Genomic DNA, 57,671 nt, shown 5'->3' with positions numbered 1-57,671 from the left:
AACCATTATCACCTCGTATTGCACATCGATGAGCAACAAAATGAAAGCTTAACTGATGAAGAAGTTTGTGAGCGTTGGTGTCAGCTCTATTCAAAACCTGTATTAGTTGAGCGTTGGCAATCCGAGCAAACAACCTCAGAAGCAGAAAATAAAGCAGCATTAACTATTATTAATGGGTGGAGAGGGCGATTAGCTGATATCTCATGGTTTATGCGCTGCTTAAATGAATTTATTGCGCGTAAAGCCAATAAAGAAGATAACTGCTCAGGGCGATTTTATTCGCTGCCATCCATGGCACTCACCCTTTAGGCCAGCTAAAGCTGTTCTAATTTTTTCCCTACAAATTAGTGGGAAGGACGCTTTACTTTCTTATAAATCATGAGGCAAGCGCTATTAGATGAAGATGCACTATTAACCTGCATGGCTTATGTCGACCTAAATCCAATCCGCGCCAAAATGGCTGCTAGCGTTGAAAGCTCAGAATACACATCAGCTTATGAACGCCTATTACCTTGCAAAAAAGTTGGTGTTGCTCAACAACAAGAAAAATCGTCAGATTTATATCATCAGAAACCACTGTTTGGCTTTATTGGTGATGAAAATCAAAATGATATGCAGGGTATTCCATTTTCACTATTAGATTACATCGAGCTTGTCGATTGGAGTGGCCGTATTATTCGAGAGGATAAACGAGGGGCTATTTCAAGCCAACGGCCTAGGTTATTATCAAAACTAGGATTAGAAAATGATATTTGGTTATCACTGGCGAGTAGTTTTGGAAAAGATTATCACGGAGCGGTGGGCTCGTTAGAAGCATTAGCTGCTTATGCAGGTAACACAGGCAAACGTTGGATAGCCAGTAAAAATCAATTACGGCTACATTAAGTCGCGTATTTTTTGTTTAAAACAAAATAAACACATTATTAGCAGTGGCTAAAATCAGACATACCTGAAAAGCCACTATTTGCGTAAAACCTCTCTTAATTTATGATTTTCTATTATCAAAAATTTTTAGGTTACCGTTTTGATAATAGAAATAGGATTATTTTTAATGTTTTAAATCGATGGATGTCCGCCTTTTTGCGCACCTGAAAAAACCATTATTTGCGTAAAACCTCTCTTAATTTATGATTTTCTACTATCAAAATTTTTAGGTTACCGTTTTAATAATGAAAATAGGATTGTTTTTGATGGTTTAAATCGATGGATGTCTGCATTTTTAGGCAGTTATAACGATATTAATGATTGGTGGAAAGAGTTTGAATGCCAATAAAATTGACGTTCTGAAACAAGTCAAACAGGAAATTTAATAAATACTGCCAATTGGGAGTATTTATTAAAATCGTTTAGTGCTTTAGGTGACATAAAAATTACTGGCTGTCCTGCTTGTTTACCTTTATGTTTATTACCTAATCTGTTTTATTGCATTACGCGTACATTAACTGTAATGAATTAAAGCGCTACATCTATCCACACTAATCTATGATCTGAAGAGAGATCTTTACCATCACCGTAGTTACCAACTCGTTCATCATTAACTAATAAACGGCCATCTTCATAAGAGGCTGGCCAGAAAACACCAGAACCAATAACGGATAATTCTGTCGACGGAATAATATGATCAACGCGTAAACTGAAGGTACTTGTGATACGTTCAGGGTATGTATTTTCATTGCAATCTCCAGTGTCCACACATTCAGTCGCACCTACACTAGTAGGTACATAAGTACCTGTTGTTGCCTCCGTATTAACTCGTTGATGGCTTAATAAGTTTTGAATGGATTCAAGGTAACCGTCTCCATTTTCAGGATCAGCGTTAAGATCGCCCATGATAATAAATGAAGCATCGTCAGCAAGTCCGCCGATTATGCCTTGATCATCATAAATATAATCTGCATTGCTTATATAATCATCCCAAAACTTAATTTCAGCGCTATTTAACAATTTATTATTTTCAGTCACCGTATCAAATACTGGTGGTGTTGGATGCGATAATAATAAATGAATCGTTTTATCGCCGGATGCGGTAGGGATGATAATAGGCGCATCTACATGGTTTTTAGATGATAAAGGTTTAGCTGCCCAAGCGGCTTCTGTATACCATTCATCGCCACAGGCTAATCCTTCAGGAATTGGGTTGTTCTCATCATCACAGTTAGTAATTGTTGGATTAGATTCTCCAGACATATCCTTCCATTTAAAGGTTTGGAATGTTCGAATATTATCGGTGTCGATAGGGTATTGAGATAATAGACCAAAAGCATATTGCCCGTGATAAAACCCAAATCCCCAAGCATCACCAGGTAATGCAACAGTGCCACTTCTATCAAGGTCAAATTCACTTAGTAAACCGGTATTCGTTGAGAAGCTTTCAGCATAATCAAAGCTGATAGGTGCTAATAAATCTTCTTCTGAAGAAGTTGCACCTAATCCATTTTGAGAAACGGCTAAATAGTTATTTTTAAAGCCTTCAATAGCTTCTTCATTTTCACCTAATCCATCATTGTTAAATTCCCCCATCATTAATACTGCTGGGCGTTCAGTTTGGATAATAGCGGCGACATTTTTAATTTGAATCACTTTTTCAGTAGTTGCAAGTTCTTCATCGGTCAGTTCACCTGCAAACCATTTTGTCATTAATGCATCTTGTTCGGCTTTGGTTATTTGCATTTCTTCAACAAGATCTTCATAACTATTACGATCAAATGATAAATTGTAAGTAGCGACTCTTACATCAGTTGATGTTGTGGTATTGCTGTCATCATTACAACCTGCTAATAAAGCAACAGAAATAGCAGCAGCTGCCGCGGTTTTTAAAAGTTCCATTTTTACCTTCCAATATCTATATTTTGTAGTTTATTTATGAATGGTGGGTGTAAACCATATTATGTAATTTTATTATTACAGTAATACTTTACTTGACCATTTAGACAGCTTTTTAAAAAAAAGGCAAAATAAGTTTACAAAAATGCTTAATAAATTAACTAGTTAGTTAATAATGAAAGGGTGCTCCTATAAACATTGATGACTCTTAATGGATCATTTACCTGTTGCTCATGTTGCTTTAGCTACTAATAGGTAGATATGTTAACGCATCACGCTAATCTCGATTTTTGGATACATTTTATTATTATCGTAATAAAGCTGTTAGTGAGTTACTCCGTTTTGGTTCTAAATTCGGTTAACCAATATAAAAAAGCAACGACACCAAAAGAGCCACCTAGTAACGAGACACCAGACCAACCACCAAACTCAAACACATATCCCGCAGAGGCTGAACCTACTACGCCACCGAAGAAAAAGCTGGTCATATAGGCTGTGGTAATGCGGCTTCTTGCGGCAGGGTTTAATGTATAAATGACACTTTGATTTAAGATATGTGAACCTTGCTGTCCTACATCCAGTAGCACTACCCCAATCATGATTACTATAAGATGGGTGCTGAATAAGCCCATGACCGTAAAAGCAATTATGATTAATGACAACAATAATCCGGTTCCCATGCGGGTATGTCCTTTGTCATGAAGTTTGCCTGCAAAACTTGCACTCAAAGCACCTGCTGCGCCAAGTAAACCAAACAACCCAATTAATGAATCACTGTAATTATAAGGAGGACGAGCAAGCAAAAAGGCTAAAGAAGTCCAAAATACACTAAAGGATGCAAACCCTAGCGTTCCATAAACAATTCGTCGTCTTAATAAAGGTTCATCACGTAATAAATGAAATATTGAACCAATTAACGCCGGGTAAGATAAACGCATTTCACCGCGACTTTGGGGTAATATTTTCCATAGAACGGCCGTTTGAACTAGCATGCTAAATGTTGCAAACCAAAACACAGATTGCCAACCATAATTATCAGCAATGACTCCTGATACTGTTCTTGCTAATAAAATACCTAATAACAAGCCAGACATAACTCGGCCAATCACTGCTCCACGTTGCCCTTCTTCTGCCAACACTGCAGCAAAGGGGACTAATACTTGTGCTGCAACAGCCGTTAAACCAATCGCTAAACAGGAAAACAGAAACATACCAATGCTAGTCGACATCGCTGCACCAGCTAATCCAATCGCAGTACCGGCTGTGACAATGGTAATTAAACGACGTCGTTCAAGTAGATCGCCAAGTGGGACTATTAATACTAAGCCCAATACATATCCAAGCTGCGTCATGGTGATAATCAGCCCTGTGGTGCCGATAGACGTGCCAAACACATTTGCTAATGTGTGCAGTAAAGGTTGTGCGTAATAAAGGTTAGCCACAGCCAACCCGCAAGCAATGGCCATGACATAGACTAATAAATTATTCGGTTTTAATGATGGTAAAGTCGTAGAAGGTTGATTGTTATGATCACTTAAAGGATTAGTCAAAGCGGGTTAACCTCGGATTTTTTGATGAAATTGAAAGTAAAGTAAGGAAATTAGCAAGCTTGGGAGTGCTATTCATTTATCATAACGTGTCAATGGATAGAATGTAACGGTATTAACCATTAAAAAATAACAAGGGTAAATGTGACTAAAGAGGTGTCTGAATATGCAATATTTTGTGACGGATATTTGTAGTTGGATAAGGAATATCAATATGTTGGGCTAATATTAAGTACATCTAGCGGTCTTCGCATCGATGTGGCTTTTTAGGTTTTTAGTTCAAGCAATAAATATATTATTTAAAAGAGTATTATTAATATTGCTCTTTATGTCGTTTTCAAGGAAACTACCCATACCCTTTTAAGGGAACTACTTTAATAATACAAGGAACTAATTCTATATGACGGGTTTAAACAACCAAGATAGCAATCCAAACAGTGATAAAAATCAACTTAAAGCTTTGCTCGAACAACCTATTGAAGACTTACCTACTATCTCACTATACCGTATTAGATACCTAGCGACTGAGCTCTCTATGGAATCTGTTGTTGCCCATGCTCAACAGATAATTGATAAACGCAACAATAGTTTGTAATTAGTTATTTATTGACTGAATTGAAAGCTAACTAGTCATTAGGAGCTTTCATCAACTTTGAACGATCTTCATCATCAACCACGCTTATTATGATGCCGTTTTACATGCTCACAGATCGTTTATTATGGCTCAATCTCGAACGCCCCAAGTATCAAGTTTATCATTATATTTGACGTTCTTATTTGTGCGGTGAAGTTAAATACACAGAAAAGTCCTTTGAACATCGACGTCATTTGTCTTTGAACCAATGCATTAACATTCCTCAACCTTTAACATCAATATTTGTGTTGACATTATTATGTCTAATCATTACCTGCTTGTTCTCCATGCAGATAAAACTCGAACAATAATCCAGTTGATGAATATCTTATTTCTCCATAAATTTTCTTGCCTATTACTTTCAAAAAGTTACTTATGATTCAAATTAATCAATCAGTTAATGAAAAATATAATAACTTATTGAATGTCTATTAAATGTAAATTATTGTGACTCTTTATTAAAATAAACTGGCTGAGTAATGAGTTATCGTATCGTCAGTTTCCAATGGTCTGGTGCAAATGAAAGTATTAATTTTTGTTTTTTTGATGGCAGTTCTTGGCTTTAATGCTCATGCCTCAACCTTATTAGAAGGTCTTTCAGAGGCGCTGTCTGAGACGCCTTATTCTGCGGTGGTGACACCGATAAAATATTCAAAAATAGTGAAAGCAGAAAATCATGAATCTATTGTTACTATTCAAGCACAAGTAAACACGCCAATAAGAGGTGAACTTCCTGAGTTAATTACTTTTATCGCTGTGATGGATATTGAAGAATCTCTTGGTAAGGTTGGTCAGCCCATTTTAATTGCTTTTTGTCAGTCTGGAAATGATTTATATTTTGCGGGTGTCGGTGCTGCTTTTGATGTTACAGAACAAATAATTCATCATGCTAAAATAGTGACAAAAGGGTTAAGTAAAACACAATCACGGTTCGAATTTTGTCATTAAGACTGACAAGTTTTAATGGTTTACTTTTTTAACAAAAAGAATGTTTAATTGACTAGATTTTTTATTAACGATAAGAGATTCAGGTTAGAAAATCTTTATTGTGGCTCATCCTTTCAAAGCCAAAATTTTTAATCGCTTACTTATTTTATAAACGGATTTGTAGCAAACTATGAAAATAAAAGATTTCAATCAATTATTAACAGAGGTGCGTGCTTGTGCCATTTGCGAACCTAACTTGAAAGAGGGTGTTCGCCCTGTGTTACAAGTTAATCAACATGCAAAAATTCTTATTGCAGGGCAAGCACCTGGTTCAAAAGTCCACGCGACAGGGATTCCGTTTGATGATCCGAGTGGCGACCGATTAAGAGAATGGATGGGGATTGATAAAGACACTTTTTATAACTCACAAAAAATCGCAATATTACCCATGGCTTTTTGTTATCCAGGAAAGGGGAAGTCAGGTGATTTACCGCCTCAACCGATATGTGCAGAGACTTGGCGTAAAAAGTTACTTGAAGCGATGCCAGAGATTCAGCTTACACTTATCATTGGGCAATATGCTTTGGCATGGCATTTACCGAGCCGAGAAAAAAATCTTACCGAAACAGTCAGAAATTGGGCCGCTTATGGAGAGGACGTTATGCCTCTTCCGCACCCAAGCCCGCGTAATAATATCTGGTTAAAAAAGAATCCTTGGTTTGAAGCAGAGGTAATAACAGTATTAAAAAGTAGGGTTCATAAAATACTGCTACCATCATTATGAATCTGTGTGAGGTTCTAAAAAAGTAAACCAAGCATCGATTTAAACTAACACTATTAACTCCGGCAGTTAATGGCTAGCAGGTTCATAGGAAAAGGTTGGCTTTGCTAGACACTTACTTGATTGCCCCATAATTAGTGACTAAATTTAGAGTGAGATGACACCATCAGATTCGTATGGATATTCTTATTTTTCATTTTTGTTATTAGCGATATCATCTCTGGTTTAAATACTATTTGATTAATAACCGACCTTAAAATAATGAATATATAGTGCCACTCGTTTAATGTTTTTTAAGTCGATTGAGGTTCTGAGTCTGCGCTGCCGAGTATAATTTCAACCTCTTTGCTAACAATCTCTGCTACGGTCATACAATCATCAATAGTGAAGGTAAGGGGAATACGGATATCAATTAATTTTCCTAAAATATGCTCTGTAGATTCTAGGCGGGTTTGGTCTTTAAGGTAATGCCAACTATCATACTTACTGGTATAACCGCTCGGCTCACTGTCACCAAACCACTTAATAGTAACTCCTTTCGCTTCACATTGGTCAATAAGCGATTGAAAACCACTTGGCAATAGAGTGGGGACAAAAAATTGTATAGAGCTAGCAACAAACTGCTCTTTGGCATCTCGTACTATTAACTCAATATGGGGACTTAATTGGAAAATTTGATGCATAGAATGATATCTCTCATTCCAGCTAATACATTTTTGATTGAGTGATTTCAATTGTGGTAACAATATTGCCGCTCTCAAGTTATCCATACGACCGCTATAATTTGGGGTTGTATACTTAATAGCGTCAAACTCTTTTTTATCAGGCGCGGCATAGTGTTTTTCATAAAGCATGTAAGATCCTGAATATATAATAGCTTTAGTTATAACCTCGCTATGAGGAGTAATTAGCAATCCGCCTTCACCTGAATTAATATGCTTATAAGTTTGTGTACTGAAACAGGCGACATCCCCAAAGCTACCACTCATTTTTCCATTCCATTTGGCACCCATAGTATGAGCACAATCTTCAATGAGTAATAAATTAAAGTCTTTACAGATCTGCATAACAAGATCCATATCAGAAATATGCCCACGCATGTGTGAAAGTAATAGGTATTTGGCACCGCTAATACGTGCTTTATTTTCTAAGTCACCTAAATCAATACAAAGTTTTTGATCGATATCGACCAACACAGGTATACCACCGGCATTATCTATCGCCCCTGGAACAGGCGCTAGTGTAAAAGCATTACAAAGTACTTTATCGCCATCTTTTATACCTAGTGCTTTTAATGCGATATGCAAAGCATAACCACAGGAAGCACAAGCTAAACAATTATCAACTTCCATGTATTGGCTGAATTCAAGCTCAAGTTGATCAGTTAGGCTCTTTTCTCCAGGGTTTACATTATATCGATGTAATCTTCCTGACTTCATTACCTCTATTGCCGCTTGGATACCTTCATCAGGAATTGCTTCCTGTTGAGTGAAGGATTTTAGAAAAGACATGATATAAAGCTCCTTGAAATAACTATTTATTCATCTGAAAAGATGACAGTTCGAATACCTACCATAGCGTATTCAGTCATCATTACTTTAGTTCCAATACATACTTATAATGGAGCCAGTTAAATTATCTAGTTTTGAAATTAGCATTGTTTAAAAATTTAATGTTCAGTTTATTTGAATGAGCAAATGAATAATCAGTAGGATTAGCTTTTGATTTAATGTGTATTATGAACTGCGCATAGTTGGATAAGTGTGATTATTCATTATTTGGAAAATGTAAGTACGGTTTCCTATTTACTTGATACTTTATTATCTACTTTTGATCCCTTAAATCTTTCAGTTCGTATTTAAAAATAGAAATTGTCACAAGGTCAGTTAAGTGTTTTATTATTGATTTTGCTAATATTTTCCTACTTTAAACTCAATATGATTAAGTATTAAAAAGGGAATAGTTTGCTGATATGTCTAAAATGTTTGCTCACCAGAATTATTCATGATCAATTTTACTTTGTTTTTTTTACTCACTGAATTTTAATAGGACACCAATTTGATTTCATCTTTCTTCCGTTACACTCTCATTAGTACTGTTGTTTTATTAACTGCTTGTAGTCAATCAACTATTGATCCTAATTATCAAGTGTCTGAATCACTACCCAATTATTCTCAGCACAATTTTCAACAATACATTGAAGAAACAAAACTGTGGTTATTGGATAATCGAGTCTTTAAAAGCAATGATATTGAAAAAGAATTACAAGCGAACCTTCCTTTTGAATTAATACCTGAAAACCCAAATGGAGACGCAGTACTGTTAGTGCATGGTTTGGGTGATTCACCTTATTCGTTTACAGACGTAGCACAACATCTAGTTGCACAAGGTTACCTCGTCAGAACAGTGCTGCTGCCCGGGCATGGTAGTAAACCAGGGGATTTAATGTTGCCCACAGAGGAAGATTGGCAAGCGGTAGTGAATCACCATATTGCACTATTAAAATCGAATTCAAATAAGCTTTGGTTAGGTGGCTACTCGACAGGCGCAAACTTGGTGACATCTGAGGCATTAAATGATGACGATATAGCAGGGTTGTTGCTCTTTTCTCCTGCGTTTAAACCGGATTCATCCGTTGTAAAGTGGGCTAGCCTCGCTAGTTATTTGGTGACATGGGCGGATCAAGATCCTGAAACGAATTATACGCGTTATAATTCTTTGCCAATGCATGGTGCTGCTGTTTATTACGATACTGTAAAAACGGTCCAAGCTGATTTGGAAGACGTCACTTACAATAAGCCTGTTTTCATGATGATGAGTGAAGGCGATAGTGTTATTGATACTGCATTTCCCACTAACGTATTTCAAAAACAATTTACCAATGAAAACAACCAACTGATATGGTTAGGTGAGAATGATTTGTTAATCCCTAATGCCACTCGGTTCAGTATGGATCGCCCCGATCTAAACATTGTTAATAGCTCTCACATGGGATTATTGTTTTCTCCTGATAATGTTGAATATGGCGTAGAAGGCAATATCATTATATGTAATAACGGACAGACTAAAGAACAAGAAGCGTCTTGTGAACAGGATGATGATGTGTGGTTTTCTTCTTACGGTTGGGCAGAGAAAGGTAAAACACTTGCTCGCTTAACTTATAATCCTTATTTTGAACAAAGCATGGAAAAATTAGATAGAGTGATGCACAGTGAAGGTTAGTTTCAATAAAACTGACTGAAAAAAGGTGTTTTTTGATAGTTGCGGACGACAATTATACAGTTTAGTTACGTGATGACACATGTAAGGAGATGGTTGTTATGGCTCATCAATCGTTTTAATAAGGTTGAAACTATTGATGAATCAATTAATTGAATACACTATTCGAATGCATTACGTAAACACACTATATAAATACTTCATATAAACACCTCAGACAAACAATAAACTTTTTGGATAATCGGTATTACTGGCAAAGTATATTAAGTTTGTGTATGTCACTAGCTCATTTTTATCATCTCATTCGTGCTATTTGGAGAATGCATTGACAGTCTATAGTCCACATAAATAGTCAGTTACTCAATATAATCTCCATAGAAAAATAACAACTCACTTTTTTTAAATTCTCACTTTTTACTATCATTCATCAAAAGTTAGACAGCATCCAGTGAGTTGTTTTTATCTATTAATCAAATCAGCTATTTCATAGTAGCAGTGTAATGCGTTGCTTCATCAACTAGATATAAAATAGATTGATAAGGGATACCACTATGATGTGAAAGACCAATTTCACAGGTACGGCTATTACTAAACCCTCGTGTACAATGGTCAGGCACTTGATCTTTTAGTGTATGTACGGCGGCAGCGTTTAATTCAGGCGTGGTAAAGCCTTTATCGCCTGCCCATCCACAACATTGGATATGCTCTGGTACAATCACATCACTTGCACAGGATTTAGCTAATGTCAGCATGCTATTTTCTAATCCCATTCGTTGAGCACTACAAGTAATATGCAACATCACCGTTTCTTTGATAGGCGAAAATTGTAGGTGTGACTGTAAGTATTTAAGGACAAATCCTGTAGGCTCTAACACTTCCATAGAATGTGTAAATTTATCAATGCTTTGTTTTGCACAAGGGCTGGTATCCATTAAGATAGGCCATTTACCTTGCTCGCTGGCTTCCCATAGTGCGGCTTCTAATTGCTGAGATTTTTGCAATGCAAGTTCACTCATTCCTTTACTGTCGTATGGCATTCCGCAACATTGATCTGTTAAAGCATCTGGAATGATAATATCAAAGCCTGCTTTTTTAATTAATGATTCTGTCACTTCAGTTAATGGACGACTATCACTATTATTAGCTTGTTGTCCCATGGTGCGAGCTGCACACGATGGGAAATAAACAACTTTTTTGCTGTCTTTATTTGCTTCATTTTGCCCAAAAGTGCTGCTCACTTTATGCGTATTAGCCGTAGGCATTTCAGGCATCCACATTGGTGTTTTTCCTGCGCTTAAACTACGTACTTTATTCGTGACTTTCGCGACGGTTTTATTGCCTAAGGTTTTTTGAGCGACACTGCTGACTTTAAGCCCCATTGATGCCATTTTGGTAGTGGCAGTAAAATGGTCTGCTGTCCAACGGGCAATAGGTGTGAATTTTTTATATTTACTGGTGCGTAATTTTTTAACTAAATCACCCGTGTTGATACCTACTGGGCAACGTTCTGAACATAATCCTGTTGCCGCGCAAGTGTCTATGCCTTGATATTCAAAAACATCTCGTAATGCTTTTGCATCTTCAGTCTCGTTATTATGTTCTCTACGCTGTAGTTCTCGATACAACACTATACGTTGACGAGGTGACAAGCTGAGCGTTCTTGAAGGACATACCGGCTCACAAAAACCACACTCAATACAGCGGTCAATCAAGTCATCTGCTTTAGGCATTGGTTTTAGGTTTTTAAGGTGTGCGATAGGGTCATCATTAATAATTACCCCTGGATTTAATATGCCACGCGGGTCAAACAATGCTTTAATTTTTTGCATTAAAGCATAGCCGTCTTTACCCCATTCTAGTTCAACATAGGGCGTCATATTACGGCCTGTTCCATGCTCTGCTTTTAATGAACCTTGATATTTAACCGCGACTAACTGCGCTACGGCATCCATGAAATTGCCATAACGTTTTATTTCTGCTGGCGTGTCGAAACTTTGCGTGAATACAAAATGTAAATTACCTTCAAGCGCATGACCAAAAATAATGGCTTCGTGGTAATTGAATTGTTCAAATAGCGCTTGTAAATCAAGTACTCCCGCGGCTAAATGCTCAACAGGAAAAGCGACATCTTCAATAATCACAGTTGTGCCGACTTCTCTTACTGCGCCAACGGCTGGGAACATACCTTTGCGAATGCCCCATAATGTAGCCACCATAGTCGCATCGGTGGTAAAAGAGACGGACTCTATGACGTTAAATTGAGCGACCGTTTGCATTATGGCCTGACATTGTTGATCTAATTGCGCCGTATCACTTGCACGAGACTCTATTAAGAGGGTGCCAGCCTGTAAATCCAACGTTTCAAGGAAACTAGGCATGCCTGGTTTATCTGCAACTGAGCGCATTGCTCGGCCATCCATCATTTCTACTGCTGACACTGGCTCTTTTGTTAACGCAGTAACCGCTTTACTCGCTTCTTCAATATTATTAAACACGATTAATGCAGACGCTTTGTGAGGGTGTTCAATGACAGTGTTATAAGTTATCTCAGCAATAAAGCCGAGTGTGCCTTCTGAACCAATCATTAAATGTTTGATCACTTCAATCGGGTCTGAGTAATCAACTAATGAATTAAGTGAATATCCAGTGGTATTTTTAAGACGATATTTATGATTAATACGTTCTGTTAATTCAGTGTTATTGGCAACGTCTGCACATAGTGCTTCAATGCCTGAAATTAATTCTGGTTGCTTCAACGAGAAAGCGGCTATGCTGTATTTATCTGCGGTATTAAGTAATGTACCATCTGAAAAAACCAACTTCATACTATCAATCGTACGGTAAGAGTTTTGTGCGGTCCCACAACACATACCACTCGCATTATTAGCCGCAATACCGCCAATTTTACAGGCATTAATAGAAGCAGGATCTGGTCCGATTTTACGCCCAAATGAAGCAAGGTATTTATTTGCATCTGCGCCAATAACGCCAGGTTGCAGTGTTATTTTATGCCCATCATCGTGGATTTCATGCCCTCGCCAATCATCAGTTAAGGTAATTAATACTGAGTCTGATACTGCTTGTCCTGAAAGGCTGGTGCCCGCCGCCCGGAAGGTACAAGGGATGTTCAGTTGGCCACAGGCTTTAATAGTAAAAATGACTTCATCAAGATTTTTTAAACGTAATACCATCTTAGGAATTAAACGGTAAAAGCTTGCATCCGTACCGTAAGCAAGTCGTAATGCTTGGTCGGTAAAAATTCTATTTTCATCGATATGTTGCAACAACATTTCTTTTAATTGTTGGTAAGGTTGTTCACTGTTTTTCATTATAGATCCTCAATGTTAATTGCAACGAATTGACTCATAAGGTGTATGCCATAAATATGAATGTCGATGGCGTTAAACAGATTAAAAATTAAGACAATATTCGTTGTATGTTATTTTATATTTTGTGGTTTGCTTAGGTTCAATGATTAAAATTGAATGGTCTATTGCAAATTATTAATCATTAATGGCCATTCGTTAAAATGTACTGACTTAGTTTTATTACCTAAAGCAGTACAATTATATGCTTTCGCTCACTTTGTTATTTCGTAAGCTATTGTTTAAATTACTTTTTTCTTGTTATTATTTTCCTTGAGCAAGCATCAAGCTATCGCTAATATTAAAACCATAAATAAGAATTAAACCAATAATGCCGGTAACAGCGACATAGTAGAAAGTAGGGATGATGGTTTTACGTAGAACGATTCCTTCTCTACCTAATAAACCCACAGTCGCGGATGCTGCAACGACATTATGAATAGCAATCATATTACCTGCCGCTGCGCCAACCGCCTGAAGTGAGACCATTGCTGTACTTGAAACCGCTAACGTTTGTGCCACTTCAAATTGAAATTGGCTAAACATCATGTTTGAAATGGTGTTTGATCCGGCAATAAACGCGCCTAATGCACCGATAGAGGCACTGAGTGCTGGAAATAGATCACCGACAAGGTCTGCAGCAAAATTAGCAGTAGTGACAGGCATACTGGCTAAATCAGCACTGTTAATACCGGAGTTAATAAAGATTCGCACCATAGGAATGGCAAATATTAATACAAAACCTGCTCCTATCAATGTCTTGCTTGATTCTTTAAAGGCACTGCTTAACGGTTTGAAACTGCGTGATTGTAATAAAACAGCCAGTAGCGCAACAAAGACCAAAATACCACCGGGTAAATAAAGCGGCTCAATAGCAGAGCTGATCCCTGTTTCTCCTAAAATGTTGCTAAATGATAAACTTATGCTTTTTAAGAAGTCTTTAAATTCAGCACTCACACGGCTAATCACTAAAATAATAGCAAGCAACAAATAAGGTACCCAAGCTAATGCAAGGCTCATCTCTTTTTTCTGAGCTACTTTGGAAAGGCTGTCCTTTAGCTCCATTTTAAGTGAACCTAACCATTCACTCGGCCACTTCGCTTCATCTTCAAAATCCCATGTCTTTTTAGGTACAAGGAATCCTTTTTTAGCGGCAGCAACAACAATAGTAAGACTGATTAAACCACCCATTAACGATGGAAATTCAGGACCAAGAAAAACACCTGTTAATGCATAAGGCACTGTAAATGCTAAGCCCGCAAAAATGGCAAAAGGTAATATGTTTAATGCTTCAGTCCAGCTTTTGTTCTTGCCAAAAAAGCGGGTTAGCATCATTGCCATTAATACTGGTATGAAGGTGCCAACAATTGCATGAATGATAGCGACATTATTGGTTATTTCTTGTAAGTAAATATCCCATGTTGATCCACCAGAGACTAATGCCTCTGAAATGTTATGAGTATCGAGACCTTTATTCACGCCAACGATGATCGGCGTGCCAACAGCACCAAATGAAACTGGTGTTGATTGAATCATCATGCCAATAACCACCGCTGCTAATGCAGGAAAACCAATGGCGACAAGTAGAGGAGCTGCGATTGCCGCCGGAGTACCGAATCCTGATGCGCCTTCAATGAATGAGCCAAAACACCAAGCGATGATGATCGCTTGAATACGGCGGTCAGGCGAGATATTGATGAAACCTGTACGAATAACATTAATGGCTCCGGTATGCTTTAACGTATTGAGTAAGAAAATAGCACCGAATACAATCCATAAAACTGACACTGTGATAAGCAAGCCTTGTAAGGACGAGGCAATAATACGTGTTGAAGACATATCCCAAACAAAGAAAGCGATGACTGCTGTTAACACAAAGGCGACTGGCATTGCTTTTTTGGCCGGCCAATTTAGCCCAACTAATAAGATTGCCGCCATCACTATTGGTAAAAATGCAATTATTGCAAGTAACGTACTGTTCATCTATTTTTCCTTTTCTATACGATTGTTATGTCCCATAACCATGGTTAAAAACAGAGTGACATTGACTCGCCTTTCTTTGTTTTTGTTGTTGCTCATTTGTTAATGGATTGTGACGATACTCCTTTGCTTTTTATGTATATATAGAGATAATGATAAACATTGTTTCCCAAATCGACATAATAATGACAAAAGCAGACGATTTAATTCTATTTGTTCAAGTGGTAGAACACGGTTCATTTAGCAAAGTAGCTGAAATTAATTCCCTTACAAATTCAGTGGTTAGCAAACATATCGCTAGATTAGAAGAAGATCTCGGTGTACAGCTTTTATATAGAACGACACGAAAATTAACACTGAGCGAAGCTGGAAAAGTGCTTTATCAAGGCGCTAAAAATGTGAAGCAGGCCGCAGTAGAAGCGATTGACGCAGTATATGGATATGCTGAAAGCATGGTGGGTAATATCAAAATGTCAGTGCCAACCATTTCTGGTGACCTTTTATTAGCCAATACCGTCGCTGAGTTTTGCAATATGCACCCTGGACTCACGGTCGACATGTCCATGCGAAATTCCTTTGTGGATTTGGTGGAAGGTGGCTACGATTTAGTGATTAGAACAGGCGATATGGACGACTCAAACCTAATTGCTCGCCACTTAATTGATTCTCATTGGGTTATTTGTACTGCACCTGCTTATATCGAACGTTTTGGAAGACCAATGACACCAGAGTCGTTAGTGAACCATAATTGCCTACAATACGCGTATCAAACGACAGGGGCTTCTGAGTGGGAATTTAGAGGGAAGCACGGCAATTATATTATTAAAGTGGCTGGTAACTTCACCACCAATAATGCGGGATCATTACGAAAAATTGCATTAGGTGGTAATGGTATCGCTTATGTACCACGTTGTTTAGTGTACCAAGATATTCTGAAAGGTGACTTAATTGATATTTTCCCTGAGCAGGTCGGTAAGAAACTAGGTATTTATGCCGTGTATCCATTTACACGTCAGGCCCCACTTAAGATTCGTTTGTTGATTGATCATATTCGAGAAAGTTATTTAGCAATAGGGGAGTCTTTTTAATAACATAAGTGAGTTGGGTGATATCACTAATCTAGCGGCTTATTAAATGACTAAGCTGCTAATTCATCAAGCCGCTAAGTCATTAAGTTACTCAGCGATTAAAGCTATAAGTCTAGAGGCCAAAATCACCGTGTTATTACAGTCTCCATGCTACTATTACAACACTTCATTATTTCCACACAGCACGATTACAGATTAAGTAAACCTCTACCTCACTAGATTTCCAAGTAATGAAATCCTTAAGAAGCTGACCTTTAAGTGACTCAATTTCTAGCTAATTAGAACGTTATATTATTAACTCTTCAAATTACTGTCTCATTAAGTTAACGCATCGATTGATACTCATCGGCTATGTCATCGTGACAGACTTTATTAGTGATCTTATTTTAATAACATTAAGTGACCCACTTCTATTAATACTGTTTATCAATGAGCTTATATAGCTTGACAAGTCATTCTTTTGATTAGATTTTTAGGTGATTATAAATACCAAATGTGAATTAAATGTTGCTATTTTGTTGGTGAAATAATGCTCAACAACTAGTGAAAATGTTATAAAAGTGCATTTCGTCACTTTTTTTTAACATACCCTTTATAATCTTTAATCAATAAAGGTAGATAAGCTTTTTAAAACTGTTTTGTGATCTCTGTCGTTCACGTGTATGCTTGCGCACTTCTAATTTGGCGATAGTGTTCATAGGGGCTATATCGATTATTGTTTCTTTACAATGCCAAAGAATATAACTTTTATAGAGTTGGGCTTGTTTATTGATCTAACTCTTTGTTTTTGTGATAAATAGGATTTAAAAATGGATAGCAAACTGATTCTTGTACTTAACTGTGGTAGTTCTTCTTTGAAGTTTGCCATCATTGATGCTGTTAATGGCGATGAAAAACTTTCAGGTCTTTCTGAATGTTTGCAGTTAGATAATGCAAGTATTAAATGGAACTTAGAAGGCGTTAAAGGGAAAGCTGATTTAGGCGCAGGCGCTGCACATGAAGAAGCATTAACGTATATCGTAGATGAAATTCTTTCTTTAAATCCAGTATTAAAAGCAAATCTATTTGCAATCGGACATCGTGTTGTTCACGGTGGTGAGCAGTTTACTAAATCAGCGGTTATCTCTGACGAAGTAATGAAAGGCATTGAAGACTGTATTTCATTAGCGCCATTACACAACCCAGCACATCTTATCGGTATTCGTGCCGCTCAAAAAGCATTGCCTGCATTATCAAATGTAGCGGTATTCGATACGGCATTCCACCAAACTATGCCAGAAGAAGCATTCTTATATGCTCTACCATATAAACTTTACCGTGATAATGGTATTCGTCGTTACGGTATGCACGGAACAAGCCATTACTACATCAGCCTACAAGTAGCTGATGTATTGCAAAAACCAGTGACAGAGTTAAACATTATTAACTGTCACTTAGGTAACGGTGGTTCTGTTTGTGCAATTAAAAATGGCGTCTCTGTAGATACTTCAATGGGTATGACACCATTAGAAGGGCTTGTCATGGGAACTCGTTGTGGTGATGTTGACCCAGCAATTATCTTCCATTTACACGATGAGCTAGGTTATAGCATGGCAGAAATCAATGATATGCTAACAAAAGAGTCTGGTTTATTAGGATTAACAGAAAAAACATCAGATTGTCGTTTTGTTGAAGATAACTACGATACAGATGAAGCTGCGAAACGCGCAATGGATTTATACTGCTACCGTCTAGCTAAATACATCGGAAGCTACACCGCTGCCTTAGATGGGCGTTTAGATGCAGTTATCTTCACTGGTGGTATCGGTGAAAACTCAGCGCCAATTCGTCAACTAACATTAGAGCGTTTAGGTTTATTAGGCTTTAAAGTTAACGAACAAGAAAACTTAGCAAACCGTTTCGGTAAGTCTTCTAACCAAGGCATTATCACTGAAAATGACAGCACTATCGCAATGGTCGTTCAAACCAACGAAGAGTGGGTTATCGCTCAAGATACATTAGCGCTAGTGAACGTTTAGTTCTCACACCGCTTTAAAAATGAAAAGGCCAATCAGAAATGATTGGCCTTTTTTGTGCGTGTTGTTTTTGTATTGGTTTTTATTTATATGCTTAATTAACCTCTGTTCTGGATAAGCAAAGCGATACAATTCCACTTTCATTAACCAGCATTGAGGTTAAGTCGTTTTCTCCATAAATTAATATAAGTGTTTCTGAGATAATTTAAAACCATACGCTTCTGCCATACGTTTCTTATCTGAATCCAAGTGTCATTGTTACTTCAAATATAACTTACAATAAATATGACATATTTCTATCATATATTTGTAATACTTATTCTTTACCTTACCTCCTTTATTTTTATGGAAAGTAATGACGATCAAGCGTCATTACAACTATAACGTTCAAGTATAGGTAAGGATGCCAATGAAGGTTTTAAAAAAAACAGCTTTAATTATTGCGATTACAAGCTCTCTTTCAGCTTGTAATTCTGATACTGAAAAATCTATTGATAGCGAATCAACAAAGACGGTCAGTGATAGCTCCACAATGACTCAAGGGGCAAATAAACTTTCAGAAAATAATACTGATAATGTTTGGCGTTTTGCCGTGATCCCTGACACGCAAGGCCGCGATGATGATGATTACAAACAAACGATCACGCATAGTTATGATGGCATCACTTTATCTATTGATATTGGTTATGATGTTAACAATGACAATATTTTTGATGGTGAAGGATGGAAAATAGATGTATCAGATCCTTATAACGCTATATTTGTTAATGAAGATGGTGAACCGCTTGTTGATGGTGAACCGCCAGTTGAAATAGCAAGTCGTGAACGTTTTGATACACCTTATGATTTTAAACATCTCCCTGCTTTATTAGTCGATCCCATTGTTTCTAAAATAAAAGCTGAAGGCGTTTCCATCGTTCTTGCTGTGGGAGATATGACTGATGTCCGGACTGAAAATGAATATATAGAATGGATGGTTAAAGTTGCAAATCCTTTAACTGAAGCGGGTATGACTGTATTACCTGTTCGTGGTAATCATGAGATCGTAGACGGTTATGATTGGCTAAGTTGGTTTACGACAGAAGTTGATACAACGGATAGTCGGTCTGTGAATAATATGGATAATGGTATAGATGCCTATACTGATGCCGATTCTAAAGAATACGATCAAGGTTATAACTTGTATCAAAAATATCCAGGTACATTATTAACGAGTGGTTTAGAAAGTGGCGAAATCGTTGGTTACGAAGAGATTGAAGACCTGATGTACTATACGGTTCAAAACAATACTTTGTTCATTGCTGTTGATTTCTATGCAAGTGATTTGGTGTCTGTTAGCTATGAAGGTACATGGCTGCTTATATATGATTGGTTGAAAAATGTATTAGAAACTAAAGGTTCAACAGTAGATCATATTGTTATGTTTGGTCATGAAGCTTTATCAACCAAAAAACGTCCTTCAGTTTATAACTATGATGAGTATTTTGATTACATCAGTTCGTTAAGTACTGGCGAAGAAAACGAAGATCAAACAGAACCTGGTATTTTAGGGCTGGATACTGGTCAACTAGGTTACTTACAACTACAAGATGAATCGTCACCTGGCTTAATGGATAACGTACTTAATTTATTGAGTGAGTATAAAGTTAATTATATTGCAGGTCACGACCATCAATACTCACGTAGCTTAATCCATCCTGATAATTCAAATCCATCTGTTGGTTTTACGCAAATAGTTGCTGGGAATGCTTCTTGGAAGGCTTACAACAATCGCTATGGTATCAATGATAAATACGAAACGGGTTTATCACAGGATAATTTTGCACAAGTAGGGGATTATGAAGGATCTAATAGTCAATATACAAAAGATTTAACTAAGTATGAAAAATCTAATAAAATTTCATTTGTTATTGTCGAAGTTAATGGCCGTCAAATTACTTTTAAAAACTATTATGCTCCAGTTAACTTCTCAGAAGCTGATATGAATATGGGAACGTACTGGGATGAAAATCAAAATGCATGGGTACAATATGATATTGATTCAACAGGTACAACTTTTGAAAGCATAATCCCTATCGAATGGTCCCTAGGAGATAGTGCAAGTTATACAAACGATGCTTTACAGCGTGTAGTGTCACCTTACGAGTCTTATTGGACAACTACAAAAACACCAGATGAAGAAGGGTATATAGGTACTGAAGCCGCTATTTTAGATGGTTTTAATTTAACTTATAACAGTGTTGAAGTATTAACAACCGATACGCAAGACAAGAAACAAGTTGGGATTGATGCTAACTATCAAGATGATTTAGGGACGGGTAAAGGTGAATATACAAGTTTTGCCGATGCTTATAATATCCCTCGACAAGAACAAGCTATGGATGAGTTACTCTCGCTGAGTTGGTTTACTGACGATGATATAAGGTCAGTTTCTGATATTTTGTATATTAATGGTAATTTAAATCAAGACGGTTCATATAAAAATACTAATGGATTTGTACAAACAACGTCGCCTTCTGAGCTTTATTTTGATAAAGATGCTGTTGAAACTGATAACCCAACGAATGTTGTTCGGGATGGTATTGTAACTGATGAAGACGAAGCTGATGCGATGACAATTGCAATAACAGCGCCTAAAAGTGTTGAGTTATCTACACTAACTATTGGTAGATATAATCAAGCGTTAGGTATTTGGGAAACATTTTTAGACGAGGAGTGTTTCACTGCTACGTCATACTCTGATGATTTCAGTGTTATGTTTAAATCAGGAGCAGGCAGTGTACCCAGTGACGTAAAAAGTGATTGTGGGACTTATTTATGGGGTTATAACTATAATAATCATTCTGTCTGGGGTTTTACGCATAAGGATGGTCTATTCGCATTAATTACAAAAGTTGATAATGAAGAATAAGGGAGTGGGTCATATACATGATTAAAAATTTAAGGTTTAGTTAACATTCTTTAAAAGAATGTTGACTGAACCTTAAATTTTATATTTTGAATTTTAAATATATTCCAAATCTCCTTTGTTAATACGAAAGTTCTTATTTTTAAATACTTTACAGCATATAAAAGTATTTTCATTTCAGGTTTAATTGTAAAAAAAATATAAAATTGTGATATTATCATCCAAAAATGACAATGGAAGATAGAGATTATGCAAGCTGAACCCCCAGAAATAGATGAAACGTCAAACCAAGCCGAGCCTCCTGAACAAGACAATAAGAAACAGCGTCAAGCCATACGATTTGATAACTCTGATTTAATTAAAAGTGGCTTTTGGGTCGGACAAATATTTTTAGTGATTGCGACGGTCGCGGGTGTCTATTTAGCTGCACAAGAAGGTTTGTCTCAAGCGCTTTTATTTGAAAATTTAAACAGCAAAGAAAAGAACTTCTATCTACAACATGCGTTAGCCGATGAACTTGGGGATAATGTTATTACACTTGATGGTTATGCTAAATTACTCAAAGATAAATCGCCTTACGATATTAAAGCATATCATCCTATGATTGATTCTTTTGTATGGGATAACATGAAGTTCTCGCCTAATGCATTAGAAACACCAAGTCAAATCCTCTCGGCAATACGTCGTTATAACTCTGAAACAGCATTAATTATTAAAAAAATTGAGAATCGTCAATTTGGTGCTAAATATGGAGCCGATTTGCTTGTAGCGCTTAATCAAAAAACGAAAGATGGTGCGCTAGAAGAGCTTATTAACAATTATACCAAGCTTCATCATGAGCTTACTGAAGCAGGCATTGATGTTAACCCGCTATAGAACTTATCAAGGAAAGATAACAATGAAAAATTGTCCAAACTGCGCGAGTAGTTCAATGGGGAAGCATGAATTTCACCAACAAGAAGTTGATAAATGCGATGAGTGTCATGGGATATGGCTTGAGCTGGGCGAATTAGACGGCGCATTATCAATTGCAGATAATGATAATGACCAAGTCTATTTAGAAGAAAGGTTAGGGGATAAACTTGGCGAATCAAAGCGCCATTGTCATGTTTGTGATCAAGGGTTAACGCGTTATCATTTAATGTCGGGTTTTGAGGTTGAGGTTGATACTTGCTCTAGTTGTTTTGGTGTCTGGCTTGATCATGATGAACTTGAAAAAGTCACCCAATCTCCGGTTATTGCTAAAGCATTATTGGAATTAGATAAACCTATTCATAAACGTACATGGTTATTTCAACTTTTATCTCAAATGCCAGTAGAATATAACCTCAAACCTAAAACGACTCCGTGGGCTACGTATTCTCTATTGTTATTAAATTTATTGATTTTTATTAGTTATTCGATCGGGTTGGTTGATGAGTCTTTTGCTTATAATAATTTTGCATTACATTCTGATCAAGTAAGTCATGGGCATCAGTTATGGACTCTCTTAACACATATGTATATGCACGGTGGCGTGATGCATTTGATTGGTAATATGTACTTCTTGTATATTATCGGTGACAACCTTGAAGATATATTAGGTCGTGGTAAGTTTATTTTATATTACACGCTTTGCGGTCTTGCTGCTGCCGCTGCGCAGATTCTTGCTGAACCTGATTCATTTGTTCCAATGGTAGGGGCAAGTGGTGCTATTGCTGGTTTATTTGGAATGTACTTACTGTGGTTTAGGCATGCTAGCCTGACATTCATGATTGTTATCTATCAGAAGAAAGTGAGCCCGTTAGTTTTCTTTGCTATTTGGTTAGCTATTAATGTTGTTGGCCTTTATTTTGCTGATGAAAGTGGCGGTGGTGTTGCTTACTGGGCTCATATTGGTGGGTTTATTGCAGGTCTTGTCATTGGTTTATTATTTAAAAAACAAGTATTTGCTAGCAATCCATTATTAGCAATCCTCAATAGTCCTGAAGTTAAAGTTAAACGTTAAATTTATTTATTGCTGATTATTACTCACTTGGATTAAATATTGATAAACGTTAAATTTATTTATAATAGTGATTAAAAGTATCACAATGATATGAACGAATGATTAAACTACCTTTTGGCAATGCTTTTTGCTTTAAAAGGTAGTTTTATTATTTGTCTTCTATTCTGATTAATGAAAACGTTATTTAATTTAAAATCAATTAGTTATGTTGTTTGATAGTCCGTGTTGTATCGCTTTACTTATCCGGAACTAAAGTTATTTATTTTTGCTCATTAATTTTCTAATACTTCTCTACGTCCCTCTACATTCTTCAGCACTTATGAATATTTTTATCTAATACGCTTTATTGTTTGAATCTAAGCCTTATTTAAAGCGACATAGAGGTTTATATTATTTATCGTATTATTTATGAAGTTAGTGGTATTTATTTGTGTAGCAGGCATATAACTTGATGGGGAACCACTAATTTGTAATGTTGAACTTAATTAAGGCGATTGTTGGAAGTGTATTGATAGTAGTATTAGCGCAGGATAAATCCGACGCTAATACTACTATGTTATTTTACCAGCCGATATATCGTTGAGCTGAGTCATATCGATCAGCTGTATGCTCAATTAGCTCATCTACAGCATCTGAAAATTCACTTTCTGATGTAAATGTATAATCGCTGCCTTCACTTTCTACATAATCCTCTATCAAGGTTTGGTATTCAGTAAATTCATCATTTAAATTGTATTCGGTTGAGCTACTCTCATTAAAATAACCTTTAGCAAATTCTTCGATATAAGTTTCATATTGTGTTTGATATTCTGTTTGGTCGAGAATATATCCAATTAAAGGCCACTCATCAGCATCTAAAGATGACATAGTCAATGATAAGGCTTTTTCATTATCAACTAATGCTTCGTTATTATCCCAAGGGATCCATTCAAATGCCCCGGTTTCTGGGTTGTTATATAAAAAGAAGTTATGTGGCATAACGCCATAGGTATCCCAGTTTTGCATCACGCTATTTGCAGCAAGCCATTTTAAAAATGTATCAACATCAAATATAGCTTCTAGGTCTGCTTGCCAATCTGCGTCATCACTGCTGGTACGTGTGGAGTCATTTATAACGTCATATAACTCTGTGATATCAGTATATGTTTCGTCATCATCTGTTTTTAAACCATACTCATCTTCATCGTAGGTACCACTGGAAAAAGTCGCTGCGTCGTCTTCTGGTTTATATAAGTTACCATCATCGTTATCGTAATATTGTGTTTCTATTACGGTATCATCCACTTCTTCAACTAAGGTATACAACCCATAATAAATATCATTCTCTTCATCGCCACTACCATCTACATTTATATAAAGAGCGTAAAAACTTGAATGCGCACTGACTAAACCAAAATCTCGAAATAATTCATTCGCAACCACTTCATGCATTTCTGACTCGTCGTCATAGTTATTTTTTAAGTTGAGTTGCTTAAACCCATAAAAACGTTGATTATCTATTTCAGGGTATTCATCTTCAAACTCATCAAAATCTAACTTAAACGGTAATTTGCTGCTATTGGCGTTATAAAGACTTGAATTACCTTTAAACCTGATACCGACTTTGTACCATTCTGTCCATGTACCATCTTCTTCCGAATAGTAAAAAAACTCTGATGGAACAAAGATTGGATTATCAAGCGAACTAAAATCCGTTGAACCATTCAGTTCAGTAGTTAGATCATCAAGATCGTCATTCATGACAGTCCAGTTTTCAGACTCGATAACAATACGAATTTTCTGTACTGTTGAGGTATCGAAAATAACATCTAGATTGTCAATAATTTCATCTGTCGTTAGTTTTTCATGTGTTGATTCTGACCAATCATCGGTATTCTCAAGTTCACTGTAAACAATATCTGACTCGTCTGTTGAGCTTGAGCTAGTGGTGGTTGTATCTGAATCATCTGATTCAGTACAGCCAAAAACAGATAATAGAGAAAGTACAATTAATATGATCTTTATGCCGTGGCTAATATTTTGATTCGCTCTTTGAGTAGTGTGCCGATTAAACATGATATGGGTTCCTTTTATAGCCGTTTATTGATGACAGGCGAAAATATAGCGTTAAGACTTTTAATCTAACGTTAAAATGAGTAAAAAATGTGCAAACTAGAGATTGGATGAAATTTTATTTTATTAATAAGTACGATTTTTATATGAACATTATCAATTGATTAAATGATCTACCGTTTTAATCGCATTACTTACTAATGTAGAGTGGCTGGTCGCTTTCATAGAAACTGATGAAAAACTATTTAATACTGTTAACTGTATTTTTACCACTGTATGTTATTCAACACCTCAAATTGATATTGAAACAGTATCGTCATATATACAGAGGAGAGCGGCTGATGATGAGGTTAATTATTACAATTTAAATGCTAATTTAAAGATACTTTTGTTTACTTAAACGGGTGAGATTCTAGCGCTTGTACAACTTTGGTTTTTAATGAGGCTAAATCGATTTTTGTATTCTCGTTAAAAATAAGGGTTGTTAATAAACCCATTTATATTACTCAATTAAGTTATTGAATAAAATGACTTTTAAATAAATTAGACATATTGAAACAGTATGTTTATTGAAGTGATTTAATGAATTGTAGTTATTTAAGCTTTAAGTTAAAACAGGGAATATTTTCATAAAATAGCTAATATTCATCGATATTTCTTATATCACTATCAGTGCTTATCACTAGCAACTCGTTACTAAGTCGCTATTTTTTTATTGCTTATCTCTTACCCTTTAGGCCTTATCCCAATAGGGCGGTGAACCGTAATATCCTTCAATGAAATCAATAAAACATCTGACTTTATTGGGTAATAATTTTCTGTTGGCATACACTGCATATAAACCGATTGGATCAAGTTCAAAGTCAGGTAATACCTGAACTAGTGCTCCACTTTGTAATGCATTACTGGCAATAAAAGTGGGTTGTAATACGATACCTGCACCAGCAATTGCTGCTTCAACTAAGATATCTCCATTATTGCTGCGCAATGTACTACTTGTGTTTTGTGTTCTTAACCATCGAAAGACTTCATCCTTACCATCTATTTCCATGTAACTATAGTGTAAGTAACGATGTGTTTTAAGATCTTCAGGTTTAATAGGTGTGCCGTATTTCTTAAGGTAATCTGGGGAAGCACATAAAATAATGCGAATTGGTGCAATATGTTTAGCAATTAATGATGAGCTTTTAAGTTGACCAATACGAATCGCTATATCAAACCCTTCATCCACAATATCAACTTTTCGGTCATTGAGTTGTAGATCTACATTAACTAACGGATAACGCAACTGGAACTCTGCTACTAACTGAGCCATGTGCTTTAATGCAAATGAAACGGGTGCGCTAATGCGTAAAGTTCCTTTGGGGTTTTGTTGCAAACCTCCAAGTTGTGAGTCCATTTCATCAATACTCAATAATATTTGTTGGGCATGCTGATAATAATGCGTTCCCGCTTCAGTCAAACTGACTTTACGTGTTGTACGGTGTAACAATCGCACATCAAGTTGCTCTTCTAATTTCGATACATATTTACTCACCAGTTGAGGTGACAATTGCAGGGAAGAGGCTGCATTACTAAAGCTACCTTCAATGACGACAGCGACAAAGGCACGCATTGCATCAATTCTATCCATTATTACCTCTATTCTGTATTAACTGTTATGGCTATTCACTAACACCTTCATTAAAAGGTTTTTATTAAAAACGATTATTGAAAGTAAACTATCAACATACTGTTGTTAATTATTCTATATTTTTAATATTACTCTTTTATATTGTTGATAGTAAAGTATCTGCATCCCAATAAGTAGGGGCAATACTATTAATGACTATTTTATAAAGGAACAACCTATGAACTCACCATTATTAAACAAACTACTGTCATCAAAAGCAGGTGTCGCTTCATTCATTCTTCGTGCGCCGATTGGTTTAATTTTAGCTGCCCATGGCGCTCAAAAATTATTTTCTTGGTTTGGTGGTTACGGTTTAGAAGGTACTGGACAGTGGATGGCTAGCATCGGTATGACTCCGGGATATTTAATGGCTTTACTCGCGGGTAGTGCAGAATTCTTTGGTGGTTTAGCATTATTGTTAGGCTTATTAACACGTCCAGCGGCAGTAGTCGCAGCGTTTACTATGGTAGTGGCGATACTCTCAGTACATATAAGCAATGGCTTATTTATGGCTAATAATGGTTACGAATATGCATTAACGCTATTAGTCGCATTGATTGTATTAGCAGTACAAGGTGGCGGTAGTTTTAGTTTAGATAATGTTTTAAGCAAAAAATTGAATAATTAACTTAGTTCATCTTATCGTTCTGTTTTGATCGTTATTACTATGAGCTAGTGATAATGATCTTTTTAAAACTATTTAGTCGTTTTTTCATTTCGTATTAAGGATTCGATATTAGTAACATGCTGCACATCGAGATATGAGCCGTTATTTAAAATCATTAGCGGCTACATTGCCTTAATCCAGTGCTATTCTGGCGATAAGTGCTCATTGAGAAGAAAAAGAAGTACACATGACAGCTAATGCAAAGCCAAAGATGATTTATGATTATGATGGTTTTCCTGGGTTAGTTTATCAGTGCTGCTGAACCTGTGCTTGCTGAACAAATTCAACAAGCCTTAAAAGAAGCGGAGTTCCCAGTAATAATGGATTATTACCGAGGTTATGATCATGGCTTGTATGTACCTTTAACATTAATGTATCCAGATGCCGATATTTCAAGCATCCAACTTTCATTAGTTCATCACCTCGATGCCAAGCAGCATTTAACGATTGGTTACGTCCTACAATCACTTGATTATGAAAACTTATTAGTGATGGCCTTAGGTTTTTCTTTCCACAATATGAAAGTATTTAAAGGCGATCAACTTAAAAATCGACAATTTGATGATTAATTAAAGACGAATTTAACTGATAAAGGCTTATTAGAAAGTGAACGTTATCAACGACTAACTGAATGGTAGAAAGCACTACATGCACGCTATTTTCATCCACGAGAAGAATACTTGTTGCCGTTAAATCATTGTTATGGCTTAGCTGAGAGGGCTTGTGATGAGCATGTCACTATTATGGGTAAACAATCAAGTTCATTTGTATGGCGAAGCGATGTTTAAAAGCTAGTGAGGAATAATTAAAAGGCCAGTAGAAATAAAAAAGAGTCATTCAATTCAATGAGTGACTCTTTTTCGTGTAAGTAGAATAGTTCTTATTAAGTTAAATTTAATAAACTAGGCCTATTTACCTGTTTTTCTTGTATCTTTTTCTTCTTGCAGCTTTGACTTCAATCTTTTTGGCTAATTTATTTTTCATGATTTCAGCCACTTCAAGTTTTTCAACTGCAACCATTTCTGGTATTTCAATACTTAACGGGCCTAATGCACCTGAACGTAATTCATTGAGCAGAATAGTTGATACTTTATAAATATCAAAATGGCCACCAGCACGTAATGCGCCACGACGTTTCGCAATCAATTCCATTAATTCATGGTCTGATTGTGGTGTTTCTTCAAAATCATAACGTGCTTGTAAACGTGGTAAATAATGTTTGATTAAATATTCAGCAGCATAATAAGCGATATCTTCATATTCAATAGCCGTATCTTTAATCGCACCTGTTACTGCTAAACGATAACCGGAGTTAGCATTTTCAATTTTAGGCCATAAAAATCCAGGCGTATCAGATAGCATGATGCCACTTGGAAGACGAATACGTTGTTGATTTTTGGTTACTGCTGGTTCATTGCCTGTTTTAGCAATAATACGATCCGCTAAAATATTAATGATGGTTGATTTACCAACATTTGGAATACCCATGATCATCGCACGAATTTGTTTATCTTGACCTAAACGGTGTGGTAATAACTGCTCACAAAGTTTAGTGATTTGATGTACTTGCTCTGGTTTACTGGTGGTGATGGCAATCGCTTTGATATCTTGGTCTTGCTCTAAATACTCAATCCATCTCGCAGTGATCTCAGGATCAGCAAGATCAGCTTTGTTTAATACTTTAATACAAGGTGTTTTTTGACGAATAGCTGCAATCAGTGGGTTTTCACTGCTGTAAGGGATACGAGCATCAACAACTTCAATAATAATATCAACTTGCGGAAGGACTTCTTGAATTTGTTTGTGTGCTTTGTGCATGTGCCCAGGAAACCACTGGATATTCGCTTTACTCATTTGATTTTACTGCCTTTGGTATTTTTATATCATGACTGATATGTACTATTAACATACTCCAAAATATTGATTAAACATTAACTAGTTCATCATAGAGTAGTTTTTACATTCTATTTTAGTAATGGGTTATTTTAACTGATGATGAGATAGATAGACATTTAATTAAGTACTAATAGGGAAGTAAAAGAGAAGATATTTAGCATTGTTTATATGATTGCACTGATATGAAGCGATTAATGATATTGATGATCGTGAGTCATATTGGTTTTTATATTGATATTCGTTGTTTAATAAAACAGACTTTTATAGCGTCTTAGATTCAGATGGTAAATGCATAACATGATAAATGAGTCATTTTGTTTCTATCAGGTTATACATTATCTTCACCTACTTTTAATAAAGACTAATGAGTGAATTTATAAGTAATGCCTAAACTGACACTCCATCCTAGATCTCGTTGAATAAGTGGGCTATCGCTATCATGATGTTCAACATTCACTTTAGCTAAACCCAACCAATCAGGCGTTAATGAGTAAATCCCAATAAGGCCTATTTTATAAACAAATGAGCTGTTGGCTTTAAAACTGTTAAGCCCTGAATTGGCAGCTTCAGTACTTGAAATGCCATAAAGGTGTTGTGATAAACGCTTGTCTCGATAATCAACTTCAGCAAAGGGCGTTAGCGTGAAATCTTGGAACAAAGACTCAAATGTGTAACCCAAATGAAGTTGTAACTCATAACCATTATGCTCGTTGGTAATATCTTGTAGATAAGTCAGTCTTGCTCCAACAGTACCTAGCGTAATACCTAGTTCCCCGTTTCCATCTCTGTCATTGATGCCATCGGGAATATCATCAGATACTTCTGAGAATCGCCACTGTCCTGATATACCGACATAAGGCAGCACTGAAACATTAATAAGACCACCATCTACGAACCCATATTCACCATTATAAAATATATCGGGTACAAGATCGAAACTACCTTTGCTTTCATCAGAAAATACAGACTGACCATATTGACCATCCACACCAACAAAACCAAAATCATAATATTGATTTTCAGCATTGAGATGAAAAGAGGTCATTGAACATCCAGCGATTAATAGTTTTATCCATGAATTTTTTGTCATTGTATTCTCCTAGTGATGGTAAAGGAGAACGGAGAGACGTATAACAAATTTCAGACATGTTGTATTTTCTGGTGTGTATTGTAGTTTTATCGAGATAAGGGATGTTTAAAAGAGAAAGAGCAATATATTAATTTAAAGTCAGATAGGTGAGTATATTACTCAGTAGCGCTAAAATAGCGTTAAAGCGGATATCTTAACTGTTCAGGTTAATAGCTGTTTTATTCTCTGTGCGGAATGCTATTTAAAGTCCTTAATAAGGTGAATTTCTTGTAGATAAGAAGAAAAATAACCGAGCGATGACTCGGTTATAACCATGCTGTCATTTGTAGTAAAACAAAAGTAGCACCTGCAGCAAACATCATAAACAATCCTGCTACTTCACGACTAGTTTGAATAATTTTCTGTTTCATAAGAACCTCTATTTAATGTGACTTGTATCTACATTGTATTGCTTATTTAATGATAAAACAACAAAAAGTGTGATTCAAGTCTCTTTTTTAGCGGTTCGTTTTTTATGGAAATAGTCAGAATGAGGCTGAATGTTAATGGAAAGCATAAAGTTATGTTTAAAAATCTATGTTTAAAAATCTATGTTTAAAAATCTATGTTTAAAAATCTATGTTTAAAAATCTATGTTTAAAAAACGATAGTTAAAAAATCTGATAGTTTCCTTCAAATAAATACTCTCTTTATTTTTATTTGTGTCTTACTCAATGAATACCTAGATTCGCATAATATGAATTTTTAATTTCTTCTCTTTATGTTCTTTTCTCTCTGTTTTTGCCTCGTAATGTGATTTTTTGATAACTGTGCAATATAACTTAAACCCAAAGTGAGACATGACACCAAGCTTTGAGGGTTGCTTTATTGTTATGTTATTGTAAGACAAGAAGGGCGTAATGCTTTAATTAGATGATTTATTTAGGTTAAATCGAGTCAGTGATGTTTGTAAACATTGAAGGTTTATAAAATTAACGCTTAATCATTTAGTTATTTCAATTGCTTTTTATTGATGTGTAAAGCCACTTGTTAGCTTCATTAATATATTACCTTTAAGTGTTTAATGCTTAGCAGAATATTTTTACATGGAAGTATATTTGAAGTGTTTTTTGTTTAGTTTTAATAAGCAATTTCAAAAAGCTTAATCCATAGATCTAGCTTTTTAGTACTTTATTGTTTGAGTACTTTAATTAGGTTTATCGATAGCGAAGATTGGGTCTCCATCAATCATTTGTATGGAGAAATCACTGCAAAAAAGGGCATTTTTTCAATTGAAATAAATGTTAATAGTGAATGTTTGTCATTTTATGAGCATTCAAAACAAGGCAATAAAACTTATCATATATTAGGAGTTAACTATGCGTTCGAGTTTTAAAAAAGGATTAGTGTCGGCAATTTGTATTGCTTGGGCATCTTCAGCGTTTTCTGCTGTTGAGTTTAAGCTTGGCCACTTCGGATCTGAAAATCATCCTTCTCACATTGCTGCTATGCAGTTTGCTAAACAGGTTGAAGCACGTACCAAAGGAGAGGTGACGGTTGAGCTATATCCTAATAATGCGTTAGGGAGTCCACCTGAAGTCCTTGAACAAGTGATTATGGGGGTCGTTGATATGAGCCTTTCTGGGCAAGATCAACTTGCCAAACATGTTCCTTTATTTGATACGGTGAGTATTCCTTTCTCATTGAGTAACGCAGAACATGCCGATCGTGTTTTAGATGGTCCGTTTAAAGAGTGGGCTGCCCCTGAGCTTGATAAAGTAGGGCTGGTTTACCTTTCAAGTTGGGATTGGGGATTTCGTCAGTTAACAAACTCTGTTCGTCCAATTTTAACACCTGCAGATATTAAGGGCTTAAAAATTCGTACGCCACCAGCGATGACATATCAAGCAGCGATGCAAGCGATAGGTGCCAATGTACAGACTATCTCATTTAGTGAGTTAGTCATGGCAATGCGTCAAGGCGTGGTTGACGGTCAAGAAAACCCAATTGGTGTAATTTATAACTTGAAACTGTATGAGTCTCAAAAATACATTTCAATCATTAACTATTTATACAGTTCGATGGTACATGTGGTTTCTAAAGATGCTTGGGCACGTTTAACGCCTGAGCAACAAACGATTGTTCGTGAAGAATCTGATTCAGCACGTTTGTTGATGCGTAAGCTAACACGAGCAGAAGAGTTGAAACAAATTGCTGATATGCGTTCAAAAGGTATCGTGATTGATGAGCCTGAACTTGCTCCATTCCAAGCAATGATGGGGCCAGCTTACGAGCAAATAAAGAAAAAAGTAGGTGCTGCTAATTTTGATAAATGGATGGAAATGACTAAGTCAGTTAAATAAGTCATTTAACATTCAGATATTAATATTCTTTATGGCCTTTGATTTCGCCTTATTTATGGAGGCGAAATTTTTCGTTACTATATTCATTCAATTAATGATGTGATCAGACGTTACCCAGTAAAATAATTACTAACAAAACGTGAGTGGTAGTTTATTGAGAGGTTTCCTGACGGGTCCTCTACTAGCTACTTAAATTAAAGAATAATTATGTTTTTGACTTATTATTCTTGCCTCATAACACAGTAAGAAATAATTTTAATCAGTAACAATGATCACCTTTTTAGTTGGTTTAGTACTACTAATAGGTGACTCCTGTATGTTGACCTTAGCTATATTTGGCGCTCTTATTTTCCTACTATTGATTAATGTTCCAGTGGTTGTTGCAATTGGACTTACATCGGTAGCTTTTTTTATTGGTCTCGGCGATGCTCGCTTATTAGCCATGCTCCCTCATCGTATGTATTACGGTACAACGGGGTTTACGTTGTTGGCTATTCCATTTTTTATTTTGGCCGGAAACCTAATGAATACGGGGGGGATAACTGATCGTATTTTCCGGTTTGCACAATCGATGGTTGGGCATATAGCTGGTGGTATTGGCCAAGTTAATATTGTTGCCAGTGTTATTTTTTCTGGCATGTCTGGCTCTGCCGTAGCGGATGCTGCTGGGTTAGGGCAGATAGAGCACAAAGCAATGGTTGACCAAGGTTATGACCCCGCAGATTCTGCCACATTAGTGGCGGCCTCTTCAGTTATTGGACCTGTTATTCCTCCTAGTATTCCGTTTGTACTTTACGGTTCTATTACTAGTGTTTCTGTCGCCCGTTTATTTTTAGCTGGGTTTATTCCTGGTGTGATGATGGCGCTTGGAATGATGATTGCGTTGGGTATTTTAGCGAAACGTAAAAACTATCCTCGTGCTGAACATAAAGAATCCTTTAAAGCTCGATTATCTGCCTTCAATGGTGCATTTTGGCCTTTGATGGCGCCGGTTATTATTGTTGGCGGTATTATGAGTGGCTTTTTCACGCCAACTGAAGCATCAGTTGTCGTATGTGTGTACGCCGCTATGTTGGGTTTTTTCTATAAAGATTTAAAACTAAAAGCACTTCCTGGGATTGTTTACAAATCAATTACCCAATCGGTTAGTCTCTTATTTATCATTTCTTCGGCAAACTTTTTTGGATGGTTAATCATTCACCAAAAATTACCAGATAGTATTATCGAGACGCTGGTGGGTTATGGTGCGACTCAATCTATTGTGATGTGGATTGTTATTGGCATCGTATTAACCATGGGGTTATTTTTGGAGGGCAATGCGATCTTCTTAATCACACTACCTTTGTTCATGCCTATCGCCACTATGTTTGATATCGACTTAGTGAATTTTGGGGTGGTAATGGTGCTCTTGATTATGATCGGTAACTTAACGCCACCCGTTGGCATGTGTTTATTTGCCGTTGATAGTTATGCAAAAGTGGGGATGCCTGCATTAGCTAAAAGAGTATGGCCTTATTTATTAATGATTTTTTTAATCACCGTATTAATTGCCTTTGTTCCTAGTATTTCGCTGTTTTTACCTAACCTTATCATGGGAGAAATGTAATGATTCCGCTATTAAAAACCATTGATATTTGGGTTCAAAGGATCCTTCAATATATTGCAATGGCTATGTTTGCCGTACTGGCACTTTTACTGATTGCTAATATATCATTACGTTTGATTAATGATTTCATTCAATTCTTACTTGAGAATGGTTTAGACGGTACCGCTAATTTAATTCAAAGTGTGGTGACTATTAACTCGTTTTATTGGTTTGATGAGATCATTGAGCTTAGTTTCGCAGCCCTTGTTTTTTATGGCGCAGCGGCATTATGGTGTGCAAAGTTACACTTTTCAGTCGGGGATTGGATAAGCCCTCGTATTAAAAATGCACGTTTGAAACACTTTTATAGACTATTAATCTTAATCATCTCTGCAACCTTTATGGCAGTGTTATTTTGGTATTCGTTAAAACTAACTTTAAGAACGAATCAGGTGACCACTGCATTTCAAATTAAACAGTGGATACTGTATTCATGTATTCCAGTTTCATCGATGATTATGCTGATTTATTCTATCGTTGATGTCATTATTGAAGCGAAACATTTTGTATTAGGAACACCTGATGAAGCTTAGTGGGATAAGGCTTTTATTGGTGTTTTAGATGGTAAGTTTTAACTTATGAGCTTTACTTAATATGCGAATCTAGGTTGAATCTGCCTTTCAATAACGTTTACTTTGAATAAGTAGCGTTTGTAATAAAAGAGTGGTTATCTTTTTCTAATGATTATTCAATTAGATAAAAGTGTAGCCACTCTTTTTTGTTCATGTTGTTTTTTCGTCATGTTTCACTAAATGAGAGTGCAACTGTCAACATGATCGGTAAGGTAATGATGCATAAAAAATTACTAAATAATACCATTGAAGCGACTTTCTCTGGCGCTAAGTCGAAACGTTCTGCGAACATATAATTCATTACTGCAGGTGGAAACATCGCAAACAGCAACATCATTTGTAGGTGTAGTGTCGATAAAGGTATCAATAGATAAATGAATAGAAAAGCAATCCCACCTGTCAGTATTGATAATCCAGTACACCATAAACCAGTTTTTAAACCACTCATTTTAATATTACACATCTGAGCGCCTAATGAGACAAGCATAATCGGAATCGCAGCCTGCCCAAGTAAAGACGTTGCATTATATAAAGGTTCCCAAACACCAATACCGACCAAGTTTAAGGTTAATGCTAACGCAGCGGATAGAAATATCGGCATACGTGCGACTTGTAATAAAGGGTTTCCCTTACTGATAAGTGCTAAACCAACACTAAAATGAAGGCAAGAGGACATGACAAATAACAATACAGCGGGTGCAATTGCTGTTTCACCAAAGGCATACGTAAATAAAGGAATAGCCAGGTTGCCACTGTTTCGAAACATCTGTGGTGGCGTCCATACTTTATAATTAAGTTTGAAGAAATAACAAATAGGCAGCATTAACAAAGCAGGAATAAGCACGGCAAACAATGAGGCTGTTAATAGGGGGATTTGCTCAATATCCAGCGGCATTACAACTAACGATGAAAAGACCAAAGCAGGGACAAAAGCATCAATGTTTAGGCGGTTAATAGGGCGAAAATCAGGCTTTATAAAATGCCCAATGCATAATCCAACCAAGGCTAACCCTAAGATAGGGAACAGAATACTAACAACTTGATTAAGCATGATCTTCCTTAATGGTGACTGACTAATTAAAGACTAATGAATCGCTTAATTATCCAATGCTCAGGATTGATTTAATAGCCTAAAAATACATTAGGTTAGAGATTATTTTAAAGATGCGATGTTTGTTACCTATTGTCGATATTTCTACCTAATTAGATAATTAAGGTGTTAGTTTAATTTATGCTTTTAACGTTTGTACTAACAGTCATTAACGAAGTTTTACTAAGCCTTATTAACGCTTAGTAAAACGTTCTTCACTCTTCTTACCTCAAATTACTTTCAAAGTAAGGGAGGGGCGCGATACAGTTAATATTATTTTTTATCGTTACCTGTATCTACATTTACATCTGATACTGTACCTATATCGCTATTGTTAGGAGACTCAACCTCATTATTTTGATGGCTATCAGTACTTATCTGATCTTTCATTGCTGCTCTCATCTCTTTTTCTAAGGAAACAAACAATTCAATAAAGTCGTTAAATAGATAGCTTTCTTTATTCGCATCATTCCAAGCTTTATGCAGCTCTTCATGGTGGTATAGTTCGGTTTGATAATAAAGTGCTTTGGCTTTTTCAGCTTTTTGCTCATCAAATCCTAAGACGGTTAACGCGCTTTTACTCATTTCTAATGCGGTAAAGTAAGATTCAATAAATACATGATCGGCACCGGCTTCTTCAAGAAGATAGGCATGACCACGGTCATACGCTCTAGCGACGATAGGTAAATCAGGGTGGAACTGTTTCACATGTTTTACTAGATGTAATATGTTTTCTGGGCCATCGATTGCAATCACCAATAACGATGCTTCTCCAAGGCCCGCTGTATATAGCAAACTTGAATCTGTTGCATCACCGTAATAAGCATGAATATCAACTTTTCTAACACGGTCAATCATATCAGTTGAGCGATCAATCACGGTTGTTTCAAAGCCATTAGCCATTAATAAACGATTAATTACTTGTCCGAAACGGCCAATGCCTGCAATAACGACTTGGCTTTTTTTATCAATACTATCAGCTTCTTTTTTCGGTTGAACGACGAGGTATTTTTTGGTGATCACTTTGTCATAGAAGATGAATAATAGGGGGGTTAAGAACATAGAAAGTGTAATGACCGGAGATAGGATAGCAACCCATTCTGGTGGTAACGCCTGACTTTGTGATGAAAAGCTTAACACCACAAAACCAAATTCACCTGCCTGCGCTAAGCTTAACGTCAGTAACCAACCATCTGACTTTTTAATCTTAAAAATAACTGCCAAAGTTAAGAGTACGGCGGCTTTTATAACAATGACTGCAATGGTTAAACCAGTGATTAAGAAGAAGTGATCATTTATCACTGCGAAGCTAATACCAGCGCCTACTGTGATAAAAAACAAACCTAATAATAGCCCTTTAAAAGGTTGAATATTACTTTCTAATTCATGACGAAATTCACTATTGGCGAGTACAACACCCGCTAAAAAAGTGCCTAATGCGGGTGATAAGCCAACTACGCTCATTAACGCTGAAATAGAAATAACGAGTAATAATGCTGTGGCCGTATAAAGCTCTCGTAGACCAGATTTTGCAACCAGTGTAAATAAGGGTTTAGAAATATAATGACCAGCAGCTATTATCAAGCCAATAACGATCACAATAGCCCCTGCATATTGCCAACCCGATAAGTTTTCAACCAATGAAACACTATTGTGTTCTGTCACTAATGAACTGGCCTCAGGTATCCCAAAATAAGCTGGAATTGCCAACAATGGAATCACCGCAAGCATCGGGATCACTGCGATATCTTGAGATAACAAAATAGAGAATGCTGCCTGCCCGCCATCGGTTTTATTGAGAGACTTTTCTGCAAAACTTTGCATTACAATCGCAGTTGATGACAGTGAGAATATAAGCGCGACCACCAGTGATGGTTGCCATGGAAAGTCCAATGCGATACCAAGAGAGGTAATAATCAGGGTTGTTAATCCAATCTGTAAACCACCTAAACCAATCAACCTACTTTTCATGTTCCATAAGGCTTTAGGCGATAATTCTAAGCCAACAATAAATAACATCATGACCACACCAAACTCTGCAAAGTGCTGAATGGTATTTGTTTCTTCACCTGCTAATCCGGTAATAGGGCCAATGATCACACCTGCGCTGAGGTAACCAAGCACGGAGCCTAACCCAAATCTTTTAGCAAAAAGAACGCATATTACTGCGACTAAAAGGTAAAGAGCAGCTTGAATAAAATAAGTGGTCATATTGTAAATTCTTTATATTGTGGTGTATGAATAAAATAGAGTCTTAATGAACATTACTAAGCGTGTTTTTGGCGTATTTTGTCATTATTTAAATCGTTTATGGTGAGATTAGTTGTGAGTAACGATTGAAAGAATACAGTCAATAATATAACAATAGGCACTTAATATAAAAGTGATAATTAATAGAATCATCTAGATATTTTATATTGAACTCAAGTAATAAGTTATCTGATTTACAGAGGATAAAATAAGCTTTTTTTACGAAGAAGTTAATAACCTAGTTATTGCTTTATGTTCTTTTAAATCAGTTGATTCTCAATAAATGCTTTAATAAATACGATAACTTTTCAAGTTACGGCTAATGAATCTAAAGTGACATTACGTTTACATTTACCTCATTGAGTTTATAAAATTATTTCTCTGCGGCAGTCATTTATTTCAACCTGTAGGAATGTGCCTAACAATTGCGCATCTTGTAACAGTTGTTGTTGATTATTGTGATTTAAAATATTAATTCTTCGCCCATGTTCTGTTAATAAATTAAGTTCATAGCAATGATAATTTAAAGCATGTTTAGATTGGATAATTTTGTTGTTAATTTGCAAAGAAGTAATGTGATGCAATTTTACGTCTCTATCTCTATGGTTATCAAAAAGACCCGATGTTTTATTGAAGCTGGCTCGTTTTAAAAAAGGTCGAATTAATGACAAACCAAAAGTCGCAATGGCAATGCCAAAACCGCCAACAAAAATAACCAGGTCATACATTGTTGTCACGATGAGCAAGTAAGTCGCGAGGAACAACAGAAAACTGCCTACCACAATGTATACCATGCAAAATAGCATCGCAGTGATCGTGGGTTTTAAGTACGCTAAGTCATCTGTAATAATAACCGTATGGGATAAGAAGTTCGGACCATCCTTGAGTAAAGGGCGGTTTAAATCAATGGTTAATTTGGCCGTATTTTGCATATTGCTCCTTTTATACCGTATTTTCACTCATTATAGAGAGCTTGGTTAACCATGATCCGTATGGTTTACTTTTTAGGCTGATGTCATATTTTAAAAAACATGAGTATAGGTTGTTATGTGTACAAATAACACATGCAAAGGCGAAAATAATGCATAAAAAAAGGCCATCACATTTTACTGCGATAGCCTTAGGATAAGTTAAACATTCATTTTAAACATGTAGGTATTCGCATGTTTAATGAATTGATTGTTAATGTTGGACATTAACAATCATAACCTTGTTTAAATGCTTATTTAGAATGCTTTTCGTAGGTTTTTATTTCACCTGATTTAACACGTGCAATGAAAGATTGTAGTTCTTTCTTCACAACTGGCATTAAGAAATATAAACCAATGATATTGAAAATAGACATTGCAAAGATGGCTGCATCAGAGAAGTCGATTACCGCACCAAACTGAATCGTCGCACCGATAACCACAAATACACAGAACATTAGTTTAAAGACTAATTCTTTACCTTTACCTTCACCAAATAGGTAAGTCCACGCTTTTAGGCCGTAGTAAGACCAAGAAATCATAGTTGAGAATGCAAACATAACCACTGCTAATGCAAGTAAGTATTTAAACACACCAGCTGTTTCTGTAAATGAAGCCGCAGTAAGTGTTACACCTGTTAAACCGCTACCATCGTATGGTGCAACGTTTAACCCTGCAATAGTGATAACTAATGCTGTCATTGTACAAATCACAACCGTATCAATAAATGGTTCTAGTAATGAGACTAAACCTTCAGTGATAGGCTCTTTTGTTTTTACTGCTGAGTGAGCAATTGCGGCAGAACCAACACCTGCTTCATTGGAGAAGGTTGCACGTTTTAAACCTTGAATTAATGCACCAACAAAACCACCTACAACACCAGCACCTGTGAATGCACCTTCGAAGATAGCAGCAAATGCAGGACCAACTTGACTGATATTAACTACAATAACAATCACTGCCATACCCACATACAGAGCAGCCATCCAAGGAACTACTTTCTCTGTTACAGAAGCAATTGAAGGCATACCGCCAACAATAACTGAAAAAACCATCGCAGCCATTACTACACCGGTAATAATGCCGTACTCACTTGGAACATCAAATGCATAAGTTAACATGGCATGTGCTTGGTTAGCTTGGAACATGTTACCGCCGCCCAACGAACCTAAGATACACATTAGTGCAAAACCAATTGCTAATGCTTTACCTAGACCGCCTAGCCCTTTTTCACCTAAACCTTGGCTTAAGTAGTACATTGGACCACCAGAAACAACACCTGACGGTAAAATTGTTCTGTATTTAACGCCTAATGTACATTCACAAAATTTAGATGCCATGCCTAATAAACCACATAGAATCATCCAGAATGTTGCACCAGGACCACCAATCGCAAGAGCCGCACCTACACCCGCAATATTACCTAGGCCAACAGTCCCTGAAAGCGCAGTAGTTAATGCTTGGAAGTGAGATACTTCACCTTCGTCTTTAGAGTTAGGATCTGTGTATTTACCTTTAACAATATCAATCGCCATACCTGCGCGTCTAAATTGAATAAAGCCAAAATAAAGAGTAAAGATTAACGCTGCTAATAATAACCAACCTACGATAAGAGGAAAGTTAGCTTCACCAATTGGCACACTTTTAAAAATTAAAGCAACGAACCACCCTGTATAGTCATTAAAAAATCCGTCGACAGTTTCACTGAATGCGGCAATTGTCTGACCAAACGAACTTGTTTCTTCTGCAAAAGCACTGGTGCTAAAGGCTAATAAAAAGACAGATAATATATCTCTTATATTTTTCATATTTACTTCCTTGTATGTTATTTAATTTTTAAACAAGCTATCCCTTGTATAAATAGTATAGATGTTAGGGAGTAGTTTGATTGACTGTATTTTTTCATTTAAACACCTTGTAAAAGTTTATTATGCTAAATAACTAATTAATACAGTGTAAAAGACTGTTATTTTTACAGTGTGAAGTTGAACTAACTGATTTCAATTTATTGTGGAGTTTATTTGCCTTATGCTCTATCTGGAAGTGATAAAATGAATTTATCACTTTAGGAAGTCGGTTTTTTGGATGGGCCATTTTTTGATCCAATAAAGTCACTTGCTCCTTTAATGCATTCAGACTAAAAGCTAATGTTTTATGTTCCATGTGTGGATCCTTATCTCTAATACATATCGCTAGTAACAAGTTAAAACATGGAAGAATTATGCCAATTGTGGGAGTGATTTTTTTTGTTTTAAATCAGAGGGTTAACTTTTTTAATTAAGATTAAATTATTACTGTGCACTGATTTGGTTTGAACTATGTCAACATGCACTTCTTTTGTACAAAAAAGTTTTACTAGTCTCGCTTTTAACTTTTACAAAAGCTTCTAATGCGAAGATCAATTACAGAATATGAAATACCAGTCTAAACGATTAATATATTGCCATTCAAACCAATGCTGCTACTAATTAATTAAACCCAACGCCTTTCAATAGATAATGCTTTGACCCTTTATAGGCTATTTTTTAATCTCAATGGATTGATACCTGTTTTTACGCCACTATTGTCTTTTAACCTATACTGGATTCAGATCATAATGGCATAACTCACTGCTTTCTAATTTGGTTAGCGCATTCAGCTAACACAATTGCACCTGCTGTTGACACGTTAAGCGAGTTGCCCATGCCAAACATAGGAATATGTATCTGTTGATGGCTAAGTTTTAATGCTGCTTCACTCACACCTTTACGTTCATTACCTAACACTAGCACCGTTTTTGCGGGGTAATTAACATCACTGTAATCAATCGATTCATGGCATAGTTCCACACTGTGTATGGTATAACCTTCATCGATTAGGGTTTGTAGGCTCGCTGTTGTGCTATCACTATATTCAACGATCACCCATTTTGCTTCATTTCGAGACGCTTTTTTCATTTTTTTATCTGAAATACTTAATGCACCGGCACCACATATAATCACTTTTTCGATAGCAAAGGCATCGGCTAAACGAATAAAAGCCCCGATGTTATAGCTGTTAGTGACATTGTCTAATACCACTATTAATGGGGTTTTTGGTTTATCTAAGTATTCGTCACGGGTTGGTTTGTTTTGTCTAAGATCTTCTTTGCTCATTTGTATCTTTAAATCGTTTGTTTCGTTTGTACTGCTTACATTTATCGTGTGTTTTTCTGTCATTTTTTACTCTTTTGGTTTTAGCAGTGTTTAGTATTTAATTTTAACTTTGCTTTACTAATCGTTCTATTGAACGAAACAAGATGAACAATAGCCAGACAAATTTAGTGATGAACTTTATGGTAAATATTGTGGATCTTAATTCGGCGCTATTATCACTTATGCAGATGAACGTGTCGATATCGGACGATAATTTTTTACAAAAAATGAAAATGAAAATGAATAAAGTCACTTTTGGTAAAAAGAAAATAAGGAAAGCACACCAATAATTGGTTTTCTTGGTTGATAAGGCTGCTTTAACGTCTGGTATTTTGGGGATTGAGTTAAAGTGATCTTCTGAAAGGCTGAAAGCGTATAATTGAGGTGTTATATTTAGAGCATAGTAATTAGTTACTACTTTCATCATCTGATTTTTTATTTAATTACATTACCCATCTTAATCTGGAGAAACCATTTAACCAGGTTCAACTATGCTTTATACATTTATCTATAATGGAGTTTTAAATGTTAACACTACGACCTAATTGCGAATGCTGCGATAAAAATTTACCTCCTGACTCTACTGAAGCCTTTATATGTACTTTTGAATGTACGTTTTGTAACACTTGTACGGAAACAATATTAGATTTTACTTGTCCTAATTGCTCAGGGAATTTGGTACAACGTCCAATCCGACCTGTATCAGCTCTAATAAATAATCCTGCATCAACTAAACGAGTGTTAAAAGCACATGGTTGCACGACTATTGAATAACGTGTTGAATTTTTTAGGCTGTATTAACACAACAAAAGATAATCAAGATTATTCAGTCATTATTTACAGCAATGAAACACCTAATCGACTGGCTTTGACTCATTGAGCTAGGATGAAAAATCAATTTAACCACACCCGTTTACGGCACGATAAATCTTATAATTTAAGGGAAATACAATGAATATTAAATTTAAAAAATCTATTGCGATACCATTAGCAGTCGCGCTGTGCATTCAGCTATCAGGTTGCGGCACTATTTTGAAACCAGAGAGGAAAGGCCAAAGTGCTGGTCAACTTGATGTGGGAATTGTGGCATTAAATGCGATTGGTTTGTTGTTTTTTCTTGTGCCTGGTGTGATCGCCTTCGCTGTAGATTTTAATAATGGCACTATCTATTTACCAGGAGGTTCTGCTTCTGCTAATGAAGATGATGTGAATATTGTGTACGTCGACGGTGAAGTAACAAATGAAAAGATTGAGCAAGCTATTTTAGAACAAACAGGCGACGTCGTTAGCTTGAGTAATAGTGATGTTCAAACGAGTGACAATACAAGTAATGACTTTAAAAATGAGGTTAGGTTTTTATAACGCTTTACCTAACATCTTATAATGGTTATGTCAGATAACATTTTAAGCTGCCATTAATACGTCCACTCTCACTGTATCTTTCAACTTTCTATTCCAATTAAACGGCTATCACTGAATGTGATAACCGTTTAATCTTCACTTTTTATTCTCTTCGATTGCATCTACTTCTGTCCGAGGGTCCATTTCATAGGCCGCAGGGCCTGCCATATCAGTAACGGTACGAAACTCTTCTTTTTCTTCTAATGTTGACGGTGGAATATGACTTCGACGTCTAAATAAAACGATGATAAAAAAGATAATAAGTGATCCACTAGTAAAAGCATAAAGTCCATCAGCTCCTATTAACCCCATGGTTAATGATGCTAACGGGGCGCCAATAGCTGATGATAATCCTAGAGTAATAAGCATCGCACTGCTGATTTCTACAAAATCATCGGAGGTTGCGTTATCGTTTGCATGCGCTAAACATATTGCATATAAGGTCATACAACTCCCACCCCAGAAAAAAGCAGAAACAAAAGCTGGCCAACCTGCAAAGAGAGGGACAAAATGAGGTAAATAAACAAATGATAGAGAGACCGCAGAGCCCATTAAAGCGGCATACATCAATACTGTTCTTCTATCAAACTTATCAGATAGTTTCCCTAATGGTAATTGAAAGCAAGCTCCTCCTAATACAGTCGCAGATAAAAATAGGCCTAATTGGCTGCTATCAAAGCCATTATCTTTTGCATATATCGGGGCTAAGGACCAAAAAGAGCCAGTCACTAAACCAGCAACGACTGCTCCAATCAGTGCGATGTGAGAGTGCCGCCAAACCTTAAACATATTTAATTTTACTTGATGTACTACAGCGGGTGCCGCAGAACGTGTTAATGAAACGGGAATGATGGCAATGGATACTAATATAGCCGCTAAACTAAATAACATAATATCTTCTACTATTGCCCCTAAGTTAAATAACTGTTGCCCACACATCACCATGATTAAATTGAGCGTTGTATAAATAGAAAGTATTGAACCGCGATTTTGAGGCGTTGCATTACCATTTAACCAACTTTCGATAATCATATATAAGCCTGAAATGACGATACCTATAATGAATCGAAGTAACATCCAACTATAAAACTCTGGTAATAGAGGGAAAATTAAAATGACGACAGAATAAGAGGTGGCCAATACTGCAAAGCTTCGGATGTGACCCACTCTTTTTAACATGTAAGGGGTTGCTAAACATCCCGATACAAACCCTAAAAAATAAGCTGACCCTGTTAATGCTACTTGCGTGTCAGAAAAGCCTGCTTCACTAGCCGCAATAGGTAATAATGTTAATAATAAGCCGTGCCCAAGTAATAAAAAGGCATTAGACATGAGTAATGAGGAAATAGGGATTAGTGCACGTAACATATAACTCCAATAAAGATGGCTTTAATGTAGTGGTTGTGTAGCTTTCACTTTCATTATGGCGATACTAAGATTATTTGTATGTGATTCATATTTTTATGTAATAGGGCTGTAAAATATTGTTAACTTTATTGTGTAAATATTTAGCGTGTTAACGGTATAAATTAGTTGATGAAAGAACTATGCCAACAAATTTAGATTTTATATGCTTATTTATCATTAACTTAACAATCTCGATGCTAATGACTTAGCACCAATTTGGTTTATATTTTATTCATCTGCACTTTTTTGAACAATGTTTTTCAACATAAAGGTATTAAAGTGATAAAAAATATTAATAGATAATTGGAGTTACTTGCTTGTTGACCAGAAATGGTTGGGGTTTTATTGCTAGGTTAAAAGGTTAAAAGGTTAAAAGGTTAAAAGGTTAAAAGGTTAAAAGGTTAAATTTTAGCTGATGTCAATTTGAGAGAATGCTCAACGGCCAATTTAACCTTTTAACTGTTAGTGCTTAATCTTTCTTGGTTTTATAATTTACAATATTATTGTTTATTTAAGCACTTTTTTCAGTTTGTGGGTGTTTGGCTTCTGCTCTGTCTTTTACTTCTTGTCTTGCTTCAAAACGTTTTTCTTTACGCTTTAACGCTGCAGCAAAACGTTCTCGCTCTCTATCTGTTTCACAAATAATTTGCGGAATATGGCGTGGTTTTCCTTCTGGATCAAGAGAAACAAAGGTCAGATAAGCAGATGCTGTATGACGAACTTCACCAGTTAATACCGCTTCAGCTTCAATTCGAGCTCCAATTTCCATTGACGTTGAACCTACATAATTAACGCTTGTTTTTATTCTTAGAATATCACCAACATAAACAGGAGAGTGGAAATCTAAACGGTCAAGAGATGCAGTGACAGCATTACCACCAGTATGACGCATACCAACCATACAAGCCGTATTGTCGACTAACTTCATTATTGAACCACCATGAACGTTACCGGCTATGTTAGCATCGACATCCATCATTTGTTGAACCACCGTGATGGTACTGAATGCAATTGTTTTTGGTTCCATATTGTCTTCGATATAAGCGTCAGTAGGTCTAACTTGTTTTCTATCGATGATTTTTACAGCTTTCATGGTTTCTCCAGATTAAGGTCGGTTGAGAATTTGTTTGATTCTACAAAAAGCATCACCATTTCGGATCTGCGTCACACTTTTTGAGTTCTAGGCTAGTATAAATATTTTTCAGTTAAATTGTTAATTAATTGTTATTAATTTTCATTTAATATGAAAATTAATGTTAATTACTCTGAATGTTGGATGATTTGTAGGCGGTAATAAGTAATCGTTGTTAGGTTTACTAAGTTATAGGTAGTGATCTGAGGCTGTAAATAATCATAAAAAATGGGAAAAAGGAATTGAGTGTTTTTTATTGAGTAAAAGTACGGATTAAAGTTTGACCGATTGTAATCTATTTTTTTAGACTAGTGACTTGATTCCGTAAAGTGGAAACATTACATTTATTGCTTGAATTCAGCGTTATAAAATCATCTTTTATAGAGTAAAACGGGAAGAGGTTAATGCTTATAACACTAAAGCTCAATAAGCTATTAACGAACACCTTAACCTAATATTAGGTTAAGGTGTTCAATAGAGTATTAAATCAGTTTTGAAAGTTCACTTTTCTTGATTCCATTTTTAATAACAGATTGAAAGTGAATAGTTAACTTAATACTTATTTAGCGTTTGCTTCTAATTGGTTTGCTATTTCAATCAGATCTTTTCCAATTAGATCTGGCTTTGCTGCAAGTGGGTAAAGTGCTTTACCCGGACGCATAATAAACGCCGTTTTCCAACCTGCTTTATCTGCACCTGCTAAATCCCAAGCATGTGCTGCGATTAACATTGCATCTTCAGGTGCAACATTCATTTCTTTTTGTGCCCAATCATATACTCTTAAATCAGGTTTAAATGTTTCTAAGTTTTGAACAGTTAATGAACCATCAAAGTATTGTGCTAGGTTTGAGTTTTTAAGTTGTGCAGCGATACCCGCATCAGATGAATTAGTTAGCGTGATCATGGTATATCCCATTGCACGTATTTTTTTCAATCCTTCAACAACATCTTTATGCGGTGCTAAGTCTCTGAATGGCGTTAGTACAGCTGTGCGCGCTTCTTCTGATGTTAGTTTTATATTTTGCTGGTTTGCAATCATCTCTAATGATGCAATACCGATTTCAGCAAAACTATTGTATTCACCTGTTACATTACCTACTAATGAATAATGTAGCATAGTAGTAAACCAATAAGGGACTAACTCATCTCGTCCACCTAATGCTTTAGAGACTGATTTACCTACGTTATCTAAGTTTAATAGTGTTTCATTAACATCAAAGAAAATGACCTTTGGTTTTAGTTGTTCATTTGAGTCTGAATCTTGAGAATGTGCAGTAGTGGTCATTAAGCTCATTGACACTAATAAACCAATCATAAGAGTTTTAAAACGAATCATTATAAATAATACCTGTAAAGTTAAATTGTAAAGATTATAAATAAAGCCTATAAACGACGTTATAGTGCTTAAATAAACGAAAAACGGCCTGAAACTTGAAAAGAGAAATAGGCCGTTCCGTTATAGACCTTTGAATATCATTTTTAATTTCAATTTATTTTTATATTTATAAAAATAAATTACTGAGTATGGTTATTGCTGATAACAAAGATTGCTAGTGTTGAGGTTGTTGTGAGTTCGCATTATTAAACAAACGGTCAGGGCTTTAAAAAGAAACTATTTATTAGTAAGCTTGTTTACAGTTGTTGAGCGTAAACAATGTCATCTGAATAAAACACTACTATTGTTCTTTTCCATTACTAAATGATTAACTATCTCGATTGTCTAATGAAAAAATATTTGTGTATTTATTTTAAGATAAGCTTTTGCTAACAAATTAAATAATAGGATATTTATGCTTCAAGCTGTGGTTTTGGGTGGGATGGAGTTTAGTCCTTTAGTTGTTTATATCCCTATCGCTTTCATGTTGAGCGCACTGACTCGCGTTATTTTACATCGTCTAGATTGGCATGACAAAATTTGGAAAGTTGCATGGTTTGAGATCTCTATTTTCATATGCTATCTGGCTTTAACTGTATATTTACTAAATGGAAGATAAATTTAATGACAAAGTATTTACGTATTATTTTTACAATCGTTATTGTTATTACAGCTATATTCGCAGGCCGTTGGGTTTGGAATGACTATATGCATACACCATGGACTCGTGACGGTCGTATACGTGCTGATATTATAACAGTCGCGGCCGATGTTTCTGGTTGGGTCACCACTTTAAATGTTAAAGATGGTCAAACGGTTAAAAAAGGTGAACTACTTTTTAGTGTTGATAATGAACGTTATAAAGCTGCTTTAGAAGAAAGCAAGGCAAATACTGGAAGTGCATTATCCTCTTGGGAACTAGCTAAACACAAATATAATCGTCGATTAGCATTGAACAAACAAAGTGCAATTAGTGAAGAAGACTTAGAATTAACACGTATTAATAAAGATATAAGCAAAGCAAATTATGACCTCGCTAAAACAGAGCAAGCTATCGCGCAGTTAAACTTAGATAGAACTGATGTTGTTGCGCCTGTAGCTGGTCAAGTCATCAATTTAAACTTGCGCCAAGGTAATTATATAGGGCAGGGGGCATCTGTTTTTGCAATTGTCAGATCTGACTCATTCTACGTAACAGGTTATTTTGAAGAAACTAAAATTCCGCTCATTTACCCGAATCAAGAGGCTAAAATATCATTGCTCAGTGGTGGAAAGCAACTTACTGGCCATGTTACTAATGTGGGTAAAGCAATTGCCAATACCAACACAGAAAGTAATTCCCAACTTTTACCTCAAGTTCAGCAAACGTTCAACTGGGTGCGTTTATCGCAGCGAATTCCTGTTGATATTAAGTTAGAACCATTCTCAGAAGATGTTCAGCTCAGTGCCGGTATGACAGCCACAATACATCTCGCTGAACAGTCAGGAGAATAACTTGGGGGTCGTATTACGTAATTTATTCCTTCCTAAAAAACAGGCAATTATATTTGCGACAAAAGGTGTTATTGCAATGGCTATGGCGCTAACTGTTGCCATGGCGCTTAATCTTGACCGTCCTTATTGGGCATTAGTATCAGCCATATTTTTACAGATACGCCCTGAAAGTGGGTTAGTGATTGAAAAAGCGCTTTGCCAAATAGTAGGTACTATTGTTGGTGGTTTATTTGGTATATTGTTATTAAGCCAGTTGATGTCATATCCTTACTTAGCGTTAGGTGTATTAGCTATTTGGTTAGGTTTAAACTCCGCATTGTCCGCTATGGTACGACAAGCAAACTTCGTTTATGCCTTTGCAATGGCTGCCGTGACGGCTGAAATTGTTGTTCTTTTAGTGATGGTAAGTCCGAGTACCGTCAGTAGTGTCGGCATATTTGAAATTGCGCAAGCGCGTATGAGTGAGATTATCATTGGCTCTATTTGTGCAGGGCTTGTTAGTCATTTATTTTGGCCTGTAAAAATAAAACACGCATTACAAACCCAAGCAAGATCGGTGATCAATCAAACTTTGAATTACCTGGTTACAGAGCTAGATACTAAAGGCTCACATGAAACTCGTCATACTCAAATAGATGGTGTGATGACCACGTTAGGTACTATAAACGACGATTCAAGTGCTGTGCGTTACGAAGGACCAAAGGGGCCAGGGCGTTCACGAGCCGCTAACCAACTAGCACAAAGAGTCCTCTCTCTATTGGCATTAATTCAGATATTTGGCCGTTTACAACGTAATCACTCAGAATTAATTACACCTGCTTTAGCGCAATTATTTGATCGGTTGAAAGAAGTGTTAGCAAGTATTGCTGAGTCTGATAATTATGAATTTTGTGCAGAGCAAATAAAAGCATTTCGTAAAGAGTTAACTGAATGGCGAAGCAATAACCCTTGTGAAGCACCCTTTGAATCTCACATGTTTAATGTCGGCTTGGATATAGCGGCAGATTTGACGATTTTATTAAGAGCATATAAAGCCTTAGAAGAGCGTGACAAAACGTTATTGAATGCGCCAAGAATGATGACGTATCGTGACCCATTAGCGGGAATTATTGTCGGTTTTAGGACGTCATTAGTCTTTGTCATTGGCGCATTTATTTGGATCAATACTGGCTCATCAGCGGCGTTAATGATTATGATTTTACCGGTTATTTTCTCCATTATGTTAGCGCGAATACCACTAGCAATTTTACGTGTGGTGATGAAGCGCTTATTAATTGGTGTCGTGGTGGCCTCTGTCGTTACTCTTTTTTATGCGCTTAACTTACTTGCTCAAAGCGGGGGGCAACTGGAAATATTATTATTGGTATTAGCAGGGCCTTACTTTTTAGGATTATTATTGATTGCAGGTCGTGAAACATTACCGTATGGCTTGGGTTTTTGTATTCCATTTTCAATTTTAGTGAGACCAAGTACTGATATGAGTTTGGCCTTTTCTATTGATTATACACTAAGTGCCGCTATGGCTATTTTTACTGGTGTGAGCATTTTATTTTGGATTTTTCATTTATTCACAGGTCCAAGTGTTCAATTACTTGTGGGTCGTGTTTTTAAAGCAACTCATAAAGACTTACGAGAAATTGATAGTCAAAAGTCTCCTGCTATTTGGTACAACCGCCGTATGTCTGACAGGTTATTGCGATTAATTAATTATGATCAAGGTTCTCACTCTCGTGCGATTACAGACCTCGCTTTAACAGGGCTTAATTTAGGACATGCTACGGTGCGAGTGCAATCAATTTGTGAAAATTTAGCGGGTAAAAATTTAAAAAATTTAAAAAAATGGCAATACGGTTTAGCAGATGCATTTCTATTGGCCAGTAAAGGAAAATGCGATGATAATTTTAAACAGTCTTCGGATTTATTGTATCAAGAGCTCATTGCTAAAGTGGGTGAGTCTTCGCAAGTAGAAGCGATCAAAGGGATGTTTATACGTATTGACCTCACTTTAGAAAACTGTGCCAATAAAATAACTTAACTTAACTTAACTTAACTCAACTTAACTTAATTCAATGAGTTGATTGAGATAAGTAAATAGGCAGTTGATGTAAGTGGGGTGTCGTGATTACAGCTTGATTGAGAAGTCAATCTAACAACTTCATTATAATATTGTAGGATAAAGGCTTTATATTCTTTGAGAACGATAAGACAGATGTTATCTGTCTTATCTATTTACTCTTTTATATATTTACTTATTTATACAAAAGACAACTTTATTTAATGGTTTAATGATAAAGAATAAATTGTTTTGTAAGCTCTTATTACATCAACTTTAGCCAATATAATAATGACACGCCAAGGCTACAAGTTACTAATGAGCCAATCGTGGTCATGGCAATAATGTTTGCTGCTAGTGCTGCACTGTGACCCATTGCTCTCGCCATTACATAGCTTGCTGCTGCAGTTGGTGCAGCAGACATGAAGAAAACTAACCCAAGAGTTTCACCGGTATAACCTAAAAAGTATGCTCCCCCAGTGATAAATATTGGCCCGATAACAATTTTCAATATAGTAGAAAAACGACAATTAAGGCTATTATCTTTCAAAGATTTAATGCTCAAACTTCCACCCGTGCATAACAGGGCAACTGGTAATGTCATATCAGAAAAATACTGCCCTGTATTAATAACGATATCAGGTACTGGAATCGTTAATACAAAGAAGAGCAAACCTAAAATAATACTGATAATTAATGGGTTTTTAAGAATAGACTTAATTAAACCAAGCAGCATAGTTGGATTAAAGCCTTCTTTTTTAGGCGATAATATAATCACTGATAAAATATTATAAAGTACGGTATGCGCAGCTACATAAACGGCTGCTAGCCCAAGACTTGCTTCACCATATACATTCGCCATATAAGCCAAGCCAATAATGGCGGTATTACTCCGAAATGCACCTTGAATAACGACACCATGATGGTGTTTGTCTTTTATCCAATATTTAGTGACTAAGATACATAACATAAAGAATAGGAAGTTGGCGACTAGCCCATAAGCGATGAGGTCAAAGTCTATGACAGCTTCATGGTCCATCTTAACAATGCCTAGAAAAAGCAAAGCCGGCAGCGTCACTTTAAATACTAACTTCGAACCTACTTCAATAAAAGCATCATTAATTGTATTCGTTTTTCTTAAAAACCATCCTAAAAAAAGTAATAGGCAAATCGGTCCTACAATGGAAAACGAAAACTGTAATGATTCAAAAAACATGAAATATCTCATTTATTAATGATTATAAAAGGGCGTAAGTTGCTGTCGTTAGGTTATATCCATGCTTGCTGAATGTTGCACCTTTAACGGTAATGGCTAGTTCTAATGTTAAGCACGATCAGATCAATACGGTTAAGTCTTTCATTTTGCATTAATTACTCAGTTCTTTATATAAAAAAGTGAATCAATTTTAAGCTAAATTATTTTAGGTTAAATTATTACATTTGAATTATGTACTTTAGGACGTTTTGCATGATGAGTCTTTCACAAAGCGAGTAAGGTTAATATTGTCATTAAATTTAATCATTAACTCTGAGATTAAGGTTGCTGATTTAGTTTTGTCGATGCGTTTACCTAGTAGCTGATATCCAGCATAGGATAATGACTTTGGGTTTATTTCATTACCGCGTTGGTAACAAATTTTTAAACAACCGTTTTCTGTTGGTGCATTGCTTAACTAGGATTGTTCATTTTAAATACGTTATAAAAATTTATGTTACTTGTTCGGCCACAGATGATTGGCGAAGGTTGCTTTCACATTTTATTAACATTAAAATTAGCTAGGCTTATAGGTTTTATTTTTTCATCTTATGATTCGTCATTTTTCATCAATATTACCTATACTTCAAAGCCAAACAGGGAATGTTGGACGCATTTTCTCCCCCCGAAATTTTAAAATAAGGCTATTTAATATGCTAAAACGTATTGTTTATGGTGTATCTGGCGTCATTATTATTGGACTCGGTTTATTCAGCTTTTATGCTTGGAATTCCTCTATTGACCCAATTGTGCCTCCAGAAAATTCAAACTATTCCCCAGAAGTGATTGAACAAGGTAAAATGCTTGCTGCAGCAGGTTATTGTAGTACTTGCCATACTCCCGCTGGTGGTGAGGCTTATGCCGGTAACTATGAAATGCATACTGAGTTTGGCACTATTTACTCAAGTAATATTACGCCAGATGTTGAAACAGGTATTGGTAGTTGGTCTGAAGCGGCCTTTAATCGTGCGATGCGTGAAGGTGTAAGCCGTGATGGACATCATTTATTGCCTGCATTTCCTTATGAACACTTTAACAAAATGAGTGATGATGATATTGCTGCTATTTACGCTTATATCATGACGTCAATTCCAGCCGTTAACCAAGCTAAAAAAGAAAATGGTATTCCATTCCCGCTTAATATTCGTTGGTTACAAGCGGGTTGGAAGTTACTTTTTGCAGATACGCAACGTTTTGAAAATAATGATAATAAATCAAAGCAGTGGAATCGTGGTGCTTATTTAGCTGAAGGTGTTGCGCATTGTGGTGCTTGTCATACTCCGCGTAATGCATTAGGTGGTGAGCAATACGACCAAATGTATCAAGGCGCTGCAATTGATGGTTGGATTGCCCCGTCATTAACGTCTACTAGTACCTCTCCTATCCCGTGGCGAGCACAAGATTTTTATGAATATTTAACAACTGGTAACTCTCCATATCATGGCAGTGCAGCCGGTCCGATGGCGCCTGTTATGCATAAAGGTTTATCTGCGCTACCTAAGAGTGATATTGAAGCCATCAGCCACTACTTTGCAGACCATTCTGGCGCGAAAGAAACGGATGATCCTGCTGATAATAGTAACTTGCAAACGGCAATTGCTGCGCAACATATACAAACGGATTTGCGTATTGATGAAGGTGCTCGTTTATATGCAACGGCTTGCCAAGCATGTCATTACAGTAGTGATGAGTTAGTGAAAGGGCGTCCATTACTCACATTGGGTTCGGCAACTCACCTTGATCAACCGACTAACTTGGTTAACGTCATACTGGACGGTGTGCGTAACGACCAAGGAATAAGTGGTGTGGTGATGCCTGGATTCCGTGATGCACTTAGCGATGAAGATATCTCTGCTATTGCCGCGTATTTACGCCAAGCGGCAGATAAAAGTGCTTGGCCGGAATTACAACAAAAAGTAACTGAAATCCGTAACCAACCTCGATTCGAGCAATAATTCACAGGAGAAGTGACAATGGCAAAATTTATTTTAAACGGCGAGTCGATGACTGCCGATGTAGAAAATGATACTCCTTTACTGTGGGTTATTCGTGATGAATTAGAGATGACGGGGACTAAATTCGGTTGTGGTATTGGTACTTGTGGTGCTTGTACTGTGCATGTAGGCGGACGTGCTACACGTTCATGTATTACGCCGGTTTCATCAGTTGAAGGTGCTGAGATTACGACGATTGAAGGATTATCTGAAAAAGATGATCATCCTTTGCAAATTTCTTGGAAAAACTTACAGGTGCCGCAATGTGGTTACTGTCAGTCAGGACAGATTATGCAGGCGGCTGCATTGCTGAAAGATATTCCAAAACCAACGGATAAAGATATTGATGCGGTAATGGGCGGTAATTTATGTCGTTGTATGACCTATGTGCGTATCCGAAGTGCGATTCATGAAGCTGCAAATGCAATTGAAATCAAAGGAGAGCAATCATGAGTAGATTACCTAAACGTAATTCCCCGGGTATAACCCGTCGTGGTTTTTTAATTGGTATGACTGCGGTTGGTATCAGTTTTGGTTTCCCACGTCATTTAATGGCGGCAATGGATCCTGCAAGTCCTGACGGTAAAGTATTACCGAGTGAAGGTGACATTTATGAACCGTCATTGTGGTATTCAATTGATACTGCCGGCAAAATTAAAGTCAATATTATGCGCTCAGAAATGGGGCAGCATGTGGGTACGGCGATCGCTCGTATTCTTGCTGATGAGTTAGAAGCGGATTGGGATGATGTTGAAATTATCCATGTTGATAGTGACCCTCGTTGGGGTTACATGGTTACTGGTGGTAGTTGGTCTATTTCACAAAGTTGGCCTGTTTATCGTCAAGCAGGTGCTGCAGGTCGTACTGCGCTCATCGAAGCGGCGGCTAAAAAATGGGGCATTACTGCCAAAGACTGTGAAGCGAAGAACGGTAAAATCATCTCAAGTAAAGGTGAGTTATCTTACGGAGAGTTAGTAAGTTTAGGGTTAACACGTCAATTTACAGAAGAAGAATTAAAAACGTTACCCCTTAAACCTAATGAAGATCTTAAGTTGGTTGGACAACAAGTGACATCGCTTGATGTCGCTAATAAAACGAATGGTAAAACCATCTACGGTATCGACGCTAAAGTTGATGGTATGGTGTACGCAAACCCTATTTTACCACCGACTCGCTATGGTTCTAAAGTGGTAACATTTGATGATTCAGCTGCAAAAGCAGTGAAAGGTTATCAAAAAACCATCGTACTAGATGATGCAAGTGGCAGTGTACCTGGTTGGTTGATGGTCATTGCTAGTAGTTTTATTGCTGCACAAAAAGCATCAAAACTGGTTAAAGTAACGTGGGATGCTGGTGAAACAACTAATGTATCTGAAGCTAATATTATCGATCATGGTAAAAAACTATTAAGCGACTCAAGCAAAGGTAGTATTTTAGATACGGGTAATACTAAAACTGAGCCTGTATTTGAAGGTGCTAGTAGCACGATTTCTCATGAATATATTACGAGTACGGTATTACATGCTCAAATGGAACCATTGAATGCCTTGGTATTTAAAAATCCAGATGGTGTGTGGGAAGTGCATTCTGGTTGTCAGTGGCAATCACTTACTTTACCTGTACTCGCTACTGCATTAGGCGAAGATGCGGCTAACATTGTGATTCGTACTTATATGTTAGGTGGCGGGTTTGGTCGTCGATTAAATGGTGACTATACTATTCCTGCTGCGTTAACGTCTAAAGCCTTAGGTGGAAAGCCAGTCAAAATGGTGTTGATGCGTCCGCAGGATATGGCATTTGATAGTGCTCGTTCAGCTTCAGTTCAACAATTGAAAATGGCATTTGATGATAAGAACGTTGTCACTGCAATGGAACATCATGCGACGGCAGGTTGGCCAACACAAGTCTTAGCACCTGGCTTTATGCCTAAAGGTGTGAATGATGAACCTTATGACCCATTTGCTATCGCAGGGGCGGATCATTGGTATAGCGTTGGCGCACAAAAAGTACGTGCTGTTTCTAACGATCTTGCGATGGCTACTTTTAGACCTGGTTGGTTACGTTCAGTAGGGCCTGGTTGGACAGGTTGGGCTGTTGAGAGCTTTATGGATGAAGCCGCGCATCATGCTGGTAAAGATCCGTTGCAGTTCCGTCTGGATATGCTGATTGCTGAAGGGCGAAATGCCGGTACTACACCCGTTGCCGAAGGTGGTGCTGCACGTCAGGCTGCGGTACTTAAAAAAGCAGCTGATATGATTGGTTGGGGCACTGAACAACCAGAAAATACTGGACTTGGCATCGCTTCTACTTTTGGTCAAGAGCGTGATATGCCAACTTGGGTTTCTTGTGCAGTACAAGTTCAAGTTAATAAAAGTAACGGTCTTGTAGATGTGAAAAAACTGGTGGTTGCGATTGATGCGGGTATTATCGTTGATCCCAATGGAGCTGAAGCACAATGTCAAGGTGCCGCATTATGGGGATTATCAATGGCATTGTATGAAGGTACAGAGCTACGTGATGGACAGTATAAAGATACTAACTTTGATACTTATACCCCTTTACGTTTAGGGCAAACACCTGAAGTACAGGTTGAGTTTATCGCCAGTAAAATGCCGCCATCTGGATTAGGTGAGCCAGCTGTTACAGCGGTTGCACCTGCTATTGCGAATGCAATATACCAGGCCGTCGGTGTACGCTTGCGTAAAATCCCAATGAAGCCGAGTGAATTGAAAAGTGCTTTAGAAAAACTTAGCTAATCTCATTGAGTTCTGCATTAAAAAGCCCGATTTATTCTAATGCCGATCAGTTAAGAAAATTAGTTGATTTTTAGCTGAAGAAGATCAAAATCCTATGACTCAAAAGGTCATGG

The 57,671-nt window shown here is 36.5% G+C and carries 42 protein-coding genes (1 of these 42 running past the window's edge); 24 read left to right on the top strand and 18 right to left on the bottom strand.

Going from position 1 to position 57,671, the window contains the following annotated elements; genetic code table 11:
* Positions 1–309, top strand: partial view of a transposase gene (locus tag Q0794_RS13730; protein WP_298942836.1) — the 3' portion only. 207 nt of this gene lie to the left of the window's left edge; only the last 309 of its 516 coding nucleotides appear in the window; its start codon lies off the left edge, out of view; the stop codon is at positions 307–309.
* A gap of 69 nt (positions 310–378) precedes the next feature.
* Positions 379–885, top strand: coding sequence for a hypothetical protein (locus Q0794_RS13725; RefSeq protein ID WP_298942834.1), 507 nt, complete (start codon positions 379–381; stop codon positions 883–885).
* Between the two features lie 567 nt (positions 886–1,452).
* Here Q0794_RS13725 and Q0794_RS13720 read toward each other — a convergent pair.
* Together Q0794_RS13720 and Q0794_RS13715 are read right to left on the bottom strand one after the other, a co-directional pair.
* Positions 1,453–2,826 (bottom strand): endonuclease/exonuclease/phosphatase family protein, encoded by a 1,374-nt coding sequence (locus Q0794_RS13720; protein ID WP_298942832.1) that lies wholly within the window; start codon positions 2,824–2,826, stop codon positions 1,453–1,455.
* Between the two features lie 329 nt (positions 2,827–3,155).
* Positions 3,156–4,373, bottom strand: a complete 1,218-nt coding sequence (locus Q0794_RS13715; protein ID WP_298942830.1) for an MFS transporter — start codon at positions 4,371–4,373, stop codon at positions 3,156–3,158.
* 397 nt (positions 4,374–4,770) lie between these two features.
* Between Q0794_RS13715 and Q0794_RS13710 the strand changes: the two genes are divergently transcribed.
* The 3 genes from Q0794_RS13710 (at position 4,771) to Q0794_RS13700 (ending at position 6,715) form a co-directional block, all read left to right on the top strand.
* A complete protein-coding gene (locus tag Q0794_RS13710) occupies positions 4,771–4,965 on the top strand; it encodes a hypothetical protein (protein ID WP_298942828.1) in 195 nt (64 codons plus the stop codon).
* A 558-nt stretch (positions 4,966–5,523) separates the two neighbouring features.
* Complete coding sequence (locus Q0794_RS13705; RefSeq protein ID WP_298942827.1) at positions 5,524–5,952, top strand: hypothetical protein; 429 nt, start codon at positions 5,524–5,526, stop codon at positions 5,950–5,952.
* Between the two features lie 169 nt (positions 5,953–6,121).
* A complete protein-coding gene (locus tag Q0794_RS13700; RefSeq protein ID WP_298942825.1) occupies positions 6,122–6,715 on the top strand; it encodes a uracil-DNA glycosylase family protein in 594 nt (197 codons plus the stop codon).
* A 290-nt stretch (positions 6,716–7,005) separates the two neighbouring features.
* Here the strand turns inward: Q0794_RS13700 and Q0794_RS13695 are convergent, their stop codons facing one another.
* Positions 7,006–8,223, bottom strand: coding sequence for a DegT/DnrJ/EryC1/StrS family aminotransferase (locus Q0794_RS13695; RefSeq protein WP_298942822.1), 1,218 nt, complete (start codon positions 8,221–8,223; stop codon positions 7,006–7,008).
* A gap of 547 nt (positions 8,224–8,770) precedes the next feature.
* Between Q0794_RS13695 and Q0794_RS13690 the strand changes: the two genes are divergently transcribed.
* Positions 8,771–9,934: an alpha/beta fold hydrolase gene (locus Q0794_RS13690; RefSeq protein ID WP_298942821.1), complete on the top strand. Its 1,164-nt coding sequence runs from the start codon at positions 8,771–8,773 to the stop codon at positions 9,932–9,934.
* Positions 9,935–10,410: 476 nt separating this feature from the next.
* Here Q0794_RS13690 and Q0794_RS13685 read toward each other — a convergent pair whose 3' ends face one another.
* Both Q0794_RS13685 and Q0794_RS13680 read right to left on the bottom strand, forming a co-directional pair.
* Positions 10,411–13,260, bottom strand: a complete 2,850-nt coding sequence (locus Q0794_RS13685; RefSeq protein WP_298942820.1) for an FAD-binding and (Fe-S)-binding domain-containing protein — start codon at positions 13,258–13,260, stop codon at positions 10,411–10,413.
* Between the two features lie 300 nt (positions 13,261–13,560).
* Complete coding sequence (locus tag Q0794_RS13680) at positions 13,561–15,279, bottom strand: L-lactate permease (protein ID WP_298942818.1); 1,719 nt, start codon at positions 15,277–15,279, stop codon at positions 13,561–13,563.
* 182 nt (positions 15,280–15,461) lie between these two features.
* Here Q0794_RS13680 and Q0794_RS13675 point away from each other — a divergent pair, with 182 nt between their 5' ends.
* The 5 genes from Q0794_RS13675 (at position 15,462) to Q0794_RS13655 (ending at position 23,274) form a co-directional block, all read left to right on the top strand.
* Positions 15,462–16,364, top strand: a complete 903-nt coding sequence (locus tag Q0794_RS13675) for a LysR family transcriptional regulator (RefSeq protein ID WP_298942816.1) — start codon at positions 15,462–15,464, stop codon at positions 16,362–16,364.
* Positions 16,365–17,173: 809 nt separating this feature from the next.
* Positions 17,174–18,382, top strand: a complete 1,209-nt coding sequence (locus tag Q0794_RS13670; RefSeq protein WP_298942814.1) for an acetate kinase — start codon at positions 17,174–17,176, stop codon at positions 18,380–18,382.
* Between the two features lie 406 nt (positions 18,383–18,788).
* Positions 18,789–21,290, top strand: coding sequence for a metallophosphoesterase family protein (locus tag Q0794_RS13665; RefSeq protein ID WP_298942812.1), 2,502 nt, complete (start codon positions 18,789–18,791; stop codon positions 21,288–21,290).
* A gap of 246 nt (positions 21,291–21,536) precedes the next feature.
* Positions 21,537–22,163, top strand: a complete 627-nt coding sequence (locus tag Q0794_RS13660; RefSeq protein ID WP_298942810.1) for a hypothetical protein — start codon at positions 21,537–21,539, stop codon at positions 22,161–22,163.
* A 22-nt stretch (positions 22,164–22,185) separates the two neighbouring features.
* Positions 22,186–23,274 (top strand): rhomboid family intramembrane serine protease, encoded by a 1,089-nt coding sequence (locus Q0794_RS13655; RefSeq protein ID WP_298942807.1) that lies wholly within the window; start codon positions 22,186–22,188, stop codon positions 23,272–23,274.
* A 561-nt stretch (positions 23,275–23,835) separates the two neighbouring features.
* On the opposite strand, the gene Q0794_RS13650 is transcribed toward Q0794_RS13655, so the two are convergent.
* Positions 23,836–25,329, bottom strand: coding sequence for a CotH kinase family protein (locus Q0794_RS13650; protein WP_298942805.1), 1,494 nt, complete (start codon positions 25,327–25,329; stop codon positions 23,836–23,838).
* Positions 25,330–26,059: 730 nt separating this feature from the next.
* Positions 26,060–26,959 (bottom strand): LysR family transcriptional regulator, encoded by a 900-nt coding sequence (locus tag Q0794_RS13645; RefSeq protein ID WP_298942802.1) that lies wholly within the window; start codon positions 26,957–26,959, stop codon positions 26,060–26,062.
* 217 nt (positions 26,960–27,176) lie between these two features.
* On the opposite strand from Q0794_RS13645, the gene Q0794_RS13640 reads away from it, so the two are divergent.
* Positions 27,177–27,626 (top strand): DoxX family protein, encoded by a 450-nt coding sequence (locus Q0794_RS13640; RefSeq protein WP_298942801.1) that lies wholly within the window; start codon positions 27,177–27,179, stop codon positions 27,624–27,626.
* Positions 27,627–27,931: 305 nt separating this feature from the next.
* The gene (locus Q0794_RS13635) at positions 27,932–28,234 is read left to right on the top strand and encodes a hypothetical protein (protein WP_298942799.1); all 303 of its coding nucleotides are present in this window, start codon (positions 27,932–27,934) and stop codon (positions 28,232–28,234) included.
* A 343-nt stretch (positions 28,235–28,577) separates the two neighbouring features.
* Here the strand turns inward: Q0794_RS13635 and ylqF are convergent, their stop codons facing one another.
* Together ylqF and Q0794_RS13625 are read right to left on the bottom strand one after the other, a co-directional pair.
* A complete protein-coding gene (ylqF, locus tag Q0794_RS13630) occupies positions 28,578–29,519 on the bottom strand; it encodes a ribosome biogenesis GTPase YlqF (RefSeq protein ID WP_298942798.1) in 942 nt (313 codons plus the stop codon).
* A 403-nt stretch (positions 29,520–29,922) separates the two neighbouring features.
* On the bottom strand, positions 29,923–30,651 hold the full coding sequence (locus Q0794_RS13625) for a MipA/OmpV family protein (protein ID WP_298942797.1): 729 nt from the start codon (positions 30,649–30,651) through the stop codon (positions 29,923–29,925).
* 1,358 nt (positions 30,652–32,009) lie between these two features.
* Between Q0794_RS13625 and Q0794_RS13620 the strand changes: the two genes are divergently transcribed.
* The 3 genes from Q0794_RS13620 (at position 32,010) to Q0794_RS13610 (ending at position 35,171) form a co-directional block, all read left to right on the top strand.
* Complete coding sequence (locus Q0794_RS13620; protein ID WP_298942795.1) at positions 32,010–32,993, top strand: TRAP transporter substrate-binding protein; 984 nt, start codon at positions 32,010–32,012, stop codon at positions 32,991–32,993.
* Between the two features lie 268 nt (positions 32,994–33,261).
* Positions 33,262–34,599 carry a TRAP transporter large permease gene (locus tag Q0794_RS13615; protein WP_298942794.1) on the top strand — a complete coding sequence of 446 codons (1,338 nt, stop codon included), beginning with the start codon at positions 33,262–33,264 and terminating at the stop codon, positions 34,597–34,599.
* Complete coding sequence (locus Q0794_RS13610) at positions 34,599–35,171, top strand: TRAP transporter small permease (protein WP_298942792.1); 573 nt, start codon at positions 34,599–34,601, stop codon at positions 35,169–35,171. The genes Q0794_RS13615 and Q0794_RS13610 overlap by 1 nt, the downstream gene beginning before the upstream one ends.
* A gap of 205 nt (positions 35,172–35,376) precedes the next feature.
* On the opposite strand, the gene Q0794_RS13605 is transcribed toward Q0794_RS13610, so the two are convergent.
* The 5 genes from Q0794_RS13605 to Q0794_RS13585 form a co-directional block, all read right to left on the bottom strand.
* Positions 35,377–36,261, bottom strand: coding sequence for an AEC family transporter (locus tag Q0794_RS13605; RefSeq protein ID WP_298942791.1), 885 nt, complete (start codon positions 36,259–36,261; stop codon positions 35,377–35,379).
* A 312-nt stretch (positions 36,262–36,573) separates the two neighbouring features.
* Positions 36,574–38,511: a cation:proton antiporter gene (locus tag Q0794_RS13600; RefSeq protein WP_298942789.1), complete on the bottom strand. Its 1,938-nt coding sequence runs from the start codon at positions 38,509–38,511 to the stop codon at positions 36,574–36,576.
* 404 nt (positions 38,512–38,915) lie between these two features.
* The gene (locus Q0794_RS13595) at positions 38,916–39,482 is read right to left on the bottom strand and encodes a hypothetical protein (protein ID WP_298942788.1); all 567 of its coding nucleotides are present in this window, start codon (positions 39,480–39,482) and stop codon (positions 38,916–38,918) included.
* Between the two features lie 290 nt (positions 39,483–39,772).
* Entirely contained in the window at positions 39,773–41,326 is a 1,554-nt protein-coding gene (locus Q0794_RS13590; RefSeq protein ID WP_298942786.1) for an alanine/glycine:cation symporter family protein, read from the bottom strand.
* Between the two features lie 798 nt (positions 41,327–42,124).
* Complete coding sequence (locus Q0794_RS13585; protein WP_298942784.1) at positions 42,125–42,715, bottom strand: TrmH family RNA methyltransferase; 591 nt, start codon at positions 42,713–42,715, stop codon at positions 42,125–42,127.
* A 501-nt stretch (positions 42,716–43,216) separates the two neighbouring features.
* Between Q0794_RS13585 and Q0794_RS13580 the strand changes: the two genes are divergently transcribed.
* The gene (locus tag Q0794_RS13580; protein WP_298942783.1) at positions 43,217–43,465 is read left to right on the top strand and encodes a DUF1272 domain-containing protein; all 249 of its coding nucleotides are present in this window, start codon (positions 43,217–43,219) and stop codon (positions 43,463–43,465) included.
* A 177-nt stretch (positions 43,466–43,642) separates the two neighbouring features.
* Positions 43,643–44,053 (top strand): hypothetical protein, encoded by a 411-nt coding sequence (locus Q0794_RS13575; protein ID WP_298942781.1) that lies wholly within the window; start codon positions 43,643–43,645, stop codon positions 44,051–44,053.
* A gap of 135 nt (positions 44,054–44,188) precedes the next feature.
* Here Q0794_RS13575 and Q0794_RS13570 read toward each other — a convergent pair whose 3' ends face one another.
* From Q0794_RS13570 to Q0794_RS13560, 3 genes are all read right to left on the bottom strand, one after another.
* A complete protein-coding gene (locus tag Q0794_RS13570) occupies positions 44,189–45,460 on the bottom strand; it encodes an MFS transporter (RefSeq protein ID WP_298942779.1) in 1,272 nt (423 codons plus the stop codon).
* A 550-nt stretch (positions 45,461–46,010) separates the two neighbouring features.
* Positions 46,011–46,592: an acyl-CoA thioesterase gene (locus Q0794_RS13565; protein WP_298942777.1), complete on the bottom strand. Its 582-nt coding sequence runs from the start codon at positions 46,590–46,592 to the stop codon at positions 46,011–46,013.
* A gap of 598 nt (positions 46,593–47,190) precedes the next feature.
* Positions 47,191–47,967 (bottom strand): haloacid dehalogenase type II, encoded by a 777-nt coding sequence (locus Q0794_RS13560; RefSeq protein WP_298942776.1) that lies wholly within the window; start codon positions 47,965–47,967, stop codon positions 47,191–47,193.
* 454 nt (positions 47,968–48,421) lie between these two features.
* Between Q0794_RS13560 and Q0794_RS13555 the strand changes: the two genes are divergently transcribed.
* Genes Q0794_RS13555 through Q0794_RS13545 form a run of 3 tightly spaced genes read left to right on the top strand, consistent with a single transcriptional unit; the run spans position 48,422 to position 51,535 of the window.
* Entirely contained in the window at positions 48,422–48,625 is a 204-nt protein-coding gene (locus Q0794_RS13555) for a DUF1656 domain-containing protein (RefSeq protein WP_366522554.1), read from the top strand.
* Between the two features lie 5 nt (positions 48,626–48,630).
* On the top strand, positions 48,631–49,500 hold the full coding sequence (locus Q0794_RS13550) for an HlyD family secretion protein (protein ID WP_298942774.1): 870 nt from the start codon (positions 48,631–48,633) through the stop codon (positions 49,498–49,500).
* Between the two features lies 1 nt (position 49,501).
* On the top strand, positions 49,502–51,535 hold the full coding sequence (locus Q0794_RS13545; RefSeq protein WP_298942773.1) for an FUSC family protein: 2,034 nt from the start codon (positions 49,502–49,504) through the stop codon (positions 51,533–51,535).
* 283 nt (positions 51,536–51,818) lie between these two features.
* On the opposite strand, the gene Q0794_RS13540 is transcribed toward Q0794_RS13545, so the two are convergent.
* Complete coding sequence (locus tag Q0794_RS13540; RefSeq protein WP_298942771.1) at positions 51,819–52,769, bottom strand: AEC family transporter; 951 nt, start codon at positions 52,767–52,769, stop codon at positions 51,819–51,821.
* Between the two features lie 692 nt (positions 52,770–53,461).
* Here Q0794_RS13540 and Q0794_RS13535 point away from each other — a divergent pair.
* The 3 genes from Q0794_RS13535 to Q0794_RS13525 are packed head-to-tail and all read left to right on the top strand — an operon-like array spanning position 53,462 to position 57,558.
* Positions 53,462–54,763, top strand: coding sequence for a cytochrome c (locus Q0794_RS13535; protein WP_298942769.1), 1,302 nt, complete (start codon positions 53,462–53,464; stop codon positions 54,761–54,763).
* 18 nt (positions 54,764–54,781) lie between these two features.
* A complete protein-coding gene (locus tag Q0794_RS13530; protein WP_298942767.1) occupies positions 54,782–55,255 on the top strand; it encodes a (2Fe-2S)-binding protein in 474 nt (157 codons plus the stop codon).
* Positions 55,252–57,558: a molybdopterin cofactor-binding domain-containing protein gene (locus Q0794_RS13525; protein ID WP_298942765.1), complete on the top strand. Its 2,307-nt coding sequence runs from the start codon at positions 55,252–55,254 to the stop codon at positions 57,556–57,558. The genes Q0794_RS13530 and Q0794_RS13525 overlap by 4 nt, the downstream gene beginning before the upstream one ends.
* Positions 57,559–57,671: the final 113 nt, after the last annotated feature.

This window comes from uncultured Psychromonas sp. (assembly GCF_947489755.1).
In the GTDB taxonomy this organism is placed as follows: Bacteria; Pseudomonadota; Gammaproteobacteria; order Enterobacterales; family Psychromonadaceae; genus Psychromonas.
Note: the sequence above shows the minus strand (reverse complement) of the source record. Positions and strands in the feature narration are given on the sequence as shown.

Bases quoted from the DNA above. Each gene is read 5' to 3' on its own strand.
- Q0794_RS13725 (WP_298942834.1), top strand. From the start codon at position 379: ATGAGGCAAGCGCTATTAGATGAAGATGCACTATTAACCTGCATGGCT.
- Q0794_RS13720 (WP_298942832.1), bottom strand. From the start codon at position 2,826: ATGGAACTTTTAAAAACCGCGGCAGCTGCTGCTATTTCTGTTGCTTTA.
- Q0794_RS13710 (WP_298942828.1), top strand. From the start codon at position 4,771: ATGACGGGTTTAAACAACCAAGATAGCAATCCAAACAGTGATAAAAAT.
- Q0794_RS13705 (WP_298942827.1), top strand. From the start codon at position 5,524: ATGAAAGTATTAATTTTTGTTTTTTTGATGGCAGTTCTTGGCTTTAAT.
- Q0794_RS13700 (WP_298942825.1), top strand. From the start codon at position 6,122: ATGAAAATAAAAGATTTCAATCAATTATTAACAGAGGTGCGTGCTTGT.
- Q0794_RS13695 (WP_298942822.1), bottom strand. From the start codon at position 8,223: ATGTCTTTTCTAAAATCCTTCACTCAACAGGAAGCAATTCCTGATGAA.
- Q0794_RS13685 (WP_298942820.1), bottom strand. From the start codon at position 13,260: ATGAAAAACAGTGAACAACCTTACCAACAATTAAAAGAAATGTTGTTG.
- Q0794_RS13680 (WP_298942818.1), bottom strand. From the start codon at position 15,279: ATGAACAGTACGTTACTTGCAATAATTGCATTTTTACCAATAGTGATG.
- Q0794_RS13675 (WP_298942816.1), top strand. From the start codon at position 15,462: ATGACAAAAGCAGACGATTTAATTCTATTTGTTCAAGTGGTAGAACAC.
- Q0794_RS13670 (WP_298942814.1), top strand. From the start codon at position 17,174: ATGGATAGCAAACTGATTCTTGTACTTAACTGTGGTAGTTCTTCTTTG.
- Q0794_RS13665 (WP_298942812.1), top strand. From the start codon at position 18,789: ATGAAGGTTTTAAAAAAAACAGCTTTAATTATTGCGATTACAAGCTCT.
- Q0794_RS13660 (WP_298942810.1), top strand. From the start codon at position 21,537: ATGCAAGCTGAACCCCCAGAAATAGATGAAACGTCAAACCAAGCCGAG.
- Q0794_RS13655 (WP_298942807.1), top strand. From the start codon at position 22,186: ATGAAAAATTGTCCAAACTGCGCGAGTAGTTCAATGGGGAAGCATGAA.
- Q0794_RS13650 (WP_298942805.1), bottom strand. From the start codon at position 25,329: ATGTTTAATCGGCACACTACTCAAAGAGCGAATCAAAATATTAGCCAC.
- Q0794_RS13645 (WP_298942802.1), bottom strand. From the start codon at position 26,959: ATGGATAGAATTGATGCAATGCGTGCCTTTGTCGCTGTCGTCATTGAA.
- Q0794_RS13640 (WP_298942801.1), top strand. From the start codon at position 27,177: ATGAACTCACCATTATTAAACAAACTACTGTCATCAAAAGCAGGTGTC.
- ylqF (WP_298942798.1), bottom strand. From the start codon at position 29,519: ATGAGTAAAGCGAATATCCAGTGGTTTCCTGGGCACATGCACAAAGCA.
- Q0794_RS13625 (WP_298942797.1), bottom strand. From the start codon at position 30,651: ATGACAAAAAATTCATGGATAAAACTATTAATCGCTGGATGTTCAATG.
- Q0794_RS13620 (WP_298942795.1), top strand. From the start codon at position 32,010: ATGCGTTCGAGTTTTAAAAAAGGATTAGTGTCGGCAATTTGTATTGCT.
- Q0794_RS13615 (WP_298942794.1), top strand. From the start codon at position 33,262: ATGATCACCTTTTTAGTTGGTTTAGTACTACTAATAGGTGACTCCTGT.
- Q0794_RS13610 (WP_298942792.1), top strand. From the start codon at position 34,599: ATGATTCCGCTATTAAAAACCATTGATATTTGGGTTCAAAGGATCCTT.
- Q0794_RS13605 (WP_298942791.1), bottom strand. From the start codon at position 36,261: ATGCTTAATCAAGTTGTTAGTATTCTGTTCCCTATCTTAGGGTTAGCC.
- Q0794_RS13600 (WP_298942789.1), bottom strand. From the start codon at position 38,511: ATGACCACTTATTTTATTCAAGCTGCTCTTTACCTTTTAGTCGCAGTA.
- Q0794_RS13595 (WP_298942788.1), bottom strand. From the start codon at position 39,482: ATGCAAAATACGGCCAAATTAACCATTGATTTAAACCGCCCTTTACTC.
- Q0794_RS13590 (WP_298942786.1), bottom strand. From the start codon at position 41,326: ATGAAAAATATAAGAGATATATTATCTGTCTTTTTATTAGCCTTTAGC.
- Q0794_RS13585 (WP_298942784.1), bottom strand. From the start codon at position 42,715: ATGACAGAAAAACACACGATAAATGTAAGCAGTACAAACGAAACAAAC.
- Q0794_RS13580 (WP_298942783.1), top strand. From the start codon at position 43,217: ATGTTAACACTACGACCTAATTGCGAATGCTGCGATAAAAATTTACCT.
- Q0794_RS13575 (WP_298942781.1), top strand. From the start codon at position 43,643: ATGAATATTAAATTTAAAAAATCTATTGCGATACCATTAGCAGTCGCG.
- Q0794_RS13570 (WP_298942779.1), bottom strand. From the start codon at position 45,460: ATGTTACGTGCACTAATCCCTATTTCCTCATTACTCATGTCTAATGCC.
- Q0794_RS13565 (WP_298942777.1), bottom strand. From the start codon at position 46,592: ATGAAAGCTGTAAAAATCATCGATAGAAAACAAGTTAGACCTACTGAC.
- Q0794_RS13560 (WP_298942776.1), bottom strand. From the start codon at position 47,967: ATGATTCGTTTTAAAACTCTTATGATTGGTTTATTAGTGTCAATGAGC.
- Q0794_RS13555 (WP_366522554.1), top strand. From the start codon at position 48,422: ATGCTTCAAGCTGTGGTTTTGGGTGGGATGGAGTTTAGTCCTTTAGTT.
- Q0794_RS13550 (WP_298942774.1), top strand. From the start codon at position 48,631: ATGACAAAGTATTTACGTATTATTTTTACAATCGTTATTGTTATTACA.
- Q0794_RS13540 (WP_298942771.1), bottom strand. From the start codon at position 52,769: ATGTTTTTTGAATCATTACAGTTTTCGTTTTCCATTGTAGGACCGATT.
- Q0794_RS13535 (WP_298942769.1), top strand. From the start codon at position 53,462: ATGCTAAAACGTATTGTTTATGGTGTATCTGGCGTCATTATTATTGGA.
- Q0794_RS13530 (WP_298942767.1), top strand. From the start codon at position 54,782: ATGGCAAAATTTATTTTAAACGGCGAGTCGATGACTGCCGATGTAGAA.
- Q0794_RS13525 (WP_298942765.1), top strand. From the start codon at position 55,252: ATGAGTAGATTACCTAAACGTAATTCCCCGGGTATAACCCGTCGTGGT.